This window comes from Pseudoalteromonas sp. CST2 (assembly GCF_028599385.1).
In the GTDB taxonomy this organism is placed as follows: Bacteria; Pseudomonadota; Gammaproteobacteria; order Enterobacterales; family Alteromonadaceae; genus Pseudoalteromonas; species Pseudoalteromonas atlantica.
The window spans coordinates 57,672-115,342 of record NZ_JAQREO010000013.1 but is presented as its reverse complement, the minus strand read 5'-3'; the positions used below and the strand labels follow the sequence as shown (position 1 = coordinate 115,342).

Sequence of the window (57,671 nt, the reverse complement as noted above, 5' to 3'; positions counted from 1 at the left end):
TTAAACGCGAGATCATCCCTTGCTCTATAATTGCGTAACTACGCGGGCCAAGCCCGGTGCCTAAAAATATATCGGTAATATCGCGCTTACGACATTTGCTCCCATTTAAAAAGTACAACGATTGGCCATCGCGTGTTACTAAACGCTTAATCGCTATTTGGTTTCTGTCGGCAAATGTATTAGGTAAATCACCTTGGGTGTTATCAAAAATAAGCTCTACTGAGGCTTGCGAGATTGGTTTACGATTAGTTGAGCCATTAAAAATAACATCGGTCATGGCATCGCCACGTAAGTTTTTAGCTGAGCTTTCACCAAGCACCCATCGCACAGCGTCAATCACGTTTGATTTGCCACAGCCGTTAGGCCCAACAACACACGTCATTTGATCAGGAAATGGAATTTTAGTGGGCTCTACAAACGATTTAAAGCCCGCTAATTTAATAGTGCTTAAGCGCATCTTATTGTTATTACCGATTATTATTGTTATTACTTACAAACAATTTAACTCATAAACAGTTAAAAAGTTAAGCTTGGCGTTTAAAGTTATCTAAAATAATACCTGTGGCCATTGCCACATTAAGTGACTCTGCCTCACCAAAAGCCGGTATGGTTATTTTGTCGCTTACTAATTTTGCACACTGCTCGCGTATGCCATGCGACTCACTGCCCATAAGCAATACACCCTTTGCGCTAAGGTCCGTTGTATGTACGCTTTGCCCATCTAAAAATGCCCCATAAATAGGCATATTTAATGTTTGTAAGTATTCAGGTAGCTCTACTTGGCTTACCGACACTCTGACAAACGAACCCATGGTAGCGCTAATTGTTTTAGGGTTGTAAGCATCGGCGCTGTCGGTACTTGTTACTATATGTTTAATGCCATACCAGTCGGCAACTCTGATAATAGTGCCTAAATTGCCCGGATCAGAAACTCCATCAAGCGCCAATATTAAGCCGGTATTATTAGGTAAATCAGCCTTTGGCATATCAACCACTGCAATGGCCGCGTTATTACTCACTAAGGTACTGGCTTTAGTCAGCGACTCTTCTTCTGCTGGCGTAAAATCTACATGTGGAAACTGGTTTTGGTGAGTATTTATAAACGCCTGTGTTGCAAATATATCAACCGCCTTTAATGGGCTGTTTAACAACTCAAGTACGTTTTTTTCACCTTGTACAAGGTATTGATTATATTGCTTTCGGTACTTTTTTTGGCCAAGTTGGCGAATAAGCTTGAGTTGGTTTTTTGAAATCATAACAGCCCCATAAAATTATCGCCCTAGTATACCAGAGATGATTTAAAGTGCAGCACCACATATATTAAAAGCAGCGCCATTGTAGGCTGTAAGGCTATTAAAGATTGAGCTTTGCACCAAATTTAGGTAAATTAACAAAAAAACAACATGGATATAATTTTAATGGAATCAATACACCCTACTCCCCCAGAAACCACCCCTGCAGTAAGTGAACCTGCTGCCCCTATTTTTAGCGGCAAAGTACAGTTTAGCGGTAAAGGCGGTGAGTTTTTTGGTATTTGGATAGTCAATATTTTACTGAGCGTACTTACTTTAGGTATTTACTCGGCTTGGGCAAAAGTGCGCACAATGCGATACTTTTATGGTCACACCCGCATTGACGGACACAGCTTTGACTACTTAGCCACCCCGATGCAAATTTTAAAAGGCCGTATTTTAGCGGTTATTGTATTTTTAATTTACTCCTTTGGTAGCAGCTTTTTTCCCCTTGTAGGCTTATTATTTGCGGTTGCTTTTATCTTTTTAATGCCGTGGATTATTAACCAAGGCCTGCGCTTTAATATGCGTATGACCCGTCATCGTAATGTACGCTTTGCATTTAAAGGCGATTACGGCGAAGCCTTCATTAACTTTATTCTTTTACCTATTGCCAGTATTTTTACCCTTTATTTATTAATGCCGTATGTTTTAAAACGTATCGACACGTACATACATAGCAATATTAGCTACGGTGACACGCCATTAACCGTAAACCTTAAAGGTGAAACCTACTACTTAACCGCCCTTATTTGCTTTGTGGTGAGCTCTATCACTATGGTGATATTTATGGCTGTATTAGGCTTATTTGGGCTTGATTTAATGAATGTAGAAAACCAACAAGCTGCACAAGATCCAGCCAAAATGGGCATTATGTTTGGTGGATTAATGATTGCTTACGTATTTATGATTGCGATAGTAACCGCTGTGTGGGCTGCGGCTATTCGTAACCATATTTTTGATAACAGTCAATTTGAAGACGTAGCATCATTTAAATCAGAGCTTAAGCCTATTCCTTTTGCCATATTACTATTAACCAATATGCTGGCAATCGTGTTTTCTTTAGGGCTTGCCTACCCGTGGACCAAAGTGCGTACATCGAGAATGCTTGCCGAGGTTACAACCGTTAATATTTACCCTAGTGCGCTAAATTTAGTGGATAGCGCGCAACAAGAGCAGTCATCGTTTGCTGAAGAAGCAGCCAATGTATTTGATATTGACCTATCGCTAACCTAAGAGCTTATTATGCACGTACAGGGACATTACTTCCCCAAGGCATCAAGCAATTACCAGCAAGGTGTCGCTAGCATTAGCGACACCTGTGTTGAGATTAGCTACGATGACCAGCTTATTTCAAGCCATGCAATAAGCGATATAACACTCACCTCTGGCCTAGCTGGGCTTGCTGATGAACTAAATTTTAATGATGGCAGCCGCTTTATTCCTACTGATGTAAATTATCGCTGGCCTTTTAAAGCAAATAAGCATGACCTACTAGAGCGCCTTGAAAAAAGTAAATGGGCTATTATCGCGGCCGTTATTTTTACACCGCTTTTTATGTGGTTAATGCTTTATAAAGTTGTGCCCGCTATTGCTGTTTACAGTGTTGATACTCTGCCGCGAAGTGTAGTAGAGCAAATGGGTGAACAAAGCTTTACCCTAATTGAAAAGCTCGCGCTTGATGACAGTGAGCTGCCTAATGAGCAACAAACTAAAGTACAACAACACTTTAATACCATGCTTAATGCGCTCTCGCTTGAGCCATCGGTTTATAGGTTATCGTTTTATAAATCAGAGGCCTTTGGAGCGAATGCGTTTGCAATGCCCCACGGGCGTATTGTCGTAACCGATGAGTTAGCAAATTTATTAGCCGATAAACCCAACGCACTAAAAGCCGTATTACTTCACGAAATTGGCCACGTAGTCCACCAGCATAGCGTACGCATGACTGCTCAATCGGCAGCCAGTACCATTGTACTTGCAGTTATATTTGGCGATTTAGAAGGCATAGCAGAAGTGGTACTTGGTACGGGGGCATCTTTTGCACAGCAAGGGTTTTCTCGTGATATGGAGCGCGAGGCAGATAGCTATGCACTCATTCAACTTGAGCATTTAGGGTATTCAAGCAACGACTTTGCCGATGCCATTGAAGCATTACAAGGCGCGCACACCAGCGAAAACGAACACCTTGAAAAGGTAAATAATTTGCTCGAATATTTATCTAGCCACCCAAGCGCACAAGAGCGAATAGACAATGCGAAGAAATAACCCCGGTTATATACAAATTGCTCGCTATATTGTGGGGCTGAGTTGGGTATACCACGGCTTTTTTCCAAAGCTTTATCATATTGTCCCGCTTGAAAAACTAATGACTGGTAGTGCGGGTTTTTCAGCAGAAGTGTCTGACTTAATTACACGTTCTGCGGGGATTGGCGAAATTATATTTGGATTATGCTTATTAGTGTTTTATAAAAATAAGCACATCGTTATTTTAAATATTTTAGCGCTTTTAGGGCTTTTGTTAGCGGTTGTAGTAATGCAGCCACAATTACTCATTGAAGCATTTAATCCAGTAACAACTAACCTGCCGCTGATTGGCTTAAGTTTTATTTGGTTAAAAGAAATTAAGCTGCAAAATAATCGACACCTCTAAAATAAAAAAGGTATGCCAGTGCATACCTTTTTGTAGTGCTTAACTTTTAGCGTTAATACTTATTTTTATGTGTCCACAGGTGCAATAATTCACTGGCGATTGTTGCTGCGGCAATAGCGGTAAGCTCACTTTGGTCGTACGACGGTGAAACCTCTACCACATCCATTCCGACCATATTTATGCCTTTAAGCGCGCGCAGTATTTTAAGCACTTTATCTGATGTTAAACCACCGCATACAGGTGTGCCTGTACCTGGTGCAAATACAGGGTCTAAACAATCTATATCAAACGTTAGGTAAACGGGTAAGTCGCCTACTCGCTCACGTATTTGTGCTGCTATTTCATTAGCGTGCAAATCGTTAGCTTGCATTGCATCAATCACTGCAAACTCATGCTTTGATTGGTCAAAGTCGGTGCGAATACCAATTTGGATACTGTGCTCTACATCAATCAGCCCTTCCATGGGTGCATGATAAAACATAGTGCCGTGATCAAAGCGCGAGCCATTGCTGTATGTATCAGTGTGCGCATCAAAATGAACCAGTGCCATTTTGCCATGTATCTTTGCATGCGCGCGCAATAGCGGAAGCGTTACAAAGTGATCGCCACCAAGGCCTAAAATCGTTGCCCCTTGGCGAAGTATTTGCTCTGCAGCCATTTCTAGCTGTGCCGTAAAATACTCAGGATCGCCTATCGGATAAGTAAAGTCCCCTGCATCTGCAACCGTTAAACGCTCAAACAAAGGAAATGTCCACGGGTATTTAGTGTCTTCCCAGGCTAAATGTACCGACGCACGACGTATGGCATCGGGCCCTAAGCGAGCACCGGGGCGACCCGATGTTGCTAAATCAAAGGGTAAGCCTAGTACAACGACATCTGCATCAATGGCATTAATGTTTTGCACCATAGGACGACGTAAAAACGTCATCCCGTTTGAATACAATGAGTGGTCAACATGACCAAACAAGCTAGACATTGCTTATAACTCTTCTAAATAAGTGTAGCCATTAAGGCCGCTCTGCAACTCGTCTAAAACGCTTTGCTGTTCATTTTTATCTATTTTTGCAGACACTAACTGTGCGTACGAATGTTGAAAGCTCTCAACATCTAAATGTACATAACGCATCATATCGGCTACGGTATCACCTTGGTTTATTTCACTAATACTGGCTACGCCTTGCTCATCCATATTGATAATGGCGCTGTGCGTATCGCCAAATAAATTGTGCATATCACCTAAAATTTCTTGGTACGCACCCACTAAGAAAAAGCCCATTAAGTAAGGTTTATCAGCACTGTACTCAGGCACGGGTAATGTGCTTTCAATGCCTTGGCCATCAACATAGTGCTCAAGCGCGCCGTCTGAATCACAGGTAATATCAAGTAATACAGCACGTTTTTTTGGTGCTTCGGTTAAACCACTTAATGGCAATACCGGAAACACTTGATCAATCCCCCACGCATCAGGAAGCGATTGAAAAAGCGAAAAGTTTACAAAAAACTTATCAGCTAAACGTGCGTTCAACTCGTCAATAATTGGGCGATGAAAACGGTTTTTGTTATCCATGTGTTTGTTAAGCTCATAACAAATACGTAAGTTAACTTGCTCTGCCCACGCACGCTGCGTTAAATCTAAAAGCCCAAGTGCAAACTGGTTATGCGCCTCCGCTAAATCCCCTTGGCTGTCGTGGTAAATTTCAATCAGTGCGCGGTCATCCGTTAAATCGGTTAAATGCACAAACGAGGCCCACATATTATTTAATAAAAGCGGTGCATCGCCAGCAGGCGCTACTAACTCTTCTGGCGTGTAACTTTCTGTGCCTATCACGTTTGATATAAGTACTGCATGGTGCGCCGTTAGTGCACGCCCCGACTCAGAAATAATCGTCGGCATGGGCTGCGCGTACTGCTTACAGGTATCGCCTATGGTGTACACAATATTATTTGCATACTCAGCTAAGCTGTAGTTCATTGAGTTATGCGATTGGCTGCGGGTACCATCGTAATCAATAGCTAAACCGCCCCCTACATCTAAGCACTCAATGCTTGCACCTAATTTGCGTAGCTCACAGTAAAAACGCGCGGCCTCACTTACACCTAAACGCACATCACGAATGTTTGCCATTTGCGAGCCTAAGTGAAAATGCACAAGTTGCATTAAATCAAGCTGGCCTGCCTCTTTTAAACGGTTTACTACATGCAGTACTTGCGACGCAGATAAACCAAATTTAGATTTTTCGCCGCCACTTGCTTGCCACTTACCTTTGCCTTGCGATGCTAAGCGAACGCGAATACCAATACGTGGTTTAACATTTAGCGCTTTTGCTTGGCTAAGTACCATGTCGAGCTCAGAGAGTTTTTCAAGCACTATATATACTTTGTGGCCTAGCTTTTCGCCAATCAGTGCTAAGCGCACATATTCTTTGTCTTTGTAGCCATTACATACAATTACTGCACTGGTTTTTTCTGCCAGTGCCAAAACAGTTAATAGCTCTGGTTTGCTGCCCGCCTCAAGGCCTAATTGTTTTTTTTCTAATTCGGCTTGGCTTGCTACTATTTCTTCAACTACTTCGCGTTGTTGGTTTACTTTAATTGGGTAAACTAATAGGTAATCTTTTGGATAACCATAGTTTTCAATCGCGGTATTAAACGCGCCACATAAACTGTGCACACGATGATGTAAAATTTGTGGAAAGCGCACTAAAGCCGGTAAGCTTAAGCCTTTTTCTTGAAGTTGTTTTGCAATATCTGTAAGTGCAATAGTTTGCTCTGGGGCGTGAGCCTTTGGGGCAACATACACATCACCTTGATCATTAATACCAAAAAAACCTTGGCTCCAATGACGAACATTGTAACTCGTGCGAGCTTGTTCTAGTGATGTTGTCTCTTTCATTTATCTTTCTCTTGTATTTAATGAATGCCGGTTCGGCTAGTTGCGCGCATTAAAAGAAAAATAGACTTTTAAGTCCAACAAGTATTTTTACTCGTAACGAGTGATTTTTAGTGTTGAGAGAAAAAACACCTACACCTTAGCTTTTACAGCTAACCGCCTTTAGTAAAGCAAGCTGGTTATGCGGCTAAAAAAATAAGTACAGCTGTACTTATTTTAAGATAAAATAGAACAACTGTACTTATTTGGTATAAACATGAAACAAATTTACTTTAATCAAAACAAGCCACCTAAATTTTCTAAAATAACAAAGGCTGCCACTTTTGGTCTGACCAAAACATTTCCTAAACTCAGTGCCCGCCTTGCCATGAAGGTATTTTGTAACCCGCATAGCCGACGCCAATACGAATTTAGAACATGTATACAGCCAATTAATATTAAACTTACTACCGAGCTTGGCGCTGTAAACCTGTACTATTTTAGCCTAGCGGAAAACACTAAAACGGTATTTTTATCTCATGGCTGGGCCGATAGCACTAATCGGTTTACTGCTTTAATAGATGAATTGCTTGAAAAAGGCTTTAATGTTTACTCAATTGATCACATAGGCCATGGCTATTCGCACGGCAATACCTCGCACTTATACGGGTATATGCAGGGGCTAACAGCGGCTTTTGAGTACTTTAATGGGCAAAATATTACAATTAATAGAGTCGTTACACACTCTATGGGCGGTGTTGCTTTGTTAAACTTAGCGCCTCATTATTTAGAGAATAAAAAAATTGTGATGATCTCTGCCCCTGCACAAATATTTGAAGCCATGTTCGCTAAGGTCAGGCAAGTGGGTATTTCTGAGCTCATGCTAGAAAATATGCTTAATAGGGTGTCAGACAAATATGGTATTAACTGGCAAAACCTTCACCCTGATCATTCAAAAAATAAAATTAACGAAAACATGCTGTTTATTCATGATAAAAATGACTCAGTGGCAAGCTTTGAGGCAATAAAATTATTAACAGAGAACACACCCGCAACACTTGTGGCCACACAAGAGCTGGGGCACGTGCGCATTTTAAAAAGCCAATACGTGTACGACCAAATAACACGCTTTATGGATTAACGATGAAAAAAAGTGAGAGCACTAAACGCAATATTTTGCACAAAGGAATGGCCTATGCGGCTGCACATGGTTTATATAGCTTGTCGATAGGAAAAATAGCGGCAGTGACTAACATGTCGCGTACTGGGGTGATCTCACACTTTGCCAATAAAGAAGATATGCAAGTGGCTATTTTGGCCTACACCGAAGAAGAGTTTAGAAAACTGGTTGTTGATATATCTGTTGATGAAGATGCGTTAATTCATTTAAATAATTTTCAGCAACGCTGGCTTGAGTGGCTCAATTTTTTAGATACGGTATCGCCTGGTAAGCAGGCAAGTTGCCCGCTCATTAAAGCGTCGGTAGAGTTTAAAGCAAGCCCGAACTGTTTGGTAAGGCAGTTTATGCAAGACCAACACTTAAAAATGATTAACTACCTCACTAAACTTGCAGTTAACTGCCAAGCACAAGGCTACTTTAGCCAAGACAAAGAGCCGAGCATTTTTGCGTATGAGTTTTATGGCTTATATACCGGGCATGTTGTACAAACAAGCTTAATAGATAATCCAGCTTTAACGCTTACTTATAAAAAAGTAGTTGGCAATTTAATTGCACGATATATGCGTTAACAGTGGCCTGTAAGGCGTTTTTCGCCTTAATATGGCTTAATTTTTATGCGCTTTTAGGTGCAAAAATAATAATAGCCATGCCCAGTAAGGCAACCGCCCCGCCCACTACATCCCACATTGTAAGCTTTACGCCATCAACTGCCCATAACCACAGTAAAGCCACGCATATGTACACACCGCCATACGCGGCATACACCCGTCCAGCGGCTGCGGGGTGTAACGTTAGCAACCATGCGAATAGCGCTAAACTGAATGCTGCAGGTATTAAAAGGAATATGGATTTATCTTCTTTAAGCCAAAGATAAGGTAAGTAACAGCCAATAATTTCTGCCAGTGCGGTAATAATAAATAGCGCGATAGTTTTTACTTCAAACATAAAACCTCACGTGATTTAAATAACGAGAGCATAATGAAGCTAAGTAACTGCATACTAGTTACTTAGCTAAATAGTACTAATTTGGGTAAAAAAATTTTACCCATATTTAAGTAAAACAGGTTACTCAGCTAGGGCCACGTCGGCCAGCTTCATTGTACTTTCGAACGATTTAGTACCGGCTATAAATAAACCATTGTGGCAAAATACAGCGTCGTCTAAGCCTGTTTCAGCTTGGAACTCTTCATCAGATAAACCAGCCCACGCTTTAGGCAGTGACTTTCTGTCTTCAAACGAGCCGGGCTCTACTGGTACAGTTTGAATAATCCATTGGCCGTTTTGCGAAGGGTAAACCATAAATAAAGCGTCGCTTGATAAATGGTGTACTGTTTTTTTCCATGGTGTGTATTTTTCTAAAATAATCACGCGGGGATCTTTTGCCTCTTCTATTGCTTTTGCAACAATATCTTTGGCGTTAATGCTTCCTTTTGCTGAGGCAATAAAACGGGTTAATAAACGCGCTGCAAATTCAACCGCTTCATCAAAGCATTCATCAAAGTTGCCTTCCTCTTCCCATGTTGGATTAAACATAGAAAGCGTTTGGCTAAGCGTTATGCCCTCAACCACACCTTTAACGTAACCACAATCTATGGCATCAATTGTAGAGACTAAACCAGCGTCAACTCTATCAGCCACCGCTTGGTTATTATCACAAAGTGCTAAACCATACTTTTTCCAAATTAAGCCAAATGACGAGTATGGCGTGCCATTTTCGCGCTCGCCTGCGCCGCCGCGTTGGTGGTGATCAAAGCGTCCTGTGTCAGGGTTGTATTCGCCACCTACATCAACAACAATATCGGCACTTTCTATTACTGCTTTATCGCGGGTTCGTACCAAGTTAAAGGCAGGCAATACATGCTTAAGTACCGCAATACTAAACACGTCATCGGCATGGAAATTACCACTGTGGGTTACTACTGTTAAATCGCTCATTGGTTTTGGGCTACTTTTAAAAAAGATAAAATTCTCACTTATGAAGTGCTAAATAAAGGTTTATACCCGTTTGCTTAATCAAGTAATTTATTTTGAAGCAAAAAAGCTTGTTTATAGCCAGGTTTTGCCTCTTAAAATCATTAAGTATTACTGTGCACAGGTATTAAATATACGTGGCGAATTTTATACGAAGATAGCAGTGAAAAACAGTGAAGTATTTTTTGCGCCTACAGAGTCAGTTATAGGCACACAGTAGTAAATAGCTTATTTATTCTGGCTCAGGGCTCAGGGCAAGCTCCATAAATACACTTTGTGGGTTATCTTGATACGAGCCAAAGCTTGCACAGCGCGCAAAACCTAAATCTTCATATAAACTAATTGATTCGGTTTGCTTTGGGCCTGTTTCTAATCGGATAAGTGGAATTTTTGTTTCGCCGGCGTAATGCAGTAAGTTTTGCATTATGCGTCTTGAAAAACCTCTACCACGGTAACTTGGTTTTACGTATAAACGCCTTATTTCGCCATATAGCGCGCCGTCATTTTGCTTAACAATAGCGCCACAGGCAATAATGCCATCTTCGTTTTTTAAACCAATTGCGTAAACGTTGTCTTTGCTTAATTCTTCTAATTTGAGAGATTGGGCTGTAGCCACGGGGTATAAGGAGTTTATCAGTCTATCTATATCTGCAAACACATTAACTACATCAGGATCCTTAGGGGTTAATTCGACTAACTGCATCTCTTGTCGTCCATTTTATTATTTTGAATCGTTATAGTGGCTTCATAATATATACTTAATACGCGTGTTCCTAGTGTTGTTTAAACAAAATGTTTTAATAAGGTAAAAATAGCTTTATTAAAACGTTAGCTTAATTTACAAAAACGACGCACAGCCTGCTAAGCACTTAGGCTTTGCTTTTTTAATTGATGGGCATGCCACTTAATATAGTTACTGGCATTCATAGGTTTTGCGACTAAATAGCCTTGTATACAATCTGCATTGAGCAAGTTTAGTAACTCAAATTGCGCCTCTTGCTCTACACCTTCGGCAACAACGGTAATGTCTAAACTTTTGCCCAGGCTTATAATCGTATTAACAATATTAAAGCCTTTGCCTTTATCTAAAATCTTATCGATAAAGCTTTTATCAATTTTTATTTCCTGAACGGGGAACGCATTTAAATGGGCTAAACAGGAATACCCTGTACCAAAGTCGTCAATAGAAAACACAAAACCTTGTTCTTGTAGCTCCGTCATTTGCTTTATTGTGCTGTCAATATCGCCCGATAGCATGGTTTCGGTGATCTCAAGTTTAATATGCTGCGGTTTTATGTTGAACTCTTTAATTGTAGAGCAGAGCTCACGGGTAAGCTGCGCAGAATTAAACTGTATATGACTAATATTTATAGATACGCTAAAGTGCTCATCTATCATGTTTTTTTCATTAAGTTGATTAATAAGGCTGCATATATTGCGAAGCACTATGTTTTGCAGTTTTTGAATCAGGCCATATTGCTCTGCAATAGGAATAAACTGATTAGGCGCAATAACCCCTTTATTAGGGTGTATCCACCTTATCAGGGCTTCTGCACCTACTATCTTTCCTTGCATACTAATTTGCGGCTGAAAATACGCACAAAATTCGTTATTAGCGATTGCTCTTACAATATCCGTTTCTAATTCGGCTTGGTTTTCGAGTAAAGTTTGCAGTTTAGGGTCATAAAAGCTGCAGCTATTGCCACCTTTTGCCTTAGAGCGGTACATGGCAGTATCTGCAAATTTTAATATGTTATCGGTGGCTGTGTGCTCTTCATTAATTAAGCAAATACCTATACTGCAGCTAACTTGAAATGCCAGCTCCCCTATTGCAAACTTATCATTAAACACGCCTTGTACTTTTTTAGCGACTATTTCGGATTCAATACAGGCTTGGTGATTATGCTCGCCAATGTATTCGAGTAAAATAATAAATTCATCACCGCCCACTCTAGCTAAAGTATCAGATGATCGTATTACGCCACCTAAGCGTTTTGCTAATTCTATTAATACTTGATCTCCGGCGCCGTGGCCTAATGAATCATTTATTCTTTTAAAGTTATCAACATCTAAAAACAGTAATGCGCCCGTTTTTTTGGTGCGTTTAATACGCTCTGCACACTTTGCTAGGCTGTCGCTGAGCATTCGTCTATTAGGGAGCCCTGTTAGTGGATCAAAAAACGCAAGCCGTTGAACTTCTTGCTCGGCTTTTTTGCGAAGGGTCACATCTCTTGCCATCCACACTACGTGCTTAAGTTCTGGTTTTTCTGGCTGGTAGTTAGTAAGTGCAGCCGCTCTTCCTTCAAAGGTTATGTGGCCTTTGGGCACGGCTAAATCGTACTCAAATATTTGCATTTCATTGGTGCGAATGGTTTTTTTAATAATCCCCATGATCATGTCGGCATCTTTTTTTGGGAACAAGTCTTGCACATTTTGACCAATTAAGTCGGTGGGCGATTCAAGTAATAAGTCACTCGAGGTACCGTAAATATCGGTATAGACGCCCTCTTCGTTCAAAATCAAAATAAGATCGGGCATCACTTGCGTAAATGCTTTAAATTTTTCATTACTTTTTTGCAGGTCTGCCACTAGCTGCCTAGCTTTGAGCGACTCTGCGTTTTTTTCTAGTGCTATGCTAGAAAAATGTACAAAATAGTCAATGAGTTCTAAATCTTGCTGTGTAGGTGCTTTAGGGGTGCCGTGGTAAATAGCAAAAGTGCCTAATATTTCATTGGTGGTTGAAATAACCGGGGTTGACCAACAAGAATATAAACCGTACCTGTGCGCTAAATCTTTGTAATCTTCCCACAAGGGCGAAAGGTCAATATTTTGCGCAATAACTCGCTCATTTTTATAGGCTGCGGTGCCACAAGACCCTACATTCGGGCCTATAAATACACCATTAATTGCCTTTAAATATTCATCATCAATATTTGGGGCAGCACGATGAAATAACTGATTACCTGTTAAAGACAGTATTGAGCATCTTGCAGAGCTGTCTTCAATAACTTGCTCTATAGCTAAACAAATATCTTGTAAAACATCGTCTAAGGCAATGCCTAACGCGATTTTAGATAATATATCCTGCTGGTGAGATAACAATTGTTTTAGTTTTGCAGTATTCATACTTCACCATGCATCTAGGTACTTTTATGTTGCTACGCACTTTAAAAAAGTGCAGTGCATCAACAAATTCCTGCTCTTAGTTCATATATTTAAAATGAGTATAGTTAATAAACTTACAGCGCGAGTTTTATTATTACTATTATGGAAATTGTTTTTAATAAAAAAGCTAAAAAACAACTTTAGTATGCGTTAAGCCTACATTGTTTTGCAACAAAAAATAAACATCCGTAACAAAAACAATCCAGCCAACACACTCTAAAACTTTTTAAAAATTTTGCAGGTTTAACACTTTGTTACTTAAAAAGGCTGTTCAAAATTATCAGTCTAATTATACTGCATCCAGATATGAGTCTTTTTTGAGGTTACTGTGCAGATCATACAAGGTATGGAATATTTTTTTTCAGGCTTTAAATTAATTAGTCAAAAAGGCCTTAAGCGCTTTGTGCTTATTCCACTTTTACTTAATATTTTATTGTTTGGTAGTTCATTATTCTTTTTATTTGGTTGGTTAAGCGACAGCTTTAATTATATAAACAACATGTTACCTGAGTGGCTAAGCTGGCTTGAATGGTTAATGTGGCCCCTTGCCGTGCTTGTGGTGCTATTTAGTTACAGCATGCTATTTACGGTAATAACCAACTTTATTGCGGCCCCTTTTAACGGACTACTCAGCGAAAAAGTAGAGCTTTATTTAACGGGTCAAAAAATAAATGACGACGGTTTTGCTGATTTAGTAAAAGACATTCCACGCATGGTAGGCAGAGAGTGGACAAAGCTTTGCTATTACTTACCCCGCGCTATTGGCTTTTTTATTTTACTGTGGATTTTACCCGTTATTGGACAAGTGTTATGGGTTTTATTTACATGTTGGATGTATGCTGTGCAATACAAAGATTTTGCCTTCGATAACCATAAAGTAGGCTTTAAGCAAATGAAAGACGATTTAAAGTCTAAACAAGGTTTATCTTATGGCTTTGGCTTTGCTGTTATGCTGCTCACTGCAATCCCATTTATTAACCTAATTGTTATGCCCGTTGCTGTGTGTGGCGCTACTCGTTTGTGGGTAGATAATTATCGCTCTAAATACCGAGCGGGCTAAATAACACTACGGCAAATAATAAAAGCACCTTTTGGTGCTTTTATTTTATCTATATCAACTTAAGTGCAGTGTAATTTAGTCTAGCGCGCCTTGGCAGTGCTGCATTTTTTTCATCTTGTAAAGTAAACGCTGTGATCACTATCGAGAATAACTGCTTTTTAAAAGTAATGTTAATGACTTCGCCTATTTTAGTTTTATAAGTGTGTTGCTGATTAAACAGTTTAAGTTCACCGTTTGCTAATTGCTCAACATACAAATAGGGGGTGTGCAAAGGCAGTTTTAACCTTATAACATTTAAACTGCTTTGCTCCTGTACTGCAATCCACGCCCCATCTTTATAAAGCGTATTAAAACGCGTTATGCCCTCGGGCTGAAGTACAGAGTCGTTTTGTATTAAACACGTGCTACACCCGTTTACTCGCCTTTGCTGCCAATTTACTGGCTTGTTATTATAATAAAGCGCATCAGTTAGTAACCATTCACTACTATGGCTACTACTGGCTTTATTAATAGCGCCTTGGCTACAGGCAGCAACTAAACAAATAATAGCTCCTTGTAAAAGTGCAGCTTTTATAAATCGGTAGCTCATTTAGCGCTCTTTGATTGCTTTAATTTGGTTAATTATAGCCTCGCTTGGCGCTGCTTCTTTTATATAGCTAGGCAATGAAACAGAAACAGCGTGAACACGCTGCTGTTGATACAGCTTATGGCTCATCGTACTTGCCACACCAAATCGGTTACCTGCACTTTGTGAGTAAAACTGTAAGTTAATCATGCTCCACTCATCGGTATCCGTTAATACAGTAATTTGCGAGTCTTGGTTTGCATCAAAGTTAGTTAATGTATCGCCTAAAATTGCATTACAATTATAATCGACCGCCTCAGAGCCAGCCCTGTTTAATCCTGCGCTTTCATCAATAGCACTTTCATTTATATTTGCAGCGCTGCCGTTTGAATAATCAATGATAAAATCATCCGTTGATCCTGTTTGATTATTAGTATTTGGCACAAGGTCGCAGTTAATGTTGTTGGTATAAAACCGGTCGTAATAACGGTCACCTTCGTTATTACCTATGGTTGCGAGCCCCGTTAATTGATATAGATAATTCATTGAGCTTAAATGATTTGGCTTAAAGTTCACTTCTTCGTCGCCGCCATGATAAAGCCCTAAATTATGCCCCAACTCATGAAAAATAGTAGACGCTTGGTAATTGTTCGTCACATTTTGTGATGTTTGATCATCAACCGATAACCCCCATCCGCCCATAGTCAGCATTAGGTCATTACCATTTATTTCGGCAATACCTGAGCCGCTAATGCTGCCATCTTCGTTACCACTGTTTGCCATTAATAAATAATGAAAAATTGGGCGGCGCGTTGTATCGGCATATTCCATTTTATAGGCAAATAAATTAGCGGTACCTTGGTCATATTCAAAGGGCGTGTAGCTGTTAAACGGTACGGTTGTACCGCCTCCTAAATCAAAGTTAGCGGTGGAAATACCTGTGCTTTGGTCAAACAAATCGCCTACATCAAAATGCACTGTATAACCGTTACTTGCAAATACGCTCACTACTTTTTCTAATGCTGTACGCTGTGGCGTAATACCTATATCGGTACTGTCCATATAATCAATTTCTATAAATATATCTTTTTGATTTTCCCGCGCACCCCATTCATATAAAGGCAGCCCGCCAAACGTTGCGCCTTCTTGCTCACTGCAATCTGGGATCCCATCTAAATCTGTATCGGTATCACAGCTAATATCATTTTGCCCTGCCGGCGTATTAAACACTGAGTAAACCCAATCACTTGCTTGATTAGTATCTGTTGCATTAAGCGCACGTTTTAAGCTTGACCCTTGTTCGGCCTGCATTTGAGGTGCGTTATCGCCTTGCCATTGCGTGGCACTAACCGGTTGCTGGGTAGAATTACCAAATTTAACAAAGTCGATTGTTTGTGTGGCGGCGCTATTTAATAACTCTGCAAAGCCATTTATATACCAGTAAGGACGTAGCGCATCGCTTTGGTTACCCACCAGCACAATTTTAGGGTTATTAAGTGCCGCGCTTGCTAAAAACTCATCACCAAAACGACTTTGCAGTAAAATATAACTGCCGTTTTCTAATACTTTGTTGGGTAATGTAAATACTTGCTCTGCGCTCACTGAGCTATCAAGCATATTAATTGCGCGCGTTTTTAATGAATAGTTTTGTAAATTAACAGCCTCTCCTGTGCCGTTATAAATCTCTACCCAGGGCGTATCATTAGTAAATTGCACCGATATGAGTTCGGTTATTTTTAAATCTTGGGTTGAGGTGGTAAATTCACTCACTTGGCCTGCTGTCGCAGCAGTACCAAAAAAATTAACTAATTGGTCATTTACACGCACTTTGTAAAGCGTGTTTTCTGAAAAATCAGCGCTTAAGTTAACGTTTTTAAAATAGCCACTCGTCTCATCAGGCGCACCAGATACGCTCTCTACATTAAGTGCAACACAGCTTGCAAAATCATCACTTGATACCTGAACACTGCCTTCGCAGCTCCCCGCGCTACTATTTACGGTTAACGAACTGCTCAGCATCACATCTGAAAACGTAATGCTAATGGGGGTGTCAACCAGTACCGGTTCATCTGCTCCATTAGGCGTTATTTCTGTCACCGTTGCAGCGCTGGTATCAATAATTGTCGTATTAAGTAAAAAGTTTGTGCTGTCTTCACCATCACTAGCAGTCAGTGTATAGCTTTTTGCAGAAATACTATTTACAGGCGGTGTATAGCTAAAGCGCAGCGCTTGGGCATCAATAACGCTCACCTGCGCCCCTTCTAGGTCATCTGGAAAAGTAATTTGTACCGTATCGCCATCGGCATCATTTACCGTCAAATTAAATTCAGCACTTAAGTTATATTGCACCTCGACGGTTACATCGTCTGCCACAGGCGGATTGTTAGGCGGCACCACAATCACCGTTTTTTGGGCGCTATTAGTAGCATCGTCGTTATCTCTAACGGTGGCTAAAAAGGTAATATTGGTATTTTGAGCAACTGTTGGAGCATTAAACGTAATGCTGGAGTCGGTTTGCGTAAATTCGACCACGGGGCCGTTTGTTTGCTGCCAGCTTAGCTCGCTAATGGTGCCATCGCTGTCCTGCGCTGTAGCTGTTATTGTCACTGACTCATTTTGCATTGCCTCGTCAGGCCCAGCTAAGGTAACACTAGGTGCGCTATTTAATTGCGTAATAAGTACTGTCGCACTGCTTTGTACAGTGCCCCCGGCATTGTCGGTTACAGTAACACTAAAACCAAGCGTTTCATTTTCACTTACATTTGGGGCGGTAAAGCTTAATTCACCTTCAGTTTGGCTAAATTCGATGGAGGAGCCAGCAGATTGTACCCACACTATGGCGCTAATTGTGCCATCTATGTCTTGTGCATTAGCAATTAAACTAACTTGGTTATTAGCCAGTGCACTGCTTGGGCCTGTAATATTAACTGTGGGAGGCGTATTTTGAACCGTGATAGTCCCAGAGAACACTTGCTCTGTAGTGGCGCCGTCATTATCGGTTACTAGCACCGAAAAGCTAAAATCAGTGTCGCTTTCTACACTGGGGGCCGTTACTGTGAGTATATTGCCATTAGCTGTAAAGGTAAATTCAGGCCCCGACAGCTGCTGCCATTGATAACTAGAGACTTGCCCGTCGCTATCGCTTGCCTGAGCCGTAATAGTAAAGGTTTGGTTAGCAACAATAACGCTGCTGCTTACATCAACACTTACAGTAGGGGCGGTATTGCCAGTTGAGCCACTATCGGTGGCGTCACTATCGCTGCCACCGCCGCCGCAACCGGCTATTAAAAGTGATAAAAAAAGTAATCCTAGCCATTTATAAACATTATTTAATACCACTTTTATGCCTCTATGATTTAGCTATACAAATTTTGGGGCACCTTAACAACGTTTAAATGAACGGTAATTTCCTCACGATCATGATACAAATGCTTAGCTTGCAACTCATAGGTTATACCGTACTTAGTAAGCTCTTCTTTGATCATCGTTAGGCATTCATAAACACTATCAAAGCGTTTTTTCATAGGCAGCTTTAAATTAAATATCAGCTCTTTGGCGTATGCATTTACTGCCCAGTCAATCATTAGATTAGTCACTTTGGTTGGTTTTTCCACCATATCGCACACTAACCAGTTAATATTTCTTTTTTCTGGGCGGTATTTAAAACCATCGGCTCTAAAGTGTTTAACTTGGCCTGTTTCCATCAAACTATCATTCATTGGGCCATTATCTATTGCGCTAACAAACATCCCTCTGCGTACTAATTGATAGGTCCAACCGCCTGGGCAAGCGCCTAAATCAACCCCTCGCATGCCTGGTTGTACTCGCGCTTCTCGCTCTTTTTCAGGGATAAAAACATTAAAGGCTTCGTCAAGTTTTAACGTTGAGCGGCTCGGTCCGTCACTTGGCATACGTAAACGTAAAATGCCCATAAAAAACGGCGAATTATTATAACTATACGAATACCCTACATACGCGGCATTGTTTGCTAAAAATAGTACATGCATTACCGGGCGGTTTGCCTTTGGCTCACGTAATACCGTGTTTTGCTTTTCGAGTGCTTTTTTTAACGGCGTTGATATTTTTTTACAAAAGGTCAGTAGCTCTTTGCCTTCGTTAGTATCGGGAGTTTCTACGCGCAATTCACTACACAAAGGAAAATCCTTTGCGGCTTCTTTTAATGCAGTGACCCTATCTTCTACCGGCATATTTTCGATTAACGTGCCAGCAAACCACTGGCGCGCAAATACCATATTTTTAAAGTCGACCTTTTTGATTATTTCGTCGCTGTGTTGCGCTTCAAAACATTCATAAATCACGTAGCCGGTATTTGGTTTGGCTTTTACATAGCCGGCAAAACCTTGCTCGGCAGCATGAAACGTTATTTCAGCAGCCGCATCGTTTTCAAAACCACTACGACAATAAATCACAACACTAGACATATTAACCCTTAAACTCTTTAAAACTTAAATCGTGCAACTTGCACTAAAATAACAACCCAACCAATTATAAAACATAACCCACCTAATGGGGTTATTGGGCCTAACCACTTCATGCCGCTTAGGGCTAGTAAATATAAACTGCCACTAAAAAGCAGTGTACCGGCAATAAAAAAACCTCCCGCCACGGTTAAATTAATACCCCACTTAATAAGAATCGCCACGGCTATAAGCGCTAAACCATGCACCATTTGATACTCAGCGGCGGTTTTAAATACCCCGAGTGAATACTCAGTTAAACGACTTTTTAAACCATGCGCGGCAAACGCCCCTAACATAACCGACAGCATGCAAAAAAAGCTGCCCGTGAGTAAAAATAATTTAATCATAATTGCTCAACTCTATTGGCTATAAATTTACTTGCTTCAAGCGCTGCAGTTTCACGGTTTTGCAGCTCGCTCACACCACTTTTTCTGCGTGGTTTGAGTGAATGGTCGCCATCGCTAAGCCACACATAGCTTGGCTGTTTTGGCATAGAAAGCGTTTTAAGCTCTTCACGGGTGCCAAAGGTATCTCGTTCACCTTGTAAGACTAAAAACGGGCAAGGTATGTCTGCAAAATGATCGGTGCGTAGCTTATCTAGCTTACCGGGCGGATGAAACGGATAGCCAAACGCTAATACACCTGCAATCGGTTGTGTAGAGCTACAAGCAAGCATAGATGCCATCCGCCCGCCCATCGACTTGCCGCCAATAAATAACGGTAAATTAGGTTGCGCATTTGTTAGTACTTGCTCGTAATAAGCTAACAGTTTAGGGGCTCGCTCTGGGGGTCTACGTTTTTGTGTTTGTTTAGCAATTTGCATGTATTCAAAATCAAATAAACCTACATCAATACCCTGCGCACTAATGAGTTTAGCCATATGCTGCATAAAATCAGAATCTGATCCAGCTCCGGCACCATGTGCAAATATAAACTGTGCAATAGCCGGCTGCGTTGCGCTTTTAAACCATTCAATCATTATTAATACTCTTGTTCTTGTTCAACTAAGCTCAGCATCCAATCTTTAAACGAAACTATTTTACCCAGCTCTGTTTGCGACTCTCTTATCACTAAGTAATACGCGTTTTTACTCTCTAAGCTGTGGCTAAATGGGATCACTAAACGGCCCGCGTCAATATCGGGTTTGGCAAGCACACTATTGCCTATTGCTACACCTTGGCCGTGTACCGCGGCTTGGAGCACCATTGATGAGTGGCTAAATATAGGGCCTTGATTCACTTGTACATTACGTACACCCGCCGTTTTCATCCAGGTTTTCCAATTACGGCGCGTGGTATCGTGTAACAAAGTGTGCTGCGCTAAGTCACTCGGTTGATTAAGCGGTTTATGCCCGCTTAATAACAGTGGGCTACATAACGGCACTAAATACTCGGTGTGCAATTTGTAAGTTTGAACTCCACTCCAGTGGCCTCGGCCGTAGTAAATAGCAATATCTACATCATCGGTTAACGAGTTTTCGTCTTGGTCTTGCGCTTTTATACGCACATCGATTTCGGGGTGGAGTTCGTTAAATAAACTTAATCGAGGTACCAACCACTGAATTGCAAAACTCGGGGTTAAACTTACGGTAAGCGAGCCTTTTGCACCGCGAGCAAGTAGCTTTTCGGTGGCATCTATCAGCTGGGTAAAAATCTCTTTAATATCTAAAAAGTAGCCTTGGCCTTCTTCGGTTAATAATAACGAGCGATTTTTACGTAAAAACAATTTTAAGCCTAAATGCTCTTCAAGTGTTTTAATTTGATGGCTCACTGCCGCTTGCGTTACATACAGCTCTTCTGCTGCTTTAGTAAAGCTTAAATGACGTGCCGCGGCTTCAAAAGCTTTAAGTGCGTTTAATGGGGGGACTCGTCTTGACATAGTAACCAAGCTTAGAATTAGTTTTTCTTATGCGTAAGATTATATACAGCATCGTTGTGTGTGTATATTAATGGAATAAAAAAAGCGACCTAAGTCGCTTTTTAACTATTACCTAAATAGGTGTTAAATTATAAATCGCTTGCGCTTGTATCAAGTGGTGCAAAGCTTTTAATTAAATCATCTACCGCTTTCATTTGCGATAAGTACCCTTCCAACTTGCTAAGTGCTAATGCACATGGACCATCACACTTTGCTTCATTAGGGTTAGGGTGCGCTTCAATAAATAGGCCCGCAATGCCCAGTGCCATGCCGCTGCGAGCAAGCTCGGCAGCTTGTGCACGGCGTCCATCAGCAGAGTCTGCTCGCCCGCCTGGGCGCTGTAGTGCATGAGTGGCATCAAAAATAACTGGTGCCATGGCTTTCATGTCATCCATACCTAGCATATCAACAACTAAGTTGTTGTAGCCAAAGCTTGAGCCGCGCTCACACAGTGCAACATTATCATTACCTGCTTCATTAAATTTAGTAATGATATGACGCATTTCGTGCGGTGCTAAAAACTGTGGTTTTTTCACATTAATAATGGCACCCGTTTTTGCCATAGCTACCACTAAATCGGTTTGGCGTGCTAAAAATGCAGGTAACTGAATTACATCAACCACTTCAGCAACAGGCGCTGCTTGGTGTGGTTCGTGCACGTCGGTTATAAGCGGGATATTAAAGGTATTTTTAATCTCTTCAAATATTTTTAAGCCTTCTTCCATACCAGGGCCGCGGTAAGAATTTATTGATGAGCGATTCGCTTTATCAAACGAGGCTTTAAATACATAAGGAATATTTAATTTAGACGTTACTTCTACATAGTGCTCTGCAATGCGCATTGCTAAATCGCGCGACTCTAAAACATTCATACCACCAAATAATACAAATGGTTTGTCGTTTGCCAGCTCAATATTATTAATATTAATTACTTGGTTGTTCATTTAAATTCCTTAAGGTGCAACTGCTTGCATCATTAATCCACAAATGTAGGCCATATATGTACCTACACCATACCCTAGTACAGCTAATAAAACGCCCACTGGCGCAAGCGAAGGGTGAAACGCAGAAGCCACCACAGGCGCCGACGCAGCGCCGCCAACGTTAGCTTGCGAGCCCACCGCCATATAAAATAACGGGGCTTTTATTACTTTGGCTACAATCAGCATTAAACTTGCGTGTGTTAGCATCCAAATAGCCCCAATTAAAAATAACCCAGGGTTACTAAATATAGCGGTTACGTTCATATGTAAGCCAATTGATGCCACTAAAATATATAAAAAGCTTGAAGCCACTTTTGATGCGCCAAACGCTTCTATTTGCCTTACTTTAGTAAATGATAAACTAATACCAATAGTGGTTGAAATAACAATTAGCCAAAAGAATTTACTGTTTAAGCTGTACTCTTTAGCCCACGCGTAATTGTTTGCAAAAAACGGCCCTAAAAAGTCGGCACAAAAATGAGCAAGCCCCGTTATACCAAATGCTATGGCAATAATGGTCATGTAGTCATTGAGTGTCGGCATGCGGGCATGCTCTGCATGGTATTGCTCAACACGGTTTTTTAAATCTTCTATGGCGGTTGTATCAGCCCCTGTTGCGGCATCAATTTTTTTATGGTTTGCGGCCATTAGTAATAAAACAGCCATCCAAATATTCGCCACAATCACATCAACGGTCACCATAACCGAGAATATATCGCCGCCCACTTCAAACATTTCTTTCATTGAAGCTTGGTTAGCGCCGCCGCCAATCCAGCTGCCGGCAACCGTTGTCATACCGCGCCAAACAGCATCTGGGCCGTGGCCGCCTACTAAATCAGGGCTAAATACACTAACCACTAAAATAGATAAAGGCCCACCAATCACAATACCCAGCGTGCCCACTAAAAACATAATTAGCGCTTTGGGGCCTAAATTAATAATCGCTTTTAAATCAATACTAATGGTAAGTAAAATTAAACATGCTGGCAGCAAATAGCGCGAAGCAACATAGTAAACATTTGAACTATGTCCATCTACAATGCCAAACGTATTGAGTAAAGAAGGTAAAAAGTAACACAGCAATAATGCTGGTACATATTTATAAAATGCTTTTAGTTTGGGGTTTTCGCTGCTAGAGGTTTTAAAAATGAACCCTAAAATTACAGCAAGCAAACCCAGTACAACAGCATCATTAGTAATTAATGTAGTGTGAGTATCAGCCATATTTGTTCCTATTCTTAATGGTGTGTTTTATTATTATCTTCAAGTTCTTCTAGTTGATGCTGAATAATCTCGATTGCCGGATCGTCCGGGCACTCATCAATAAAAAACTGTAAATCATCGCGTGCCATTTTAGGACAATCTAACTGATTGAGTAAGTAACCTCTGTCGCGTCTCTCGTACGGGTCATCGCCTAATAGCTCCATTAGCAACTCAACACATACCAGCGCGTGGCCAAATTTATTTTCGCTAATAAACGACCATTTTTGCTGCGCTAAAAACAATTTATAAACTTCATCGTTATAAATAAGTTCAAGTGGCTCTTGCTCTTGGCCATTTTCTTCATCCGCATTTTCAGGAATGATGTACCAGCTTTGTTGCCCACTGCTAGGCTCAATAATGTAGCCTTCTTCATCACTTATTGCGACATGCACGCTAATATCACCCTGGTTAATACACACACTGGCATCTAATTGCGCTTGCTCAAGCAAATGGCTCAATAAAATACCTAATGTGGTTATAGAGCCGCTGCGCATAGTGAGTGTATAGCTTAAGCTATTTATTTTATGCTCTGGCACCTTTAGCCCAGAGGCGCTAAATAGCCATTTGCTATAAAAAATATCAAGAAGGGCTTCTAACCTATCGTGTGGGTCTTTTTGCTTTGCGCACATAGCAGTGATCTGCTGCTCAAAGTCAGTTAATACAGAAAAAGTTGGCGCTAAATCTATTTGAGGGTCCCATTTCGACTCTGCATTAATACACCGATAAAGTGGCGGTGGAGTAAATTCATCATATGCATCATCTAAATAAGATTCGTCGTGTTCGTCATACCCGAGGGTGGTCATCAATACTGCAACATTTATTAAAAAACGAAGGCGTAGTTTACCTAATTTTACGGATAGATACCAATACAGCGAAGCTCCCACCCGTAATTATACCCCAGAGGTGTGCTTTATAGTAAAAGGAGTAGGCCAGCCTAGCTGAAAAATGGTGAAGGCTATGAGACGTGCAGAGGTGTATTAACTGTGTTAACTGTTACTTAAGTTCCTTGGGGGTTTAAGTTCCTTAAGAGTATTAGCTCCTTACGTTTAAGCTCCTTGCGTATTTAAGTCCCTTGCCTTTAAGTATAGTGCGTGTTTAAAAAGTATATACACGCACCGACACTTAACTTGCAACAAAGTAGGTATTATAAAAGTAGCGGCGATTTTGCCGTTGCCAAATACCCTATCGCTAAAATCACAATCGTGTTAACTACCACATACATAATTTTTGGCAGCGTATTAGTTTGTTTAGCACTAATAATACCTATCGCAATATAAATCACTACAAGCACTATTTTTTCTAATAACCATAGTTGCTCAAAGGGGTTTATTTTTGCCATGAACACCAATGTTATTGCAGAAATAAGTAATAAAGTGTCAATGCTGTGACTGCCAATAAAAACCAGTTTATTTTTGGCAAGCTTGCCACTGCCCATACGCGAAAAAGAGCGGATGTAAAATAAGATAACGCTTAGCATAGCAATTGCCATGTGTGAGTGTTTTACTGCTAAATAATCCATAAGCCTCAGTACTTTTTGTTTTGTTAAATTTAGTTAAGTGCGTTTAATACCATTCCGCTTAATTAAGTGATCTATTTTGAGGATGGAAAAACGTGTTGATAGCTAGGCAAAAAATTTGCTATTTAGTTGTTCTAAATGAGAATTTTTTAACGCTGATAGCAACACGTTTAGCCCCCTCAAAATGATTAAGTATTATTGCTGCTTGGTATAATACCAAGTACTACGCACTGCTTTGGCTATTATGCCTCACAAACTAAAAAGCACATAGTCGCAAGGCTATGTGCTTTTTAAATTTATAGTAACGATTAACGTTGTTGTCGTTGCACGTTCTCAAATGCTAGTTGTACATTTTGCGAAAAAATCTCAATTAAATTACGTTGCGTATCGGTTATATTTTTAGGGATCCCCGATATAAATAACATCGAATTGTGATTGTACTCGCTGCTACAATAAGCAAATAAATAGTTATCTTTATAAATTATGCTTTTATCTTTAAGTGCTTGATGACACGCCTCTAGTTGCTCGTTTTGCAGCACAGCATCTAACTCTTTACCCTCGCTTTGCTCAAACTCACCCGTACCAGAGCGTACTATTAGCTTATCGTTACTATTTTCTTGCGTATTCTGCGCCACTAACGTAGTGGCATACACCGCTTGATCGGCAATGCCTAATAACGAAGTAAGTTGCTGCATCACCCCTTCAATAAACTGCTCTATTGAACGTGTGGCAAATATATCGCGCGAGGCAACAATAATTTTTTCAAGCCCTTCGCGAGATTGCTCTATAGAAATAATATCGCGATACGAGCGTAAGCTCGACATAATCACAGTAAACAGCTTTTGCGCTGTCAGCTCTGTTTTCGATTTATAGTCGTTAATATCGTAATTAATAATGACTTGGCGCTCAGGCGCCTGCCCAGGCTGACCGGTTCTTAAAATAATGCGAATATGATTATTATTAGCTTCTTCGCGAATAAATTTAGCAACCTGTAACCCAGCGTCATCTGTTTCCATTACCACATCTAGCAGTACAATAGCGGCATCTGGGTGCGCATTTATTAATTCTTTTGCTTCAGCGCCCGAGTATGCGCTTAAAAATTCTAAACGTTTGTTCTGAAATTCAAAATCACTCAACGCAAGCTTTGTAACAGCATGAACTTCAGGTTCGTCATCAACGATTAATACTTTCCAAGTGCCAAGCTCTACTTCACTTTCTAACTCATCTGGCTCATCTGAAAATAAAAAATCACCCATCATATTAAAGGTTCCTTAATGCATTTATAGAACACACAATCATGGCTGTTTATTATCAAATTAAGGCCACTGTGCGAGCGTTACACGATCGTTATTTCCCAAGTCTTTTACTGTTTTAATATTTATATACGCCATTTGCTTAAACAAATGCCGAACAGCTTCACCCTGTTCAAAACCATGTTCTATTAAAAGATAGCCACTAGGGAGCAAATAGTCACGTGATTGTGTAATTATTTGTTTTATATCAGCCATTCCTGCCTCATCGGCCACTAACGCAGAAAGAGGTTCAAAGCGCACATCCCCTTCTTTTAAATGTTTATCGTCGTGTTCAATGTACGGGGGGTTGGTCACAATTAAATTAAACTGCTCATTTTTCAGCGCGCTAAACCAGTTACTTTGCTTAACTTGCACATTATTAATGGCTAAACGCTGCTGATTCCGAGTCGCTAAGGCCACCGCATCTGCTACTTTGTCGACTGCTGTAATTTGCCATGTTGGCATTTCACTACCAAGTGCAAGTGCAATAGCGCCGGTGCCAGTGCCTAAATCAAGCACTTTTGCTTGCTCAGGCACGGTAAGTGCTAAAGCTTGCTCAACGAGTGTTTCGGTATCAGGCCTAGGAATAAGCGTCGTTGCATTCACCTCGAGCGCTAAGCTCCAAAATTCGCGCTGGCCAATAATATGCGCTACGGGTTCACCATTTAAACGCCGTTCACAAAATTCATCATATTGGCGCTGTTCGTCGCTGCTAAGTAGGTTATCTGGCCAGGTAAATAAGTAACTGCGGGGTTTTTGAAGAATATGTAACAGCAGTACTTGTGCGTCTAATTTAGCGCTGTCGCTAGTTGGTGCAAGTTTAGTTGCACCAACCGCTATTGCCTGCTCAAGCGTGTGGCTCACAATTACTCATCGCCCATTGCGGCAAGTAAATCAGCTTGATGCTCTTGCATTAATGGATCGATAATTGCGCCTAAATCGCCAGTTACCACTTCGTTTAAGCGATAAAGCGTTAAATTAATACGGTGATCGGTAATACGCCCTTGCGGGTAGTTGTAAGTACGAATACGCTCAGAGCGATCGCCGCTACCCACTAAGTTACGACGCTCAGAGGCCTCAGCCGCATGGCGTTTTTCATCTTCGGCTTGCTGCAAACGCGCGGCAAGTACCGACATCGCTTTAGCGCGGTTTTTATGTTGCGAACGCTCATCCTGACACTCAACCACAACACCCGTTGGAATATGAGTAATACGAATTGCCGAGTCGGTTTTATTTACGTGCTGACCACCGGCGCCGGAGGCTCTAAATGTATCTACTTTTATATCGGCGGTGTTTATTTCAATGGCTTCTGCTTCAGGAATTTCGGCCATTACTGCAACCGTACACGCAGAGGTATGTACACGCCCCTGCGACTCAGTCTCTGGTACACGCTGTACACGGTGAGCGCCCGATTCAAACTTAAGCTTACCGTACACACCTTCACCGCTAATGTTTGCTATAACTTCTTTGTAGCCGCCGTGTTCACCTTCGTTGGTGCTCACCACTTCAACTTTCCATTTTTGTGTTTCGGCGTAACGGCTGTACATTCTAAATAAATCGCCTGCAAAAATAGCCGCTTCGTCACCACCGGTACCCGCGCGTACTTCTAAAAATACATTGTTGTTATCTTTAGGATCTTTAGGAAGCATAAGCACTTGTAGCTCATCTTCTAATGATAAAATTTGCGCTTTAGCTTCTTTGTATTCTTCTTGCGCCATTTCACGCATATCTGGGTCTGAATCTTTTAACATTTCTTCAGCAGTCGCTACATCGTCTTGCGCTTGTTGGTATGCTAAAAATGTTTTTACAATTTCTTCAAGCTCAGAGTATTCTTTTGAAAGAGCACGAAAGCGGTTTTGATCACTAATGACCGACGGATCGCTCAGTAGCGCTTGTACTTCTTCGTAGCGCTCTACTAAGGTTTCTAATTTACGATATACAGACTCTTTCATTTAACTGTTATTCCTGATCAATACCTAACATTTTTTTCAACTGAGTTAGTTGTGCCACTTCACCTTTTTTAGCCGCATCTTGAATTGCACGGGTAGGCGCGTGCATTAAGCGGTTGGTTAATTTATTGGCCAACTCTAATATAATTTTTTCTGCGTCTTTACCTGTATTTAGCTGGCTAACCGCCCGCTCAACAAGTTCTGACTTAATGGTTTGTACGTCGTTTCGGTAGTGGCGAATTAAATCAACCGAATCGAGAGAGCGAACCCACATTTCAAATTCTTTTACGCGCTCGCTTATTATTAATTGTGCTTGTTCCGCCGCCTGTTCACGCGCGGCCATATTCTCGCTTACAATGGCTTGTAAGTCATCAACGGAATATAAATAGGCTGCGTCAAGCTCGCCTACTTGGCTTTCTATATCGCGCGGTACGGCAATATCAATAAACAGCATAGGTTTATGGCGGCGCTGTTTTAATGCTTGCTCCACCACCCCTTTACCTATTATTGGTAACGTACTGGCGGTTGAGCTAATAACAATATCGGCTTTGTGTAAACGCTCAGGTAGTTGTGCCAGCGCAATCACATCGGCCGACACTTCCTGCGCTAAACCGCGTGCACGCTCAATGGTTCTGTTGGCAACCGTAATTTGTTGCGGCTCATTTTGATATAAATGTTTAGCTACAAGCTCTATTGTTTCGCCGGCACCAATTAATAACACATTGGTTTTATCAAGCTTGCCATAAATATGTTTTGCTAAATTAACCGCAGCAAACGCCACCGACACAGCACTGGCACCAATATCGGTGTCGGTACGGACCTGCTTAGCTACCGAAAAGGTTTTTTGAAACAACCTGTCAAACTTAACGCCTACAGCATCGTGTGTTTTGGCGCTATGATAAGCTTGCTTAATTTGCCCTAAAATTTGCGGCTCGCCCAATACCAATGAATCTAAGCCGCACGCAACACGCATTAAATGATTAATGGCTGCATCACCTTGGTGGCAATATATATTTTTGCTCAGTTCGTGTTCATCCAAACCATGGAAACTGGCAAGCCAGGCTAGCAGTGCTTGGGAATTTGACTGCTCAAGGCTACAATAGATTTCGGTACGGTTACAGGTAGATACAATAACGGCTTCGTTAAAGTCGGCATGACCGCTTAATTGCTGGAGCGCCTCAGACATTTGCTCAGGCGAAAAAGCCACTTTTTCACGTAATTCTACGGATGCGGTTTTGTGATTTATACCAAGTGCTATGATGGTCATATTTGCCAAATATTGCTGCGCCCTACTTTAAAGGCGGCAATTTTACCAAAAATCAGCGGAATATGGAAAGTAAGGAACAACATTTGATTAGACATTATTTAATTTTATTCACTCTTTTTTTGTTTTTAGCGGGCTGCGCCCACCAAATTGATACAAAAACAACGCTTTACGATGATTGGAAACCACGCTTAGCAGCGCAAAAAACCTGGCAAGCACAAGGTAAATTAGCGTTTATAAGCCCTGATGAGCGCCAATCTGCAAACTTAAATTGGCAACAAGACGAAAAACAAAACAACTTAGTGCTCACTACATTTATTGGTACTCGTATATTGTCGCTTAAACAAACCCGCACAGGTGCGGTACTTGATTACGACGATAAAACATACACAGATACTAACGCCGCGTTATTATTAAAACGCTTAACCGGTTTTGACCTGCCAGTTGATAACGCTGATAACTGGTTAAAAGGCACGTTAATGTCGCAAACATTAAAAGTAGACGAACTTGGCCGTGCACAACAAGTTATTTGGTACGATAACAGCAATAAAAAGTGGCAAATAACGTATTCAAACTATAAACAGCAAGGTGGCTTTTGGGTTCCTGGCAATGTCACGCTAAAACATCAGCAAATTAAAATCAAAATTCAACTCTACAATTGGCAATTTAATTAAGTATGAATACTAAAACAGCTTTTTCGGTCATTGCACCGGCAAAACTTAACTTATTTTTACACATCAATGCGCGCCGTGATGACGGTTATCACGAACTAGAAACCTTATTTACCTTTTTAAATTTTGGCGACACACTCGACTTTTCAGTTAACGAAGCGCCCACTATTTTAATAACGGGTGATACGAAAGGCATAGCAGATTGCGATAATCTCATCTATAAAGCCGCGTTATTGCTTAAAAATCACTGTGGCATTTCATCAGGTGTAAAAATAAATCTCACTAAACGTTTACCTATGGGTGGCGGTGTAGGAGGCGGTTCATCTGATGCAGCCACCACGTTACTTGCACTTAATAAAATGTGGAATACACAACTAGATATTGATGAATTAGCAAACTTAGGCTTGCAATTAGGCGCCGACGTACCGGTATTTATTCGTGGTAAAAGCGCCATAGCACACGGTATTGGCGAACAATTGGTTGACGTAGAGCTTGAACAAAAATGGTATTGCGTTGTGCACCCTAATCAGCATGTCAGTACCGCTAAAATATTCACTCACCCAGATTTAAAACGCGATACACCAAAAATTTCAGGTGATTGGCGAACCCATAAATTAACCAACGATTGTGAGCCTTTAGTTAAAAAGCTCTGCCCCGAGGTTGAAAAAACCCTGCAGTGGTTGCTAAAATACGCCCCGTCGAAGATGACCGGAACAGGTTCATGTTGTTTTGTCGAATTTGCTAGCCAAGTTCAAGCACAAGATGTACTTGATAACCTCCCCCATACTTGGCAGGGTTTTGTTGCTTCTAGCGCAAATGTCTCACCTGCTCATACGGAGCTTGCCGCCATATTCGATCAATGAAGTAACGTACAAGTAATCATAAGTTAACGCGTAGTGGGTTTTACCTATTTACCCGTTAGTCCAAAAATTCAGTGCCTGAGGAACCCTACCGTGCCTGACATGAAGCTCTTCGCTGGTAACGCAACACCTGAGTTAGCTCAAAAAGTTGCAAAACGTTTGTATATTGAATTAGGCGATGCTGTTGTTGGCCGTTTTAGCGACGGTGAGATCAGTGTTCAAATAAATGAAAATGTTCGTGGCTCGGATGTTTTTATCTTGCAATCAACCTGTGCCCCTACTAACGATAACCTAATGGAACTTATCGTTATGGTTGATGCTCTACGTCGTGCATCAGCAGGTCGTATTACTGCCGTCATTCCTTATTTTGGTTATGCACGTCAAGACCGTCGAGTACGTTCTGCGCGCGTTCCAATTACCGCTAAAGTTGTTGCCGATTTCTTATCAAGTGTAGGTGTTGACCGCGTTCTTACGGTTGATTTACACGCTGAGCAAATACAAGGTTTCTTTGACGTACCAGTAGATAACGTATTTGGTAGCCCTGTATTACTTGAAGATATGGAAGAGCGTGAGTTTGAAGACGTTGTTGTAGTATCACCAGATATTGGTGGTGTAGTACGTGCCCGTGCTATTGCAAAACTACTTCACGACACAGACCTTGCTATTATTGATAAACGTCGCCCTCAAGCAAACGTTTCTCAAGTAATGCATATTATTGGTGATGTTGAAGGCCGCGACTGTATTATCGTAGATGATATGATTGATACCGGTGGTACTTTATGTAAAGCCGCAGAAGCACTTAAAGAACACGGTGCTAAACGCGTATTTGCCTATGCAACGCACCCTATTTTATCTGGCAAAGCTGCAGAGAACATTCGTAACTCAGTAATTGATGAAGTAATTGTAACTGACTCAATTCCGTTATCTGATGAATTAAAAGCGCTTGATAAAGTAAAAGTACTAACTCTTGCTGACATGTTAGCCGAAACAATTCGTCGCATCAGCAATGAAGAATCTATTTCAGCGATGTTTGAACACTAAAATCACACATTCGTTGGAACATATAAGCGCCTTTTGGCGCTTTTTTTGTATGTGTTGTTTATTTTATCGGGGGGCGGTGTTATGATAGCGCGCCTTTTGGGTAGGGACCTTGGTCGCAAAGGCCCTAACACTTTTAATTATTGGAGACATTATGTCTAACGAAACTTATACTTACAACGCTGAACTTCGCGTAGAAACTGGTACTGGTGCGAGCCGCCGCCTACGTCGCGAAGACAAAGTACCTGCTATCCTTTACGGTGCAGATAAAGAAGCGGTATCGCTTACTCTTGCTCATAAAGACATGATCAAAGCACAAGAAAGCGAAGGTTTTTACACGCACATTCTTACGCTAAATGTTGGCGGCGAGTCTGTTGAAGCTATCTTAAAAGATATTCAACGTCACCCATTCAAGCCAAAAATCACTCACCTTGATTTCCAACGTGTAGATGCAACTCACAAATTAGTAACTAAAGTTCCTCTTCACTTCATCGGTGAAGAAGCAGTTACTAAAGCTGGCGCAACTGTTGTTCACCAGTTAACTGAAGTTGAGATTTCTTGTCTTCCTAAAGCACTTCCAGAATTCGTTGAAGTTAACGTTTCTAATTTAGTAGTTGGTGATTCAGTTCACATTTCTGACCTTGAACTTCCTTCAGGTGTTCAGTCTGTTGAACTAGGTAAAGGCGAAGGCCACGACCTGTCAGTAGTTACAATCAAAGCTAACAAAGCAGCTCCTACTGAAGAAGAAGCTTCAGACGCTGCTGAATAATATTTAAGGTCTTGCACCTTGAATTCTATTCAAATGCTTGTGGGCCTGGCTAATCCAGGCCCCGAATACGCAAACACACGCCACAATGCAGGTGCTTGGTTCATTGAAGAACTCGCAGCACGCTACAACTGCACGCTCAAACACGATCCTAAATATCACGGCCTAACTGGCAAAGTGATCATCCAAGGCCAAGAATTCAAATTATTGATCCCCACCACCTACATGAACTTAAGTGGTAAAGCGGTCGGTAGTTTAGCCAATTTTTTCAAAATCCCCGTGGAAAACATACTTGTTGCCCATGACGAAATGGATTTAGACCCAGGCGTTGCCAAACTTAAAAAAGGTGGCGGTCATGGCGGTCATAATGGCTTAAAAGACATTATTGCAAAAATGGCAAACCAAAAAGATTTTATGCGTTTACGCATAGGTATCGGTCATCCAGGGCATCGTGAAATGGTTACCGGTTGGGTGCTTGGAAAAGCAGCCAAAGAAGACCAAGAAAAAATGGATGCAGCGGTTGATGAAGCAGTTCGTTGTATGGAAATACTTGCAAAAGATGGTGTGTTAAAAGCACAAAACAGACTACATTCTTTTAAACCATAATCGTTTAAACGAATCTTAACAAGGTATCTTACTATGGGTTTTAAATGTGGCATCGTTGGCTTGCCTAATGTTGGTAAATCAACGCTTTTTAATGCACTAACTAAAGCGGGTATTGAAGCCGCTAACTTTCCTTTTTGTACCATCGAACCTAACACAGGTGTAGTACCGGTACCCGATCCTCGCTTAGACGAGCTAGCAAAAATTGTAAATCCTCAACGTATTCTACCTACCAGTATGGAATTTGTTGATATTGCTGGTTTAGTAAAAGGCGCATCAAAAGGTGAAGGTTTAGGAAACCAATTTTTAGCAAACATTCGTGAAACGGATGCAATTGGCCATGTAGTTCGCTGTTTTGAAGACGAAAACGTAATTCACGTTGCAGGTACTATTGACCCTGCTGACGATATTGACGTTATCAATACCGAATTAGTACTTGCCGATATGGACAGCGCTGATAAAGCAATTTTCCGTAACGCTAAAAAAGCGAAAGGCGGCGATAAAGACGCTAAAGAGCAAAATGCAGTACTTGAAAAAGTTAAAGTACACTTAGACGAAGGGTTAACACTTCGCTCTTTAGAGCTTACTAAAGAAGAAAAAGCAGCAATTAGCTCAATTAACTTCTTAACTATTAAGCCTACTATGTACATTGCTAACGTAGCTGAAGATGGCTTTGAAAATAACCCACACCTTGACCGTGTACGTGCTATTGCAGAGTCTGAAGATGCTGTAGTAATTCCGGTGTGTGCTGCAATCGAATCTGAGCTTTCTGAACTAGATGAAGAAGACAAGCTTGAATTTATGGCAGACCTAGGTTTAGAAGAACCAGGCCTAAACCGTGTTATTCGCGGTGGTTACGAGCTATTGCATTTACAAACCTACTTCACAGCAGGTGTAAAAGAAGTACGCGCGTGGACTATTCCAGTAGGTGCAACTGCGCCGCAAGCGGCTGGTAAAATTCACACCGACTTTGAACGTGGCTTTATTCGCGCACAAACCATTGCTTATGACGACTACATTGCGTTTAATGGCGAAGGTGGCGCTAAAGAAGCCGGTAAAATGCGTCAAGAAGGTAAAGAGTACATTGTTAAAGATGGCGATGTAATGAACTTCTTGTTCAACGTATAATTACGCCTAAACAATCTGTTTATAAAAGCCCGCTTAATGCGGGTTTTTTTATGCCTTTATCTAAATAAGTTTTATCCCAAAAGACAAATAGCCTTAATTACTTTTGGCTTTTTATAGCAATTAGCATAATTAAGCGATCTATTTTGGGGATAGAAAAACCTGTTGATAGCTGGGAAAATTCGCTATTTAGTTGTTCTGAATGAGAATTTTTTAACACAGATAGCGACACGTTTAATCCCACAAAATGATATAAGTATTATTACGAATTGGTATTATAATAACGAGCTAAGTTAAATACTTTATTTAACGTAAGAAATACGCATCAGTAATAAGCAAATTGCCCTACCAACTGCCTCCACGCGGTGATTAATATGTAATTTTTAACGCAACTAGCGCACGTTATGGCGACTTAAAATGATTACATAGCCTGGTTGTTAAGTATCATAGCTTCATTCAATAGCTAAAATACTCAATAAACTCGGTTTTAATACAACTTGATCACAAAGCGACTGCATAAATACTCAGCAGTTTTTATATTAACGGTTTTAAGTTGTTATCACTTAGTGTACTTTGACAGTTGATTTACAGTTAAAAAAACAGCAAATTTATTAAAATTTAGCCTCTTAGCTTAATTTTCCTGCAAACAAACCCTGTTAAGTGTTTTTTTGCAAAAAAGGTGTTGACGGATTTGGGTCATATCAGCATAATACGCCCCGCACTCAGCGATGAAGTGATAACAAAAGAGATGGCTAAGTAGCTCAGCTGGTTAGAGCACATCACTCATAATGATGGGGTCACAGGTTCAAATCCCGTCTTAGCCACCATTTTTCTTTTGTTGCTCAATGAAGAGTTTAAAATAACTACCTCCCTTTGATTATTCAAAGTGAAAATGCGGGAGTGGCGGAATTGGTAGACGCGCTGGATTTAGGTTCCAGTATCTTAGGATGTGAGAGTTCAAGTCTCTCCTTCCGCACCATGTTCTGATATGAACTAAACTATCAATTGTTTTCTGTTGGGATATCGCCAAGCGGTAAGGCACCAGGTTTTGATCCTGGCATTCCCAGGTTCAAATCCTGGTATCCCAGCCAACAATGGCTAAGTAGCTCAGCTGGTTAGAGCACATCACTCATAATGATGGGGTCACAGGTTCAAATCCCGTCTTAGCCACCATTTCTTTTTAGAAGTGGCTCTGCAAGAGTTAAATTGCAGCTCAATGAAGAGTTTAAAATAACTACCTTTCTTTGATTATTCAAAGTGAAAATGCGGGAGTGGCGGAATTGGTAGACGCGCTGGATTTAGGTTCCAGTATCTTAGGATGTGAGAGTTCAAGTCTCTCCTTCCGCACCATGTTCTCGATAAGAACTAAAATAATCAGCTAATTCTTTGTTGGGATATCGCCAAGCGGTAAGGCACCAGGTTTTGATCCTGGCATTCCCAGGTTCAAATCCTGGTATCCCAGCCAATTTCTTCTACCAAAGAAATTGCTATAAAGAATGACAATATGCGGGAGTATCGGAATTAGCAGTTGTCTTGAATTAGACGCTGGATTTAGGTTCCAATACATTAACACCTGTGTATGTAAAATGCGGGAGTGGCGGAATTGGTAGACGCGCTGGATTTAGGTTCCAGTATCTTAGGATGTGAGAGTTCAAGTCTCTCCTTCCGCACCATGTTCTTATCTAGAACTAAAACTATTCCAAATTTAGCGTTGGGATATCGCCAAGCGGTAAGGCACCAGGTTTTGATCCTGGCATTCCCAGGTTCAAATCCTGGTATCCCAGCCAATTTCTATATTATCCTGTACTCTTCCTCATTAGCATATTTGTGTATAAACTCATTAATGTTTAATGGCTTGCTAAAATAATACCCTTGCAAATAATCACAATCCATTAGCGTTAATGTTTGTTTAAGATCGTTATCTTCTATTCCCTCTGCCACCACTTTACAATTAAGTCGCGTCGCTAAAAACAATGTCGATTCAACAATCGCATAATCTGCTATTTGAGTCAGCATGTCTTTTATAAATGACTGATCTATTTTTATTTGGCTTATTGGTAATTCTCGCAGTAATACCAAAGAAGAAAAACCAGTACCAAAATCATCTACACTAAATTCAAACCCTCTGCTATTTAGTTTTTGCATCATCGTGCGAGCGGCTTCTAGGTTTGTCATCATGGCGCATTCGGTTATTTCAAAAATAATTGCGTCGCTTAACGTTGGGTCATGCTTTACTAGTTCTTCAACAAACTCATAAAATTCCGGGCTTTCTAAATCTTTAGTAGAAAGGTTTACATGCAACGAACCTATAAACCCAGCTGCTTTTAACTCCTTTAAATGCTTTATTGTTTCTAGTAGCACCCATTTAGAAATATTTAATATCAACCCACTTTGCTCGGCAATGCCAATAAACACCTCAGGGCTAATAAAAGAGCCATCACTTTGCGGCCAGCGTATTAATGCCTCTGCACCATGTACTTCATCGGCTCTGGCATCAAAAATAGGCTGTAAATAAAGCTCAAATTCGTGGTTTTTAATGGCGTGCTTAATACGTGAGGTCATATTTGAAAGCTCATTTGCTCGGGTGCTCAGCGCCTCAAAGTAATGTACATACAGTTGCTGTGTGTCTTTAGCCTCATGCAGTGCTAAGTCTGCTTGCTTTAATAGCTCATTAGCGTGCGACGAGTGATTCGCAAAGGTTGTTATTCCCACAGTCACGTGTACACGTAAGCTATGCTCGTAAATATGAAATGGGTGTTTAGTTGATTTTTTTATTGCTTCAATACATAAGTTAATTGCCTCATTGGCTGAGTTATCAACAATAAGTGCAAATTCATCGCCGCCTAAACGGTACAGCTTGGCTATTCCCACAATATTATGGCTGAGTGTTTTTGAAAAAATGCTTAACAACATATCCCCTACTTTATTGCCGTATGAGTCATTAATCGATTTAAAGCGGTTTAAATCTATAAGCATTAAATAAAACGAAGGCTCGTATTTAACTTGTTTGTTAAGCACCTGAAAAAACTTTTTTCGATTAGGGAGGCCAGTTAAGCTGTCGTTTTCGGCAAGGGTTCGTTGACGTTTTGCAAAGCGGTCTATTTTTAAAATACTTTTATAACTAAGCTGAATAACTAAATAAACAAAAGCGCCGCCGCCAAATAAAATTAGCGATACGCTCATAGCAATAAATCCGGCTATATCGTTATTTACAAAATAATAAAGTACATACCAATAGCCCACTATAAAGCTAAAAATAAGCGCCAGTAGCAAAATCCACGAAACACGGTTAGTTTTTTTACAAATTTTTATTGTTGGCACAATGCTCAGCGTTAGTAGCAAAGCGCCGACAATGAGTATAAAAATAAAAAAATTATCCACAAACACACAACTTTTAATTGGTTAGTAGTTTGAGTATGGCAAAAAAACGCAATAACGGAATAAATTAATAGTGACAACTATGCAGTTGCCCAAGTGGCATAAGAAAGGGAGTGACTGGCTGTGCATTTATTAATTTAGCCAATCACTTAAGCGGATTTAATTAAGCTCCCCACTAATGGCGTATTTTAATACCCAGTTTTTTAAAGGACCGGTATTGTTAGCCATTTTTAAAAACTGGCTGCGTGCCCATTTTAGTGGCGTAATTTGATTAGAAAAACCAAAGTAACACGCATCCATCATGCTCATCATTAATAGGTTGGCTTTACGGCGGCTTCGCTCGTATTCTTTTAGTTTTAGCGGACAACCTATATCATCAGCATCTTCAAGTGCCTGTGCGAGTGCTACCACATCTTGAAAGCCTAAATTAACGCCTTGCCCGGCCAGTGGGTTAATTGTGTGAGCCGCATCGCCCACTAACACCAAACGCCCATTAGAGTAATTATTTGCATGCTGACGGGTAAGCGGAAATACCGCATGGTTTTGCACCTCAAAATCCCCTGCAAGAAGCGGAAACTTATTTAAAACATGCGCTTTAATTTGCTCAGCCGTTAACCCTTTAAAGTTTTGTAAGGTATTAGCGCTGTCGTACCAAATTAAATTAGCGTATGGCGCCTGCATAGGTAAAAAGGCTAACGGGCCTGTAGGGGTAAATTGTTGCCACGTTTTTACTTGCTGCGGCGCATCTAGCTTTATTAGTACGCCCATGCAGTGCTGCTGATACTGCCACCCTGTTACACCAATATTTGCCTTTGCACGTAGCTGCGATTGCCCGCCATCGGCTGCAATAACTAAATCAGCAGTGTAACGGGTATCGCCATAAATAAGGGTGATTGACGTTGTGTCTTGCTCAATAACACTTAAAGGTGCTGATTGTTCAATAACCTCAATATTATAATGTGCAAACTGCTGCCAAAGGCTTGCTTGTATTAAATTGTTTTCAATTAAATGACCTAAGTGCGAAGTATTAATATCAGCGCAATCAAATAATAGGTTGTCGCCACCGCGCTCAAATGCTTCTAACTGCGTGTAAGGTGCTAATCGGTTTTGCCTTAAAATAGGCATAGCCCCTAGCTCGTCCAGCAGGTTTTCTGAAAAACGGTTAATAGCCGATACCCGTATATCTACCTGATCACTTGCTAAAATGGCGTCGGCGTTAATCAGTTTTTTTTCTATTATTTGTACTGACTTTCCTTGCTGTGCAAGCTTTATGGCCATGGCCGCACCGACCATCCCAGCGCCTACAACAATCACTTTGTTTTGAGTCATGTTTTTCATCATTTGGTTAATACGTGAAACTGTTTTGATTGTACCGTAACTCGCCGCATTAGTGCGAGAGTATATAACTATCACGCTATTAAACTGCCTGTGTATTGATTTGAGATCACAAACATGAAAACTATACTTGGATCTGGGCGGGTATCCAGCTAAAATACGCGTCCTTTAAGTGAGCAACCTTGCTCCTTAATCCCGTTTTAAGCACATTTTTGTGCCACTACCGAATTGAACACGAGGCTATATTTCAATGAGCAAAAAGCTGCATATCAAAACTTGGGGTTGTCAGATGAACGAGTACGACTCTCAGAAGATGGCTGATCTTTTAGATGCAACCAACGGCTACCAGCTAACGGAAGAAGCAGCAGACGCCGACGTTATTTTACTTAACACCTGTTCAATTCGTGAAAAAGCGCAAGAAAAAGTATTTCACCAATTAGGTCGCTGGAAGTTATTAAAAGACGACAAGCCAGATTTAATTATTGGTGTAGGTGGTTGTGTTGCCTCACAAGAAGGTGACTCTATTCGCCAGCGCGCACCGTTTGTTGATGTTATTTTTGGCCCACAAACATTGCACCGTTTACCAGAAATGATTAAACAAGTGCAAGGCGACAAAGGCTCATCGGTGGTTGATATTTCGTTCCCAGAAATTGAAAAGTTTGACCGTTTACCAGAGCCAAAAGCAGAAGGCCCGTCTGCATTTGTATCAATAATGGAAGGTTGTTCTAAGTACTGTACTTTTTGTGTTGTACCTTACACCCGTGGTGAAGAAGTTAGCCGCCCATTAGATGACGTATTATTAGAAGTTGCGCAACTTGCTGAGCAAGGCGTACGTGAAGTAAATCTGCTTGGTCAAAACGTAAATGCATACCGCGGTGAAACACACGATGGCGAAATTTGTTACTTCTCAGATTTAATCCGTTACGTAGCAGCGATTGATGGCATTGATCGTATTCGTTACACCACCTCGCACCCGGTAGAGTTTACGCCAGATATTATTGATGCGTACGCTGATGTACCAGAGCTTGTTGATCACTTACACCTACCTGTGCAAAGTGGTTCAGACCGTATTCTTAATTTAATGAAACGCGGCCATACAGCGCTTGAGTACAAATCAACAATACGTAAGCTGCGTAAAATTCGCCCTAACTTAAGCATGTCGTCAGACTTCATTATTGGTTTCCCAGGTGAAAGCAAAACAGACTTTGAAGCCACAATGAACCTAATTAACGACATTGGCTTTGATATGAGCTTTAGCTTTATTTACAGTGCGCGTCCAGGGACGCCTGCCGCCGACTTACCTGATGACGTATCAGAGCAAGAGAAAAAAGAACGCTTATACCTACTACAAAACCGTATTACGCAAATGGCACAACAAATTAGCCGCCAAATGTTTGATACAGAGCAACGTATTTTAGTTGAGGGGCCTTCTAAAAAGAACCCAATGGAATTACGTGGCCGCACCGAAAACAACCGTGTAGTTAACTTTGTTGGCCCACACACAGTGATCGGCCAGTTTGTTGATGTACGTATTACCGAAGCGTTACCAAACTCTTTACGTGGCGATTTAATTCGTACAGAATCAGAAATGAACTTACGTCGTGATATTGCTCCTTCAGCTATTTTAACAAAAGCTGCAAGCGTTGAGCCAAAAATCGATACAACCAACGAAATTGGCGTAGCTACTTTCGTACCGTAGTTGTATAAATTCATTGCGCCAGTAACCCTTACTGGCGCACCCGAATAGGAAGTAATTTTGAGTAATCAGTTAAAAACATTAGAGATTTATTTAGAACCTGCCGACAACAAACGCCTTTCTTCTTTATGTGGCCCGTTTGACGAAAACATCAAACAAATTGAACGCCGCCTAGGTGTTGAAATAATCCACCGCGACAACTTTTTTAAAGTAACAGGTAAACTGCACTCAAGTGCCGCGGCCGTAGACATTTTAAAAAACCTTTATGTTGATACTCAACCTGTTCGTGGCGAAATTGGTGAAATAGAGCCCGACAACGTACATTTAGCCATTACCGAATCAAAAGCCCTAGAACAAGAAGTGCCGCAAAGTGCGTACGGCAAAGAAATGTTTATTAAAACCCGCCGTGGCGTAATTAAACCGCGTAACGACAACCAAGGTTTGTATGTTGCTAATATTTTGCATCACGACATTACCTTTGGGATTGGCCCTGCCGGTACAGGTAAAACATACCTAGCAGTTGCAGCCGCAGTAGATGCCTTAGAGCGCCAAGAAATACGTCGTATATTACTTACCCGCCCAGCGGTAGAAGCCGGTGAAAAACTGGGCTTTTTACCAGGCGATTTAAGCCAAAAGGTAGACCCATACCTACGCCCTCTTTACGATGCGCTATTTGAAATGCTTGGCTTTGAAAAAGTAGAAAAACTTATTGAAAAACACATTATTGAAATTGCCCCACTTGCTTACATGCGTGGCCGTACACTAAATGATGCGTTTATTATTTTAGATGAAAGCCAAAATACCACCGCCGAGCAAATGAAAATGTTTTTAACCCGTATAGGCTTTAACTCTAAAGCAGTAATAACGGGCGATATAACACAAGTCGATTTACCACGCGGTGCGCGCTCAGGCCTTCGTCATGCAATAGAAGTACTTAGCGATGTTGAAGAAATTAGCTTTAACTTTTTCCAATCGCACGACATTGTTCGCCACCCTGTTGTTGGCCGTATTGTCGAAGCCTACGAGCGCAATGACGAAAGCGAGCGACTAAAGCGGATAGAAAATCAAAAAGCCAAAGAGCAACTTGCCGCTCAACAGCCGCCTTCTACTAAAGAGTAATACCGTGAGCACCGAATTAGATTTACAAATAGCGTGTGAGTTTGACAACCTCCCGAGCGAAGAACAATTTGCACTGTGGGCCGATAAAGCCCTGAGCAAGTTTCGTGATGAGTCGGAGCTGAGCATCGTTATAAGCGATGAAGCCCAATCACAACAATTAAACAACGACTACCGTGGTAAGAATAAACCAACCAACGTGTTGTCGTTCGAATTTGAAGCACCGCCAGGCATTGATTTGCCATTAGTAGGTGATTTAATAATTTGCCCAGCCATTGTATTGGCTGAGGCAATCGAGCAAGAAAAGTCATTTCATGACCACTTTGCCCATATGGTTATTCATGGATGCTTGCATTTACTTGGATTTGACCATATAAAGAGTGAAGACGCTTTTGAGATGGAAAGCATAGAAAAGCAATTACTTGCAGAGCTAAACATAGCTGACCCATACCGGGACGAAATTTAAATTAACGGAGCATTTAGACGCAATGAGCGACGATAACTCGCAATCTAGCCAGGGTTCTTCTGGCAAAACGTGGATGGGCCGCATAGCCCAAATGTTGCAAGGGGAACCCCAGAATAGAGAAGAGCTGGTTGAAGTAATTGCCGACGCGCAAGAGCGTGACGTAATCGACCCTGAAACCAAAGAAATGATCGAAGGTGTGCTTGGTGTATCCAAGCTTAAAGTGCGCGATATAATGATCCCGCGCTCACAAATGGTCACACTTGAGGTCGACAGCCCCCTTGAAGATTTGATCCCCATGATGGTCGACTCCACCCACTCGCGTTTTCCGGTGGTGTGTGAAGACAAAGACCACGTTGAAGGTATTTTGCTCGCAAAAGACTTGCTGCCGCTTATTTTAAATAAAGATGAGCACCTACCCTCACTGCGCGAATATTTACGCCCAGCCATGGTAGTGCCAGAAAGCAAACGCGTAGACACCCTACTAAATGAATTTCGTCAGCAACGCTACCACATGGCTATTGTCATTGACGAATACGGCGGTGTATCGGGACTTGTCACCATTGAAGATATTCTTGAAATAATTGTCGGCGAAATCGAAGATGAACACGACGAAGAAGAAGATCAACAAGATATTCGCCAACTTGCTAAGCATGTATACGTAGTACAAGCGCTCACCCCTGTAGATGACTTTAACGAGTACTTTAAAACAGGTTACAGCACCGATGAAGCCGACACCATTGGCGGCACGGTACTACACGCATTTGGCCATATGCCAAGTCGCGGCGAAACAATTGAAATTGACGACTATCAGTTTAAAGTAACTAATTCTGATAACCGTCGTATTTTACAACTGCAAGTCACCGTTCCTAAGGTTGATGAAAACGACAGTGAAGAAACTACTAACTAAACTCACCCTGTTAGTAAAAGATAAAAAAGCATGGCTCGCACTGGTTGCGGGCCTTATTTTAACTTTTGGCTACGCCCCTTACCAAATTTGGCCCATCGCATTTTTTAGCATTGCCGCCATTATTTTTTGTATTAACCCAAACAACACAGGTAAAACGCATGCAAAAAGCGCTGCTAAATATGGCTTTATATTTGGCTTAGGTTGGTTTGGCGCGGGTATTAGCTGGGTGCATGTATCTATTGCCACCTTTGGCGGAATGCCGCTTATAGCATCGCTCTCGTTAATGGCTTTACTGTGCTCATATTTAGCCCTGTTTCCAGCACTCGCGTTTTGGGCTGCAACTCGCTTTGCAAGTGGCCCTAAAAGCATGGGGGCACTTCTAATTGCCACTATAGCCATTAGTGAATACTTACGTGGACACTTACTGACCGGCTTTCCATGGCTAAGTTTTGGCTATACACAAACAGATGGCCCGCTTAGGCTGCTTGCGCCTTATATTGGCGAATTTGGCTTAACGCTTACCTGTGTTGGCATTGGTTTTGCCCTTTACAGGCTCACCCAAAAAGATTTTAAAACCCCATTAATAAGCGCAGCCGCTTTAGCGTTACTTGTTATTGGCGCATTAAATACCGGTAATAATCACTACTCTGGCAAAGAAATGTCGACCTTATTGGTACAAGGTAATATTAAACAACACCTGCGCTTTGAACCCCGTGAGTTTTGGACCACCATGAGCAAGTACCAAGACCTAACACGCCCACATTGGGATGCCGACCTAGTGGTATGGCCCGAAGCCGCAGTGCCCGAAATAGAAGCCCTTGCCGACACATACTTAGCCAATTTAGACAGCGCGGCCTCGTTTAATAAAACCGCATTAGTTACCGGTATTGTTGACTACCAGCTCGACACCAAAACCATTTACAACACCCTTATTGTGGTAGGTAATAAAGAGCACAACGACGAGCACGGCCATTATCGCTACCTAGACAAAAACCGCTACCGTAAGCACCAGTTGTTACCTATCGGCGAATTTGTACCATTTCAGGATATACTGCGCCCTATAGCGCCATTGTTTGATTTACCTATGTCATCGTTTACCCGTGGCGATAGAGTGCAAAACAACCTACGCGCCAATGGATTTAATCTGCTACCTGCCATTTGCTACGAAATAGTATTTGCCGATTTAGTACGCGGTAATTACCAAAGCGACTCTGACTTACTGTTTACCGTAAGTAACGACGCGTGGTTTGGTGATTCAATTGGGCCATTACAACACATGCAAATAGCCCGCATGCGCGCATTAGAGTTACAACGCCCGCTGGTACGTGTTACCAACAATGGCGTAAGCGCCGTATACGACCCAATAAGCCACACACAACAAACCATGCCACAGTTTGAAGCTGCGACCATGAAAGCCGATATAAAACTTATACAAGGCGACAGCGTGTACAGCCAATACGGCAATGTGTTTGTATGGGGATTTGTGTTGTTGCTGGGGATTGGTGGGGTTGGGTTAAGGAAATAGTTTAATACAGATAGCTGTTGAAGTTCAGCTTTCAGTATTAAACTATAAGTTAAAGCTCAAAATTTATGATGTTAACCTCACCAATACACTACTGTAAACTGCTATAAATCCTATAAACATTGGACTATATAACTCTAAAAAGTCACGCTGACGAAATTGTTCAAGAAACCAGTGAGAGAGCATAATACTGAGGGCGAATAAATACTGTAATTTATCTTTCGATCCTATTAAATAAAACCTGTATAGATATGGGTTGCCATGCTCGTCATATTCAGTAAGGTCGATATAAGCATTAAAAAATAATCTTACTTTAAGGTCATAGTCTAAATAGCTATGATTGCTGTGTTTATATTTATCATCATTAATATATATTTTTGGTTTTAGCAAATCAGGAATAAACCCATCAACTACATCATTATAACTATCATACCTTCTAAAAAACTTATTCTCCAAAACTCGTGTGGCGAATTGTTTTTTATAATTATCAGTATAGATGTGAGATATAGAATTATATCGGAGTAATAAATATCCAATAGATAACAATAAAAGAGTATTAATACCTGTAGGGTTAGTAAAGGTGATTTTAAAAATAAAAGTATTTGCCTCTGTAACCTTCGCGCCTGAGAAAGTAAGCGCTAATAACACTGATGAAATAATAATTAGTGTTTTTTTACAATTAGCTAGAGCAGTATCTATAGGTGGAGCTAAAGTTGTATCTGTATTAATAACTTTATTTATTTCTTTTACTGGTTCAATCACTTAACTTCTCTCCATTTTTCAATAATCAAAAGTCTTTACTTATAAACTTCTGTGATTTAAATCTGCTCAATTTTTTATGGCGGCAACAACTCTTTAATCCCATAATACCAACTAAGCGCAGCGACTGTGCCATGAGTTTCACCTTTAAAGTAACGTTGATTAATAATTAGATTATTGCTTGGGTGCGCTTTTAACTTATTAGCAAACGCTACACCCCATTGATAATTTGCTTTACCAATTTCGCCAAACGCTTCGTCATTATTTGCAAAGGTAAAATATACATTGCCATTAAGCGGCTTATTTATAAGTTGTTGCTCATCAAAATAACGGTTTAGGTAGTTATTATCCCACAGGTAGGTTGCATCAATTATTAAGTAATCTGTAAATAGCGCATGGTTGGTAAGCAATACATAGCTGGCAAACAAGCCACCGAAGGACTCACCTATTAATACGCGTTTAGTTGATGTTCGGTAATTTTTATTAATGAGAGGAATAAGTTCTTTTTCAAAAAAGGCACTGTAATTTGCGGCGTTGCCAATATTTTCAAACTTTTCAAGAAGCTCACCGTTAAATGTCCAATCAACATTGGTTGGGGTAAAATCCCGCTCTCTTATCGCATTTTGACTATTAGGAATGGCTACTATAATTGCTTGTTGTATTTGCTGCTCAAGCCGCTGAGTACTAAGTGCCTCTACTAGCCCGGCGACAGCTTTTAGGTGTGTTTGGTCACCATCGAGCAAGTAAATAACTGGGTATGACTGATTGGGGCTTTGATTGTAGCTTGGCGGTAAATAAACGCTAAAGCTGCGTTGTTCATTTAAAATTACAGACTCAAGCTGATAGGTTTTGGCTAGAGTAATAGGCTCTGAGGCATTTACATTTATTGTAAAAAATAAATATAAAAATATTATTGATAGGACTTTCATACATATCCTTGTATTAAATTAATAGCAAACCAAGAAGAAACGCCTGCCCTTCTTTCAACAATCAAAACACCGTTTTTATTACTAAGCTATTCCTTAGTTCTTGAGGCTAACTTTTTATATATTGCATCTTTATCGCGTTTACCAATTGCGAGTACATACACCACAACTTCGTCATCAATAACTTCGTAAGCAAGGCGGTACCCTGCCGTACGCAATTTTATTTTATAAACATTATCAAAGCCGCGTAATTTAGAGGCTGGGACATGCGGATTATCTAAGCGCTCAGCAAGTTTCTTTTTAAACTGGCTTTTAAGTGGTGGCGCAAGTTTTTCCCACTCTTTTAAGGCTGCTGGTAAAAACTTTAACTTATAAGTCATCTATACTAACTTCAACCGCTTGAGATAAATCGCCTCTGCGGCTCTCAACAACTTTAGTTAGTTCATAATCATCCAATTGTTCCATAAGTTGCTCATACATTTGTGCAGGCACCAAGTAAGCTGCAGGCTTATTATGATTTAATATGGCTATTGCAGCGCCATCAGCTTCATTTAAAAGCGCAGTTGGGTTTTTTTTAAGTTCTGAAATACTTGCCGAACAATCAGCTAAAACCTGTCTCATATAACACCTATAAAGAACTAAATTAAGACCTTATTTTAGCCCTTTTTTTATCTAAAGCTATATATTTTATAATTGCTTATTTTCTAAGTAGTTTTTAAAGTCTCTTCTACCGTTTGTGCATTTACAACCTGGTTCACACTGCCTTGGATAACCACCGTGGCTGATATTTTATCTTGAATAGCTTGCCTGTTTGGGTCCCAGTACACTTGTAAGAAGCCTAATAAACCTGTTGCGAAACCGGCGCCGTACCCGCCGTATCTGCCAAAACAATCAAGCATACCTAGTGGCTCGCCATTTAGTGAGACCACCCGAATATTACATACTTTTTTACCTGGGGTTTGCCCGCGCCATAATAACGAGAACAACGTAAAGTATACGGCTGCCCAACCAAAGCCAAGGCCTAGGTCTTGAATAATGCCTTTGCCCCACTGCAAAATGCTGGTGACAGGTTTGGTTTGTACGCTTTTAGTTTCAGCTTTTTCTGCGATATTGCTTTTATGAGTTACTTCGTCCGAAATGCTTTCTAGCTCTGTCTCATTATTTTTAAAATCATCTGCCGCAACGGGTTCATCATCAGATATGGCCATTAAGTGCAATAATGTGCGCGTAACTTCAATACCTCCTACGTTTTGCATTTCAGCAAGCGCTGGTAATTGGCCAACTAAATTTGCTCGAGCAACGCTTTGGCAAGCGTCATCACAGTTTTTATCGTCGTCTGTTTGTGTTAAATAGGTGCGTATTATTGCTTTATCATGCTCGCTTAGCTCATCGTTTTGCTGTGTTTTTTCTAGTTGAGGTGCTTGAATAACAGTATCGCCTTCAAAAAAATCAATCGCTAACGAGAGTACAGTTAATGAACTTACAAATAAAAAGCTCGCGGCAAAAAGCTTTAGGGCTCTGCGCCAAAACGACGACATTTTTGGAAGATATTGCTGCGCAGTGCCTTTATAAAAAGCCATGGCAGCCACAAAGGCAATTAAAGTGGCGCTTAACTTAGCGGCTATAAATATTAAAGTGACATCAATAGTCATCGCCAATGCACGTTTAATTGGGCTCGCTAATGGAATACCTAATAACGCTTGGTCAATTTTAAAGGCATACGGGGTGATAACGTCTTTGGTTTCAGAGTCTGATAACGCGAGTTGCTCTATCTCTTTGGTTTTCATTTTTATTTTTATTTTTATTTTTATGTTTTTAAAATGGGTAAGCTATTTAACTTACGCGCTTTTTATTTTTATATCAATCCGCTTAATTAAGTGATCTATTTTGAGAATTGGTATTAGCTCAAGTTAAAAGTATTGATTTACCAGCATAAAAAAGGGCTACATACATGCAGCCCTTAAAATACTTTATTTATAAATAATTAAGCGGTTGGGTAATCGGTATAGCCTTGCTCTGCACCACCAAATAAGGTGTCGGAGTTGTGGCTATTTAGCGGTTTACCTTGCTTTAAACGTGCTGGTAAATCTGGGTTAGACACAAACGGGCGACCAAAGCCAATCATGTCGGCCCAGCCTTGTGCTAGGGCTTCATCAGCACGTTCTTTAGTATACTTACCTGCATAAATTAATACGCCGCTGTACGCTTTACGAATAGCCTGTTTAAATTCAACACTCATTAAAGGGGCATCATCCCAGTCGGCTTCAGCAATGTGCATGTAGCCTACGCCAGCGTCGTTTAGTGCTTGAGCAACGGCTAAATATGTTTGCTCTGGGTTATCATCAACCGTGCCGTTAAGCGTGGTAAGTGGCGCAAGTCTTACACCTACTTTCTGACTACCAATTTCATCGCTTACTGCATTTACAACCTCTGTTAAAAAACGCAGACGATTTTGCACACTGCCGCCATATTCATCAGTACGGGCATTTGATTGCGAGTCTAAAAATTGGTTAATTAAATACCCGTTAGCGGCGTGTAGCTCTATGCCATCAAAGCCTGCGTCTACTGCATTTTTAGCCGCTTGGCGAAATTCGCCTAGTACATTTTCAATATCTTGCTTGCTCATTTCACGCGGTAACTGAGTATCTACAAAGCCAGGTTCGCCGTTAGTATCTACAAATACTTTTACGTCTTTTGCAGCAATGGCCGATGCCGATATAGGCTGAACACCGCCTGTGTTATCGCTGTGAGTTACGCGCCCTACATGCCAAAGCTGCGCAAACATAACGCCACCAGCTTTATGCACTTTGTTGGTTACCGTGCGCCAACCTGCTACTTGCTCGTTTGTGTAAATACCTGGTGTCCAGGCATAGCCTTTACCCAGCTCACTTATTTGTGTGCCTTCGCTTACTATTAACCCAGCACTTGCTCGCTGCGCATAATAAGTGGCCATTAAATCATTGGCAATGTCGCCAGGCTGCGTTGAGCGCGATCGAGTCATTGGTGGCATAACAATACGGTTTTTTAAAGTTTTACCTGCAAGTTCTATGGGTGAGAAAAGTAACGTCATAATGCCTCCTAAGTTTGATGGCGCTCATAATAGCGCAGCTATATAAATTCAAAAATAGCAAAAAACACAAAATAGCTTTGTTGTATTTGCAAAAGTGTCTACTTATTCTTCTGCTGAGCATTACATACAAACTATTTAAAAAGTGATGCTAGTGCTAGAAAATCTAATTGATACAATATAACATACCAATAAATACCTATTAGTAAGTAAAATTAAATGATAAATAAACTGCCCGTCACAGTGTTATCAGGCTTTTTAGGCGCTGGTAAAACAACCGTACTTAGCCATATTCTTAATAACCGACAAGGAAAAAAAGTGGCTGTTATTGTCAACGATATGAGCGACATAAACATAGATGCAGCCACAATTAAAAACGATGTGTCGCTCAATCACAGCAACGAAAAACTCGTCGAAATGAGCAACGGCTGTATTTGCTGCACCCTACGAGAAGATTTACTTGTTGAGGTGGATAAACTTGCCAAAGATGGCCGTTTTGATTATCTCGTCATTGAATCAACAGGCATTTCAGAACCTCTACCGGTTGCCGAAACATTTACCTTTGCCGACGAAAACGGTGTTTCTCTTGGTGATGTTGCCACCCTCGATACCATGGTAACCGTGGTTGATGCGGTTAACTTTTTAACCGACTACGAACAAGCAAACGATTTACAAGATACTGGCGAATCGTTAGGAGAAGACGACGAGCGAAGCGTGGCCGACCTACTTGTTGATCAAGTTGAATTTGCCGACGTTATTTTAATTAGCAAAACTGATTTAGTCACCAATGAACAGCTCAATAAGCTTATTGCCATTTTAAATACGCTTAATACTCAAGCTAAATTGATTCCTATATCAAACGGCAATATTAATATTAACGAAGTGCTCAACACGGGCTTATTTAATTTTGCACGCGCCCAACAAGCGCCGGGTTGGCTTAAAGAAATGCGTGGTGAACACATTCCCGAGACCGAAGAGTATGGTATTAGCAGCTTTAATTATACGGCGCGCCGCCCATTTAACCCTGAAAAGTTTTATCACTTTTTGCACAACACCGAGCAATTTGGCCAGCTCATTCGCTCTAAAGGGTATTTTTGGCTCGCAACGCGCCCTTTATTTTGCGCGCAGTGGTGCCAAGCAGGCGGTATAGCTCATTACGGATTTGCTGGCATGTTTTATAAAGCAATTCCTAAAAAAGACTGGCCCACAGAGCCCGAGCTACTTGCTGATATAAACAGTAAATGGATAGAGCCCTTTGGTGATATGCGTCAAGAACTTGTATTTATTGGTCAGTCGTTAAATAAACAAGCCATGATTGAGGCGCTTGATGACTGCCTACTACCAGAAGAAGCTGTGCTTAAAGGTAAAGATTTTTGGAAAACCTATAACGACCCGTTTCCTATTTGGGAGGAAGTGTAATGAATGCCCTAGCTCCAATAACGGTGCAAATAAAACCCACTGAGCAACTCCACCGAAGAGCAGCTAAAGAAAGTAACGCCAATATATTGCCTCACATTTATGACCAAAACACTAACATCGTTATTTGGCAAAGAGACCTTGAACAAGCATTAACAAATGCCGTTAATACACTCATTAGCACTAATGCCATAAAACCACTTGAGCTTGCGGTATCACCCGATGATGCGTTTGATAAGTTAGTTACTGCACTTAAACCAGATGATAATAACCGCGATGAAACTCATGCGCTGTGTAAAGACATAGCATTATTAGTTGAAATGTTTTGCTGCCTATTTGATTTAAAACGCGCCGGTTTAAGGCTAAAAATATTAGATAAACCTATGTGCCCGCGTTTCCATGTAGACAAAATTCCGTGCCGATTAGTGACAACTTACCAAGGCGTTGCAACGCAGTGGTTAAATCACAGCGATGTAGACCGCTCAAAGCTTGGAACTGGTAATTTGGGTAAGCCCGATGAAGAGTCTGGCTTATTTAAAAGCCTAAATAATATTAATCAGCTAAATCAAGGGGATGTTGCCCTGCTTAAAGGCGAGTACTGGGATGAAAACGAAGGCGCAGGGCTTGTACACCGCTCTCCACCGGTGGCTACAAACGAGCAACGCTTGTTGCTCACCCTTGATTTTATTTAAAGTTTGTTGTGGTGATAAACGCTGCACTAATGCGCGTTTATCACCCTCGCGATTACTTCGTACAACCCTTGTGTATTTACCGGTTTAGATACAAAGTCATCCATGCCTACACTCAAACAGCGCTGCTTATCATCTTCATAGGCGTTTGCGGTAATAGCAACAATGGGCACATGTGCCTTTGTATTTACCTCGTTAGCCCGTATTGTTTGGGTGCACTCGTAGCCATCCATATTAGGCATTTGGCAATCCATTAAAATTAAATCAAAGCGATTACCTTCAAGTACTTTTAGCGCTTCTATGCCGTCGGTTGCCATCACTAAGTTTACCTTTGTAGGCTCTAGCATTTTTGCAATTACTTGGCGATTAATGGGGTTATCTTCAACCAGTAAAAGTGTTTTATCGCTTAAATTAGGCAACGACTTCGGCTGTTTAACGGGCTCTGGTTTGTTGGACTGTGCTTTAGGTGCACTTACGTAAAATTTAAGTACGCTGCCTTTGCCTGGTTCGCTGTTGAGGGTAATTTCACCCTGCATTTTTTTAATTAACCCTTGGCTAATTGCTAAACCTAACCCTGTGCCACCATACTTACGTGCCACACCTACATCTGCTTGCGTAAACTCACTAAATAACAACGACTGCTGATCTTTTTCAATACCAATGCCGCTATCGGCTACGCTTATTAAAAGTTGCTCGTTTTCGTAATCAAACGATAAACGCACAAAACCACGCTCTGTAAACTTATACGCATTAGAGAGCAAGTTAATAATGACTTGGTTTAAACGAAGGTCGTCTACTTTTACGCAATCTGGCAGCCTGTCGCTTTGACTAACAATAAACTCGACGTGATCAGAACTTACAATGGGAGAAAACAACGACTTTATATTGGCAATAAACGGCGCAAGGTTAGTCGCCCGAGGGCTAATCTCCATGGCGTTGGCTTCTATTTTAGAAAAATCTAAAATATCGTTTAAAATTTTCAGTAAATTTTGTGCGCTTTTTTGCTGCGTATTTAATAGCTCCCGCTGCTCATCGGTTAATGAATTATCGCGCAATAAAACCTCTCCCATGCCTAAAATACCGTTCATAGGGGTGCGTAGCTCGTGGCTCATATTGGCTAAAAATTGCGACTTAGCAACATTGGCTAAATTAGCCCTATTTACCGCTTTTTTAAGCTCTGTGGTTTGCTCTGCTACTTTGCCCTCTAGCTGCTGATTAAATTCGCTCAGCTGGGTATTTAACCCTTGGTTTCTGATATTAGAGGCTTGTAGGTTTTCTATTGAACGCTGAAGCGCATTAGCTAGTAATTCAAATTGCTGTTGCAGTTGCAATACCTCATGCCAGCTTGAGTCTGTATTAAACTTATGTGTTTTGGTTTTACCAAAGCTTTGCATTAGCGTAGTTAAGCTAGTGATTGGCTGCACTAATAAATTAGCAAGTTGGTGTATAAAAATAACCACCATAAGCATCAATAGCGCACTTAACAAAATAGTGGGTAGCCAAGCTTTTGCCACCGACATACTTAAATGCTTACGATTATAAAAGGTAATAACTTGCCAGTGGTTTTGTGGGTCAATGTACCTAGAGCTGTGGTACACCTCGTTTTTGGTTGAACGAAATAGGTTTTTATCACCTAAATTACTGGTATTAAAGCCCTCCCCGTTAAAATGGCTCAGTATTTTAAATTCATCAAGGGAGCTAAATACCACTTTTTGCTGCGCATCTAGCACCACTAAATCGCCCGTATACTCAAATAAGTTAGGTATAAACCGCTCTAAGCGGTCTAACTTTAACGAGCCCTCTACCACACCATAAAACGTATTGTTACGGTATATAGGTGCCGACAGCGCCACAATGGCCTCGTTACCTAGGCCGCGACCTTGAAACACGCCACTGGTATAACCCAGAGGGAACTGCTGAGCTTGGGTAAAGTATGCTCGGTCTTTAACACTACGCTGCGCAAGGCTAAGCCCCTCTATTAAATCGCTGGGCGAGCTAAGCTCTACAAAGCCATCTGGGTTTGCATACAAGCTGGTTGTAAAGCCTGGAAATAACGACATTAACCGTTTGAGCTGCACATCGCTTGCAGTGCCCGCACTTATTGCGTCGCTACTCATAACAATGGCGTTTTTATGAAATGCTAAATAATCATTTAATTGCGTGCTAATAGACTCGGCTTTTTCTTTTAGTTGAGCGTTTACTTCATACTCTAAGCGCGCATGATGATCGTTTACTAAAATCACACTGGTTAGCAATACCACTAAAATAATAATGACACTAACCACATAGCTTAAAATTTTTGCCAGGGGCCGACCCTGATACGCACGGCTAGCGTAAGGTACAAATACACTAACTAAATCAACCACCGCCAAGCTTATTAGCGCGTTAATTAAGTACTTTGATATAGCCACTATTAGCGTTAACCAGGCCAAGCCAATAACAAATTGGCCTATAACCCATACAAAGGGTAAACCAATACATAGCCAAAATACGCTACCCAGAGGAAGAATAGGTTTAGAGCGGCGTAAGCAAAAAGCATAAAGCCAACAAAGCTCGAGTAAATACACAATACTTGGCCAACAATGGCCCCATCTATAAAGTAAAAAACCAGAAACAATGGCAAGGCTTAGGCACGCGTAACGCAGCCCAGTAAATACTAAGCTGCATAAAACAAACAATTGCCCAAACAGAAATTCGGAGCTGTCGAAAAAATACAATGGCGAGAGATTTACTAACCCGCCTAATAACCCTAATAAAACAGCGAGTGTCCACTTACTTCTTTGCGGCATTAATCAACCTTGGGGCACTTTGTTAACACTTTACATGTTAAAATTAATGTAATTTTTACATTATTACGTACAAGGCAAGGGTTGTCTAGCAGCAATAAAACAGGAACAGATACACATTACCCCCTGTCAAAAAGCGTGTTATGTGTTTTTACACTTACTCTTTTTATGACTGCCACTTAAATTTAACTTAATATCCTTAAGCATAGGTTTAGCATTTGCGATTGCTAAATAGGCATTAGCTAACGCTTCTGGAGTTGCGCAATAGTCTACATCGAGTATTACTGTTGAAACATTTAGTGACTGCAATTTATTCCCAAGCTCAGCAGATGTGAGTTTTGCTTTGGCGTTGCTAAATAAGTAATTTGATTTTTTTACATAAATAGTGAATGTTTCATCTGCTAGTGCAGTAAACGGCAATAATAAAAACAGTCTGAATGTAAAAATGAGGTAGAGCGGTAATAGTGGAAAATCGATACTCGTGATACTAAATATTTAACGGTGTTACTAAGGAATAATTTAAAAGGAATGTATTTTCACCCAAATGTTGTTTGAAGTGTAAGTTGACATAGACACATTCGATTTCATTGAGCTACAACGGCACAAGTGAAGTGTAAGTTGGCATAATATTGAAGCTTATAATGGCATAAAGTTACCAAAAAAAACCTTATAATGCGAGATACTTTGAAAATACAGCCAACTATCTCGGGCTTTTATGTGCAATTATAGTCGGACAATGAAACATTAAACGATTACTAGCTAAATTTTTAGTACACCCAGATTTTTCGTGTAATTCGGATCAAAAATATGTCCCGTTTCTTTAACTATAGATTGTATATCTTTATTGTCTTCCCAGACGCTAGGCGCAATGCAAATATCCTCCGAGCGATAAAAGATAAAATCATTTAGTAATTGTTCAAAATTTCTTTCAAACTCTTTTCGTAACCATGTACTGTGTTTGTTATATTTCTCGTCCCAGCTAATTATTATGTCTGTTTCATTTTTTTTGGGTACTACATTGAAAGTCACTGTTGGTAAATCTTCATTAGGAAAAGTGTTACGGAATTCAGAAAAGTGTTCTCTAGAAATATATGTGCAACTAGAGCATGCAACACCTAGATTTTTATTAATGCTTCTAGTTAAATGCTGAAGAGATCCTATTTTATTAGCTTCAATATAGCTTTGAGTTAATTGAAGTAAAGGGAAAAGCTCACCTTCACAATAGGAAGCCTTAAGATGCAATGTTTTTTTAAAATCAGCTTCACTTTCGAAGGTATTTAAACCTAGAGCGGCAGAAATTGAATGAGATAAATATTGGTTACCCAATATAATAGCTCTCCTTTTTGAATCTATAATTTGTCTTACTAATTCATACCCCAAAGTACGATAATATAAATAAAGTAGGTGCTTTTTATTGCTAAGATCTAATCCTGGCAGCTCAAACACATTGAACAGTTTGTCGTGTTTATCGCAGAATCCTGGAAATGTAGTTGCCCTTGATACCGGTGTCTTTTTAAAACCTATGTTACTTGTACCTGTCCTAACATCATAAGCTTTGGAAAGGCTCGACTCTAAACAATAAACTAAATTATTGTCTGAAATATTAGCAAGTGGCCCCCGCTTTTGAATAGAATGAGCATCAATTGCTTTGCTTGTGCAACCTATGTATAAACACTTATGTTTTTCACAGGTAATTTTTTTATCTATTTCTTCTAGATAATTTCTATAAGTAATTGCTGCTCTCATTTTTTCAATAGCTTATTCTGTCTAATTTGGTGGCTTATAAATACCGGAAACAACAGCTAATACAATAAAAAATTCAAGATTTTCTATGTTAACCAACTATATTTCGCTCTTAGAAGCATATTGCATAAAACCTAAACTTAAGTTAGACAGGTATGAGCTAACACCCAAAATCTATTGCGTTCATGTATTGCGGTCAGAGGCGTCGCAAATATTTAAAATGGTATTGGCTCACTTCAGTCCTAAAAATTAAGCTTACAGCTCAGTGTAAATAGCTATAGGTTCTATGATTATTTCACTTTCAGATTTACCGGTAAAAGTTTGTTCTATTTCATACATATTTTCAGCCATGCCTATCATATGCTGTAGCATACTTGCGCCCTCAGAAATATTTTTTATATCAGCGCTTTGGGTGCCATCAGCATGACTTATGAAACCAATGACGACAAACTCTTTAGCTGTTTTCCTAGAATATTTACGATAAATAGTTTTAAGAGAATCTCTCAGATACTCCTGAGATAAGCATGTTGAAAAAGTTACATTATTAACTTCTTGCTGAAAGCGAACTATATCATCACCAAAGCTATCTATTATAGTTTCAAAACCTTTTACTGATCTTTTCGGCATCGTAGCACCAAGTTCAGCACTTCTATCTTGAATTACCTTATCTAGCTGAGATTGAAGGCTTTTAACGGCTTGGCTTCTAGGATTTTCGGCCTTTTTCTTTTCAAATTCTTGTAATTCACCTGTTAAAGGTAATATTGCTAATGCATCACTGATATTACTGAAGTTACTAAATAGCGATTTTATTTCAAGCAGGTCAACAAACTTACCTTTAGCTCTAATCCGAATAAATGATTTGTCAGATTTCGCAATATCATTAAATGTTAAGGTCTCGTTAGTTACATCCAACACTCTTTCACTTTCTTCTAATTCTTTTTCAAATAAGTTAAATGAATGATCATGCAAAAACTTTTTAGTTGTAGAAGCTGAAGCCTCTTTAATGACATTTGCAATTACTCTACCAGATGCCAATTTCCCTTTTTGAGTATCATTGTCTTCATGTTCAAAACTATGCCGATCCAGAACATACTCAGTCACCCCCTCAAATAATTGTGATGAAAATGAATATAATTTTGGCTCATCTAAATATATAAAATTCTTAATCATTGTCTTTCCTATTTTTAAAGCGTTCTTTAGCTGCTCTTATTTTTTCTTCTCTTATTTCACTGTACTCTGCAGAAGAGCGCACTCGAATTGTGTCTACTAATGACCAAATAAAAACTGTAATTCCTGAAAGGACAAAAATAGCCACTAATATATATAAAATTAGATTTATGTTCATCGACTTTACCCTCTAACCCTATTTGGTCTGAAAAACA

Annotated in this window: 53 protein-coding genes, 8 tRNA genes and 1 pseudogene (2 of these 62 cut by a window edge); 27 read left to right on the top strand and 35 right to left on the bottom strand. The window is 40.6% G+C overall.

What is annotated here, in order from left to right; translation table 11 throughout:
* Together PSH41_RS15715 and PSH41_RS15710 are read right to left on the bottom strand one after the other, a co-directional pair.
* A protein-coding gene (locus PSH41_RS15715; protein WP_273589956.1) for a chromosome segregation SMC family protein crosses the window boundary here: on the bottom strand, positions 1–457 show its start. The gene continues 2,939 nt to the left of window position 1, outside the view; the window shows 457 of its 3,396 coding nt (coding positions 1–457); its start codon is at positions 455–457; its stop codon lies off the left edge, out of view.
* 67 nt (positions 458–524) lie between these two features.
* Positions 525–1,256, bottom strand: coding sequence for an RNA methyltransferase (locus PSH41_RS15710; RefSeq protein ID WP_248444011.1), 732 nt, complete (start codon positions 1,254–1,256; stop codon positions 525–527).
* A gap of 162 nt (positions 1,257–1,418) precedes the next feature.
* Between PSH41_RS15710 and PSH41_RS15705 the strand changes: the two genes are divergently transcribed.
* From PSH41_RS15705 to PSH41_RS15695, 3 genes are read left to right on the top strand one after another with little or no spacing between them, the layout of a single operon-like run.
* Positions 1,419–2,528 (top strand): YjgN family protein, encoded by a 1,110-nt coding sequence (locus PSH41_RS15705; RefSeq protein WP_273589957.1) that lies wholly within the window; start codon positions 1,419–1,421, stop codon positions 2,526–2,528.
* A 9-nt stretch (positions 2,529–2,537) separates the two neighbouring features.
* On the top strand, positions 2,538–3,560 hold the full coding sequence (locus tag PSH41_RS15700; protein WP_273589958.1) for a M48 family metallopeptidase: 1,023 nt from the start codon (positions 2,538–2,540) through the stop codon (positions 3,558–3,560).
* Positions 3,547–3,945 carry a DoxX-like family protein gene (locus PSH41_RS15695; RefSeq protein WP_273589959.1) on the top strand — a complete coding sequence of 133 codons (399 nt, stop codon included), beginning with the start codon at positions 3,547–3,549 and terminating at the stop codon, positions 3,943–3,945. Before PSH41_RS15700 ends, PSH41_RS15695 begins: the two co-directional genes overlap by 14 nt.
* A 52-nt stretch (positions 3,946–3,997) precedes the next feature.
* On the opposite strand, the gene speB is transcribed toward PSH41_RS15695, so the two are convergent.
* Together speB and speA are read right to left on the bottom strand one after the other, a co-directional pair.
* Complete coding sequence (gene speB / locus PSH41_RS15690; protein ID WP_273589960.1) at positions 3,998–4,921, bottom strand: agmatinase; 924 nt, start codon at positions 4,919–4,921, stop codon at positions 3,998–4,000.
* Positions 4,922–4,924: 3 nt separating this feature from the next.
* Positions 4,925–6,838 (bottom strand): biosynthetic arginine decarboxylase, encoded by a 1,914-nt coding sequence (gene speA / locus PSH41_RS15685; RefSeq protein WP_273589961.1) that lies wholly within the window; start codon positions 6,836–6,838, stop codon positions 4,925–4,927.
* 253 nt (positions 6,839–7,091) lie between these two features.
* Between speA and PSH41_RS15680 the strand changes: the two genes are divergently transcribed.
* Together PSH41_RS15680 and PSH41_RS15675 are read left to right on the top strand one after the other, a co-directional pair.
* Entirely contained in the window at positions 7,092–7,955 is an 864-nt protein-coding gene (locus PSH41_RS15680) for an alpha/beta hydrolase (RefSeq protein ID WP_273589962.1), read from the top strand.
* Positions 7,956–7,957: 2 nt separating this feature from the next.
* A complete protein-coding gene (locus PSH41_RS15675; RefSeq protein ID WP_273589963.1) occupies positions 7,958–8,563 on the top strand; it encodes a TetR/AcrR family transcriptional regulator in 606 nt (201 codons plus the stop codon).
* Between the two features lie 43 nt (positions 8,564–8,606).
* Here the strand turns inward: PSH41_RS15675 and PSH41_RS15670 are convergent, their stop codons facing one another.
* The 4 genes from PSH41_RS15670 to PSH41_RS15655 form a co-directional block, all read right to left on the bottom strand.
* Positions 8,607–8,939, bottom strand: coding sequence for a YnfA family protein (locus PSH41_RS15670; RefSeq protein ID WP_055253079.1), 333 nt, complete (start codon positions 8,937–8,939; stop codon positions 8,607–8,609).
* A 120-nt stretch (positions 8,940–9,059) separates the two neighbouring features.
* The gene (locus tag PSH41_RS15665; protein ID WP_004588853.1) at positions 9,060–9,929 is read right to left on the bottom strand and encodes an MYG1 family protein; all 870 of its coding nucleotides are present in this window, start codon (positions 9,927–9,929) and stop codon (positions 9,060–9,062) included.
* A 268-nt stretch (positions 9,930–10,197) separates the two neighbouring features.
* On the bottom strand, positions 10,198–10,668 hold the full coding sequence (locus tag PSH41_RS15660) for a GNAT family N-acetyltransferase (RefSeq protein WP_004588851.1): 471 nt from the start codon (positions 10,666–10,668) through the stop codon (positions 10,198–10,200).
* Between the two features lie 158 nt (positions 10,669–10,826).
* A complete protein-coding gene (locus PSH41_RS15655; protein WP_273589964.1) occupies positions 10,827–13,091 on the bottom strand; it encodes a sensor domain-containing phosphodiesterase in 2,265 nt (754 codons plus the stop codon).
* A 385-nt stretch (positions 13,092–13,476) separates the two neighbouring features.
* On the opposite strand from PSH41_RS15655, the gene cysZ reads away from it, so the two are divergent.
* Positions 13,477–14,190: a sulfate transporter CysZ gene (gene cysZ / locus PSH41_RS15650; RefSeq protein WP_171038581.1), complete on the top strand. Its 714-nt coding sequence runs from the start codon at positions 13,477–13,479 to the stop codon at positions 14,188–14,190.
* Positions 14,191–14,239: 49 nt separating this feature from the next.
* Here the strand turns inward: cysZ and PSH41_RS15645 are convergent, their stop codons facing one another.
* The 14 genes and pseudogenes from PSH41_RS15645 to hemA form a co-directional block, all read right to left on the bottom strand.
* Entirely contained in the window at positions 14,240–14,779 is a 540-nt protein-coding gene (locus tag PSH41_RS15645; RefSeq protein WP_273589965.1) for a hypothetical protein, read from the bottom strand.
* Positions 14,780–18,094, bottom strand: coding sequence for a PKD domain-containing protein (locus PSH41_RS15640; RefSeq protein WP_273589966.1), 3,315 nt, complete (start codon positions 18,092–18,094; stop codon positions 14,780–14,782).
* 17 nt (positions 18,095–18,111) lie between these two features.
* A complete protein-coding gene (rlmM, locus tag PSH41_RS15635) occupies positions 18,112–19,197 on the bottom strand; it encodes a 23S rRNA (cytidine(2498)-2'-O)-methyltransferase RlmM (RefSeq protein ID WP_004588846.1) in 1,086 nt (361 codons plus the stop codon).
* A 17-nt stretch (positions 19,198–19,214) separates the two neighbouring features.
* On the bottom strand, positions 19,215–19,583 hold the full coding sequence (locus PSH41_RS15630) for a DUF423 domain-containing protein (protein ID WP_024034182.1): 369 nt from the start codon (positions 19,581–19,583) through the stop codon (positions 19,215–19,217).
* Positions 19,580–20,215: an alpha/beta family hydrolase gene (locus tag PSH41_RS15625; RefSeq protein ID WP_273589967.1), complete on the bottom strand. Its 636-nt coding sequence runs from the start codon at positions 20,213–20,215 to the stop codon at positions 19,580–19,582. Before PSH41_RS15625 ends, PSH41_RS15630 begins: the two co-directional genes overlap by 4 nt.
* A gap of 2 nt (positions 20,216–20,217) precedes the next feature.
* Positions 20,218–21,114 (bottom strand): transcriptional regulator GcvA, encoded by an 897-nt coding sequence (locus PSH41_RS15620; RefSeq protein ID WP_004588843.1) that lies wholly within the window; start codon positions 21,112–21,114, stop codon positions 20,218–20,220.
* Positions 21,115–21,242: 128 nt separating this feature from the next.
* Entirely contained in the window at positions 21,243–22,097 is an 855-nt protein-coding gene (gene kdsA / locus PSH41_RS15615; protein ID WP_054983446.1) for a 3-deoxy-8-phosphooctulonate synthase, read from the bottom strand.
* Between the two features lie 9 nt (positions 22,098–22,106).
* A complete protein-coding gene (locus PSH41_RS15610; RefSeq protein WP_273589968.1) occupies positions 22,107–23,360 on the bottom strand; it encodes a DUF819 family protein in 1,254 nt (417 codons plus the stop codon).
* Positions 23,361–23,374: 14 nt separating this feature from the next.
* Positions 23,375–24,202 (bottom strand): tetratricopeptide repeat protein, encoded by an 828-nt coding sequence (locus tag PSH41_RS15605; protein ID WP_004588840.1) that lies wholly within the window; start codon positions 24,200–24,202, stop codon positions 23,375–23,377.
* Positions 24,203–24,543: 341 nt separating this feature from the next.
* Entirely contained in the window at positions 24,544–24,918 is a 375-nt protein-coding gene (locus PSH41_RS15600; protein ID WP_024034187.1) for a SirB2 family protein, read from the bottom strand.
* A gap of 314 nt (positions 24,919–25,232) precedes the next feature.
* Positions 25,233–26,174 (bottom strand): annotated as a pseudogene (locus PSH41_RS15595) (DUF3369 domain-containing protein); the annotation flags it as partial.
* Between the two features lie 57 nt (positions 26,175–26,231).
* Positions 26,232–27,071, bottom strand: a complete 840-nt coding sequence (gene prmC / locus PSH41_RS15590; RefSeq protein ID WP_248534271.1) for a peptide chain release factor N(5)-glutamine methyltransferase — start codon at positions 27,069–27,071, stop codon at positions 26,232–26,234.
* Between the two features lie 2 nt (positions 27,072–27,073).
* A complete protein-coding gene (gene prfA, locus PSH41_RS15585) occupies positions 27,074–28,159 on the bottom strand; it encodes a peptide chain release factor 1 (protein WP_004588836.1) in 1,086 nt (361 codons plus the stop codon).
* Between the two features lie 7 nt (positions 28,160–28,166).
* Positions 28,167–29,423: a glutamyl-tRNA reductase gene (hemA, locus tag PSH41_RS15580; protein ID WP_004588835.1), complete on the bottom strand. Its 1,257-nt coding sequence runs from the start codon at positions 29,421–29,423 to the stop codon at positions 28,167–28,169.
* A gap of 83 nt (positions 29,424–29,506) precedes the next feature.
* Here hemA and lolB point away from each other — a divergent pair, with 83 nt between their 5' ends.
* The 14 genes from lolB to PSH41_RS15510 all read left to right on the top strand — a co-directional run bounded on the left by lolB (position 29,507) and on the right by PSH41_RS15510 (position 36,270).
* Complete coding sequence (gene lolB / locus PSH41_RS15575; protein WP_126007650.1) at positions 29,507–30,094, top strand: lipoprotein insertase outer membrane protein LolB; 588 nt, start codon at positions 29,507–29,509, stop codon at positions 30,092–30,094.
* A gap of 2 nt (positions 30,095–30,096) precedes the next feature.
* The gene (gene ispE, locus PSH41_RS15570) at positions 30,097–30,954 is read left to right on the top strand and encodes a 4-(cytidine 5'-diphospho)-2-C-methyl-D-erythritol kinase (RefSeq protein ID WP_064384843.1); all 858 of its coding nucleotides are present in this window, start codon (positions 30,097–30,099) and stop codon (positions 30,952–30,954) included.
* 90 nt (positions 30,955–31,044) lie between these two features.
* Positions 31,045–31,992, top strand: coding sequence for a ribose-phosphate pyrophosphokinase (locus PSH41_RS15565; RefSeq protein ID WP_004588832.1), 948 nt, complete (start codon positions 31,045–31,047; stop codon positions 31,990–31,992).
* Positions 31,993–32,143: 151 nt separating this feature from the next.
* Positions 32,144–32,758 carry a 50S ribosomal protein L25/general stress protein Ctc gene (locus PSH41_RS15560; RefSeq protein WP_004588831.1) on the top strand — a complete coding sequence of 205 codons (615 nt, stop codon included), beginning with the start codon at positions 32,144–32,146 and terminating at the stop codon, positions 32,756–32,758.
* Between the two features lie 18 nt (positions 32,759–32,776).
* Positions 32,777–33,361, top strand: coding sequence for an aminoacyl-tRNA hydrolase (gene pth / locus PSH41_RS15555; RefSeq protein WP_024033868.1), 585 nt, complete (start codon positions 32,777–32,779; stop codon positions 33,359–33,361).
* Between the two features lie 33 nt (positions 33,362–33,394).
* Positions 33,395–34,486: a redox-regulated ATPase YchF gene (gene ychF / locus PSH41_RS15550; RefSeq protein ID WP_004588829.1), complete on the top strand. Its 1,092-nt coding sequence runs from the start codon at positions 33,395–33,397 to the stop codon at positions 34,484–34,486.
* A gap of 747 nt (positions 34,487–35,233) precedes the next feature.
* A tRNA-Met gene (locus PSH41_RS15545) sits at positions 35,234–35,310 on the top strand.
* A 67-nt stretch (positions 35,311–35,377) separates the two neighbouring features.
* Positions 35,378–35,462, top strand: a tRNA-Leu gene (locus PSH41_RS15540).
* Positions 35,463–35,499: 37 nt separating this feature from the next.
* Positions 35,500–35,574 (top strand) — tRNA-Gln (locus PSH41_RS15535).
* Between the two features lie 5 nt (positions 35,575–35,579).
* Positions 35,580–35,656: transfer RNA gene (locus PSH41_RS15530), tRNA-Met, on the top strand.
* A 92-nt stretch (positions 35,657–35,748) separates the two neighbouring features.
* Positions 35,749–35,833 (top strand) — tRNA-Leu (locus PSH41_RS15525).
* A 40-nt stretch (positions 35,834–35,873) separates the two neighbouring features.
* Positions 35,874–35,948 (top strand) — tRNA-Gln (locus PSH41_RS15520).
* Positions 35,949–36,071: 123 nt separating this feature from the next.
* Positions 36,072–36,156, top strand: a tRNA-Leu gene (locus PSH41_RS15515).
* A 39-nt stretch (positions 36,157–36,195) separates the two neighbouring features.
* Positions 36,196–36,270: transfer RNA gene (locus tag PSH41_RS15510), tRNA-Gln, on the top strand.
* A gap of 4 nt (positions 36,271–36,274) precedes the next feature.
* Here PSH41_RS15510 and PSH41_RS15505 read toward each other — a convergent pair.
* Together PSH41_RS15505 and PSH41_RS15500 are read right to left on the bottom strand one after the other, a co-directional pair.
* On the bottom strand, positions 36,275–37,864 hold the full coding sequence (locus PSH41_RS15505) for a putative bifunctional diguanylate cyclase/phosphodiesterase (protein ID WP_273589858.1): 1,590 nt from the start codon (positions 37,862–37,864) through the stop codon (positions 36,275–36,277).
* Between the two features lie 156 nt (positions 37,865–38,020).
* A complete protein-coding gene (locus PSH41_RS15500) occupies positions 38,021–39,202 on the bottom strand; it encodes an FAD-dependent monooxygenase (protein WP_273610353.1) in 1,182 nt (393 codons plus the stop codon).
* 244 nt (positions 39,203–39,446) lie between these two features.
* On the opposite strand from PSH41_RS15500, the gene miaB reads away from it, so the two are divergent.
* Genes miaB through lnt form a run of 5 tightly spaced genes read left to right on the top strand, consistent with a single transcriptional unit; the run spans position 39,447 to position 44,906 of the window.
* Entirely contained in the window at positions 39,447–40,895 is a 1,449-nt protein-coding gene (gene miaB / locus PSH41_RS15495; protein WP_029774570.1) for a tRNA (N6-isopentenyl adenosine(37)-C2)-methylthiotransferase MiaB, read from the top strand.
* A gap of 57 nt (positions 40,896–40,952) precedes the next feature.
* Positions 40,953–42,011, top strand: coding sequence for a PhoH family protein (locus PSH41_RS15490; RefSeq protein WP_273589860.1), 1,059 nt, complete (start codon positions 40,953–40,955; stop codon positions 42,009–42,011).
* Between the two features lie 4 nt (positions 42,012–42,015).
* Positions 42,016–42,474, top strand: a complete 459-nt coding sequence (gene ybeY, locus PSH41_RS15485; protein WP_024033864.1) for an rRNA maturation RNase YbeY — start codon at positions 42,016–42,018, stop codon at positions 42,472–42,474.
* 22 nt (positions 42,475–42,496) lie between these two features.
* Positions 42,497–43,381 (top strand): CNNM family magnesium/cobalt transport protein CorC, encoded by an 885-nt coding sequence (gene corC / locus PSH41_RS15480; RefSeq protein ID WP_004589463.1) that lies wholly within the window; start codon positions 42,497–42,499, stop codon positions 43,379–43,381.
* Complete coding sequence (gene lnt, locus PSH41_RS15475; RefSeq protein ID WP_273589861.1) at positions 43,362–44,906, top strand: apolipoprotein N-acyltransferase; 1,545 nt, start codon at positions 43,362–43,364, stop codon at positions 44,904–44,906. The genes corC and lnt overlap by 20 nt, the downstream gene beginning before the upstream one ends.
* A 63-nt stretch (positions 44,907–44,969) precedes the next feature.
* Here the strand turns inward: lnt and PSH41_RS15470 are convergent, their stop codons facing one another.
* The 6 genes from PSH41_RS15470 to PSH41_RS15445 form a co-directional block, all read right to left on the bottom strand.
* Positions 44,970–45,665 (bottom strand): hypothetical protein, encoded by a 696-nt coding sequence (locus PSH41_RS15470; protein WP_273589862.1) that lies wholly within the window; start codon positions 45,663–45,665, stop codon positions 44,970–44,972.
* Positions 45,666–45,739: 74 nt separating this feature from the next.
* The gene (locus PSH41_RS15465) at positions 45,740–46,591 is read right to left on the bottom strand and encodes an alpha/beta hydrolase (RefSeq protein WP_273589863.1); all 852 of its coding nucleotides are present in this window, start codon (positions 46,589–46,591) and stop codon (positions 45,740–45,742) included.
* An 86-nt stretch (positions 46,592–46,677) separates the two neighbouring features.
* A complete protein-coding gene (locus tag PSH41_RS15460; RefSeq protein ID WP_029772622.1) occupies positions 46,678–46,968 on the bottom strand; it encodes a type II toxin-antitoxin system RelE family toxin in 291 nt (96 codons plus the stop codon).
* Complete coding sequence (locus PSH41_RS15455) at positions 46,958–47,209, bottom strand: type II toxin-antitoxin system Phd/YefM family antitoxin (RefSeq protein WP_004586953.1); 252 nt, start codon at positions 47,207–47,209, stop codon at positions 46,958–46,960. The genes PSH41_RS15460 and PSH41_RS15455 overlap by 11 nt, the downstream gene beginning before the upstream one ends.
* Before the next feature lie 83 nt (positions 47,210–47,292).
* Positions 47,293–48,375 carry an RDD family protein gene (locus PSH41_RS15450; RefSeq protein WP_273589864.1) on the bottom strand — a complete coding sequence of 361 codons (1,083 nt, stop codon included), beginning with the start codon at positions 48,373–48,375 and terminating at the stop codon, positions 47,293–47,295.
* A gap of 197 nt (positions 48,376–48,572) precedes the next feature.
* Entirely contained in the window at positions 48,573–49,658 is a 1,086-nt protein-coding gene (locus tag PSH41_RS15445) for an alkene reductase (protein WP_273589865.1), read from the bottom strand.
* A gap of 216 nt (positions 49,659–49,874) precedes the next feature.
* Here PSH41_RS15445 and zigA point away from each other — a divergent pair, with 216 nt between their 5' ends.
* On the top strand, positions 49,875–51,074 hold the full coding sequence (gene zigA / locus PSH41_RS15440) for a zinc metallochaperone GTPase ZigA (protein ID WP_273589866.1): 1,200 nt from the start codon (positions 49,875–49,877) through the stop codon (positions 51,072–51,074).
* On the top strand, positions 51,074–51,763 hold the full coding sequence (locus PSH41_RS15435) for a DUF1826 domain-containing protein (RefSeq protein ID WP_273589867.1): 690 nt from the start codon (positions 51,074–51,076) through the stop codon (positions 51,761–51,763). Before zigA ends, PSH41_RS15435 begins: the two co-directional genes overlap by 1 nt.
* 26 nt (positions 51,764–51,789) lie before the next feature.
* On the opposite strand, the gene PSH41_RS15430 is transcribed toward PSH41_RS15435, so the two are convergent.
* The 5 genes from PSH41_RS15430 to PSH41_RS15410 all read right to left on the bottom strand — a co-directional run.
* The gene (locus PSH41_RS15430; protein WP_273589868.1) at positions 51,790–54,549 is read right to left on the bottom strand and encodes a response regulator; all 2,760 of its coding nucleotides are present in this window, start codon (positions 54,547–54,549) and stop codon (positions 51,790–51,792) included.
* A gap of 756 nt (positions 54,550–55,305) precedes the next feature.
* A complete protein-coding gene (locus PSH41_RS15425; protein WP_273589869.1) occupies positions 55,306–56,292 on the bottom strand; it encodes a hypothetical protein in 987 nt (328 codons plus the stop codon).
* Between the two features lie 252 nt (positions 56,293–56,544).
* Positions 56,545–57,459: a DUF6414 family protein gene (locus PSH41_RS15420; RefSeq protein ID WP_273589870.1), complete on the bottom strand. Its 915-nt coding sequence runs from the start codon at positions 57,457–57,459 to the stop codon at positions 56,545–56,547.
* Positions 57,452–57,634, bottom strand: coding sequence for a hypothetical protein (locus tag PSH41_RS15415; RefSeq protein WP_055018233.1), 183 nt, complete (start codon positions 57,632–57,634; stop codon positions 57,452–57,454). Before PSH41_RS15415 ends, PSH41_RS15420 begins: the two co-directional genes overlap by 8 nt.
* 5 nt (positions 57,635–57,639) lie before the next feature.
* A protein-coding gene (locus PSH41_RS15410) for a hypothetical protein (RefSeq protein WP_273589871.1) crosses the window boundary here: on the bottom strand, positions 57,640–57,671 show its end. It continues 361 nt past the right edge of the window; the window shows 32 of its 393 coding nt (coding positions 362–393); the start codon falls outside the window, past its right edge; it ends in the stop codon at positions 57,640–57,642.

What these genes read in the sequence shown, in the direction of transcription:
- PSH41_RS15600 (WP_024034187.1), bottom strand. Translation starts at nt 24,918, where the DNA reads ATGGATTATTTAGCAGTAAAACACTCACACATGGCAATTGCTATGCTA.
- PSH41_RS15655 (WP_273589964.1), bottom strand. Translation starts at nt 13,091, where the DNA reads ATGAATACTGCAAAACTAAAACAATTGTTATCTCACCAGCAGGATATA.
- hemA (WP_004588835.1), bottom strand. Translation starts at nt 29,423, where the DNA reads ATGACCATCATAGCACTTGGTATAAATCACAAAACCGCATCCGTAGAA.
- PSH41_RS15445 (WP_273589865.1), bottom strand. Translation starts at nt 49,658, where the DNA reads ATGACGTTACTTTTCTCACCCATAGAACTTGCAGGTAAAACTTTAAAA.
- PSH41_RS15465 (WP_273589863.1), bottom strand. Translation starts at nt 46,591, where the DNA reads ATGAAAGTCCTATCAATAATATTTTTATATTTATTTTTTACAATAAAT.
- ychF (WP_004588829.1), top strand. Translation starts at nt 33,395, where the DNA reads ATGGGTTTTAAATGTGGCATCGTTGGCTTGCCTAATGTTGGTAAATCA.
- PSH41_RS15705 (WP_273589957.1), top strand. Translation starts at nt 1,419, where the DNA reads ATGGAATCAATACACCCTACTCCCCCAGAAACCACCCCTGCAGTAAGT.
- PSH41_RS15455 (WP_004586953.1), bottom strand. Translation starts at nt 47,209, where the DNA reads ATGAGACAGGTTTTAGCTGATTGTTCGGCAAGTATTTCAGAACTTAAA.
- PSH41_RS15630 (WP_024034182.1), bottom strand. Translation starts at nt 19,583, where the DNA reads ATGATTAAATTATTTTTACTCACGGGCAGCTTTTTTTGCATGCTGTCG.
- PSH41_RS15665 (WP_004588853.1), bottom strand. Translation starts at nt 9,929, where the DNA reads ATGAGCGATTTAACAGTAGTAACCCACAGTGGTAATTTCCATGCCGAT.
- speB (WP_273589960.1), bottom strand. Translation starts at nt 4,921, where the DNA reads ATGTCTAGCTTGTTTGGTCATGTTGACCACTCATTGTATTCAAACGGG.
- PSH41_RS15560 (WP_004588831.1), top strand. Translation starts at nt 32,144, where the DNA reads ATGTCTAACGAAACTTATACTTACAACGCTGAACTTCGCGTAGAAACT.
- PSH41_RS15675 (WP_273589963.1), top strand. Translation starts at nt 7,958, where the DNA reads ATGAAAAAAAGTGAGAGCACTAAACGCAATATTTTGCACAAAGGAATG.
- PSH41_RS15610 (WP_273589968.1), bottom strand. Translation starts at nt 23,360, where the DNA reads ATGGCTGATACTCACACTACATTAATTACTAATGATGCTGTTGTACTG.
- PSH41_RS15645 (WP_273589965.1), bottom strand. Translation starts at nt 14,779, where the DNA reads ATGAGCTACCGATTTATAAAAGCTGCACTTTTACAAGGAGCTATTATT.
- PSH41_RS15620 (WP_004588843.1), bottom strand. Translation starts at nt 21,114, where the DNA reads ATGTCAAGACGAGTCCCCCCATTAAACGCACTTAAAGCTTTTGAAGCC.
- PSH41_RS15695 (WP_273589959.1), top strand. Translation starts at nt 3,547, where the DNA reads ATGCGAAGAAATAACCCCGGTTATATACAAATTGCTCGCTATATTGTG.
- PSH41_RS15670 (WP_055253079.1), bottom strand. Translation starts at nt 8,939, where the DNA reads ATGTTTGAAGTAAAAACTATCGCGCTATTTATTATTACCGCACTGGCA.
- PSH41_RS15415 (WP_055018233.1), bottom strand. Translation starts at nt 57,634, where the DNA reads ATGAACATAAATCTAATTTTATATATATTAGTGGCTATTTTTGTCCTT.
- PSH41_RS15500 (WP_273610353.1), bottom strand. Translation starts at nt 39,202, where the DNA reads ATGATGAAAAACATGACTCAAAACAAAGTGATTGTTGTAGGCGCTGGG.
- PSH41_RS15430 (WP_273589868.1), bottom strand. Translation starts at nt 54,549, where the DNA reads ATGCCGCAAAGAAGTAAGTGGACACTCGCTGTTTTATTAGGGTTATTA.
- PSH41_RS15660 (WP_004588851.1), bottom strand. Translation starts at nt 10,668, where the DNA reads ATGCAGTTAGTCGAATTAACCCCTAAGGATCCTGATGTAGTTAATGTG.
- cysZ (WP_171038581.1), top strand. Translation starts at nt 13,477, where the DNA reads ATGGAATATTTTTTTTCAGGCTTTAAATTAATTAGTCAAAAAGGCCTT.
- kdsA (WP_054983446.1), bottom strand. Translation starts at nt 22,097, where the DNA reads ATGAACAACCAAGTAATTAATATTAATAATATTGAGCTGGCAAACGAC.
- PSH41_RS15700 (WP_273589958.1), top strand. Translation starts at nt 2,538, where the DNA reads ATGCACGTACAGGGACATTACTTCCCCAAGGCATCAAGCAATTACCAG.
- PSH41_RS15460 (WP_029772622.1), bottom strand. Translation starts at nt 46,968, where the DNA reads ATGACTTATAAGTTAAAGTTTTTACCAGCAGCCTTAAAAGAGTGGGAA.
- zigA (WP_273589866.1), top strand. Translation starts at nt 49,875, where the DNA reads ATGATAAATAAACTGCCCGTCACAGTGTTATCAGGCTTTTTAGGCGCT.
- PSH41_RS15435 (WP_273589867.1), top strand. Translation starts at nt 51,074, where the DNA reads ATGAATGCCCTAGCTCCAATAACGGTGCAAATAAAACCCACTGAGCAA.
- ispE (WP_064384843.1), top strand. Translation starts at nt 30,097, where the DNA reads ATGAATACTAAAACAGCTTTTTCGGTCATTGCACCGGCAAAACTTAAC.
- PSH41_RS15710 (WP_248444011.1), bottom strand. Translation starts at nt 1,256, where the DNA reads ATGATTTCAAAAAACCAACTCAAGCTTATTCGCCAACTTGGCCAAAAA.
- PSH41_RS15450 (WP_273589864.1), bottom strand. Translation starts at nt 48,375, where the DNA reads ATGAAAACCAAAGAGATAGAGCAACTCGCGTTATCAGACTCTGAAACC.
- PSH41_RS15425 (WP_273589869.1), bottom strand. Translation starts at nt 56,292, where the DNA reads ATGAGAGCAGCAATTACTTATAGAAATTATCTAGAAGAAATAGATAAA.
- speA (WP_273589961.1), bottom strand. Translation starts at nt 6,838, where the DNA reads ATGAAAGAGACAACATCACTAGAACAAGCTCGCACGAGTTACAATGTT.
- PSH41_RS15605 (WP_004588840.1), bottom strand. Translation starts at nt 24,202, where the DNA reads ATGACCACCCTCGGGTATGACGAACACGACGAATCTTATTTAGATGAT.
- prfA (WP_004588836.1), bottom strand. Translation starts at nt 28,159, where the DNA reads ATGAAAGAGTCTGTATATCGTAAATTAGAAACCTTAGTAGAGCGCTAC.
- PSH41_RS15625 (WP_273589967.1), bottom strand. Translation starts at nt 20,215, where the DNA reads ATGATTGAATGGTTTAAAAGCGCAACGCAGCCGGCTATTGCACAGTTT.
- PSH41_RS15420 (WP_273589870.1), bottom strand. Translation starts at nt 57,459, where the DNA reads ATGATTAAGAATTTTATATATTTAGATGAGCCAAAATTATATTCATTT.
- miaB (WP_029774570.1), top strand. Translation starts at nt 39,447, where the DNA reads ATGAGCAAAAAGCTGCATATCAAAACTTGGGGTTGTCAGATGAACGAG.
- PSH41_RS15680 (WP_273589962.1), top strand. Translation starts at nt 7,092, where the DNA reads ATGAAACAAATTTACTTTAATCAAAACAAGCCACCTAAATTTTCTAAA.
- rlmM (WP_004588846.1), bottom strand. Translation starts at nt 19,197, where the DNA reads ATGTCTAGTGTTGTGATTTATTGTCGTAGTGGTTTTGAAAACGATGCG.
- corC (WP_004589463.1), top strand. Translation starts at nt 42,497, where the DNA reads ATGAGCGACGATAACTCGCAATCTAGCCAGGGTTCTTCTGGCAAAACG.